This window comes from Sulfitobacter sp. R18_1 (assembly GCF_017743915.1).
Lineage (GTDB): Bacteria > Pseudomonadota > Alphaproteobacteria > Rhodobacterales > Rhodobacteraceae > Sulfitobacter > Sulfitobacter faviae.
This window is the reverse complement of sequence record NZ_JAGHRG010000004.1, coordinates 272572-330111: the sequence shown is the minus strand read 5'-3', so window position 1 is coordinate 330111 and position 57540 is coordinate 272572. Positions and strand designations below refer to the sequence as shown.

At 62.3% G+C, this 57540-nt stretch carries 51 protein-coding genes (2 of these 51 cut by a window edge); 37 read left to right on the top strand and 14 right to left on the bottom strand.

Translation table 11 applies throughout. The features are described from left to right. From J7392_RS11025 to J7392_RS10985, 9 genes are all read left to right on the top strand, one after another. On the top strand, positions 1-860 hold the 3' portion of the coding sequence (locus J7392_RS11025) for a zinc-dependent alcohol dehydrogenase (protein WP_209217583.1). 331 nt of this gene lie to the left of the window's left edge; 860 of the gene's 1191 nt are visible here — the last part of the coding sequence; the start codon falls outside the window, past its left edge; it ends in the stop codon at positions 858-860. Positions 861-877: 17 nt separating this feature from the next. Further along, positions 878-1024 carry a hypothetical protein gene (locus tag J7392_RS11020; protein ID WP_156505615.1) on the top strand — a complete coding sequence of 49 codons (147 nt, stop codon included), beginning with the start codon at positions 878-880 and terminating at the stop codon, positions 1022-1024. 135 nt (positions 1025-1159) lie between these two features. After that, positions 1160-1873 carry a hypothetical protein gene (locus tag J7392_RS11015; RefSeq protein ID WP_209217582.1) on the top strand — a complete coding sequence of 238 codons (714 nt, stop codon included), beginning with the start codon at positions 1160-1162 and terminating at the stop codon, positions 1871-1873. An 18-nt stretch (positions 1874-1891) separates the two neighbouring features. After that, positions 1892-2860: a Gfo/Idh/MocA family oxidoreductase gene (locus J7392_RS11010; RefSeq protein ID WP_209217581.1), complete on the top strand. Its 969-nt coding sequence runs from the start codon at positions 1892-1894 to the stop codon at positions 2858-2860. Positions 2861-2948: 88 nt separating this feature from the next. Then, positions 2949-4553: a flavin monoamine oxidase family protein gene (locus J7392_RS11005; RefSeq protein ID WP_247744537.1), complete on the top strand. Its 1605-nt coding sequence runs from the start codon at positions 2949-2951 to the stop codon at positions 4551-4553. Between the two features lie 3 nt (positions 4554-4556). Next, entirely contained in the window at positions 4557-4991 is a 435-nt protein-coding gene (locus J7392_RS11000; protein ID WP_209217580.1) for a cytochrome c, read from the top strand. A gap of 3 nt (positions 4992-4994) precedes the next feature. After that, entirely contained in the window at positions 4995-5690 is a 696-nt protein-coding gene (locus J7392_RS10995; RefSeq protein WP_209217579.1) for a c-type cytochrome, read from the top strand. Positions 5691-5726: 36 nt separating this feature from the next. Next, the gene (locus J7392_RS10990) at positions 5727-7196 is read left to right on the top strand and encodes a TrkH family potassium uptake protein (RefSeq protein ID WP_209217578.1); all 1470 of its coding nucleotides are present in this window, start codon (positions 5727-5729) and stop codon (positions 7194-7196) included. Positions 7197-7206: 10 nt separating this feature from the next. Continuing rightward, positions 7207-7848: a TrkA family potassium uptake protein gene (locus J7392_RS10985; protein ID WP_209217577.1), complete on the top strand. Its 642-nt coding sequence runs from the start codon at positions 7207-7209 to the stop codon at positions 7846-7848. 5 nt (positions 7849-7853) lie between these two features. Here J7392_RS10985 and J7392_RS10980 read toward each other — a convergent pair whose 3' ends face one another. The 8 genes from J7392_RS10980 to J7392_RS10945 are packed head-to-tail and all read right to left on the bottom strand — an operon-like array spanning position 7854 to position 16210. Then, on the bottom strand, positions 7854-8570 hold the full coding sequence (locus J7392_RS10980) for a cytochrome c oxidase assembly protein (protein WP_209217576.1): 717 nt from the start codon (positions 8568-8570) through the stop codon (positions 7854-7856). A gap of 18 nt (positions 8571-8588) precedes the next feature. Next, the gene (locus tag J7392_RS10975) at positions 8589-8918 is read right to left on the bottom strand and encodes a hypothetical protein (RefSeq protein WP_067267230.1); all 330 of its coding nucleotides are present in this window, start codon (positions 8916-8918) and stop codon (positions 8589-8591) included. Next, entirely contained in the window at positions 8915-11452 is a 2538-nt protein-coding gene (gene ctaD / locus J7392_RS10970) for a cytochrome c oxidase subunit I (protein ID WP_209217575.1), read from the bottom strand. Before ctaD ends, J7392_RS10975 begins: the two co-directional genes overlap by 4 nt. After that, positions 11449-12390: a cytochrome c oxidase subunit II gene (gene coxB / locus J7392_RS10965; RefSeq protein ID WP_209217574.1), complete on the bottom strand. Its 942-nt coding sequence runs from the start codon at positions 12388-12390 to the stop codon at positions 11449-11451. The genes ctaD and coxB overlap by 4 nt, the downstream gene beginning before the upstream one ends. Continuing rightward, a complete protein-coding gene (locus J7392_RS10960) occupies positions 12387-12887 on the bottom strand; it encodes a c-type cytochrome (protein WP_209217573.1) in 501 nt (166 codons plus the stop codon). Before J7392_RS10960 ends, coxB begins: the two co-directional genes overlap by 4 nt. An 8-nt stretch (positions 12888-12895) precedes the next feature. Beyond that, entirely contained in the window at positions 12896-13714 is an 819-nt protein-coding gene (locus tag J7392_RS10955) for a c-type cytochrome (protein WP_209217572.1), read from the bottom strand. A gap of 22 nt (positions 13715-13736) precedes the next feature. After that, positions 13737-15521 (bottom strand): GMC family oxidoreductase, encoded by a 1785-nt coding sequence (locus J7392_RS10950; RefSeq protein ID WP_209217571.1) that lies wholly within the window; start codon positions 15519-15521, stop codon positions 13737-13739. Further along, positions 15521-16210: a gluconate 2-dehydrogenase subunit 3 family protein gene (locus J7392_RS10945; protein WP_067262702.1), complete on the bottom strand. Its 690-nt coding sequence runs from the start codon at positions 16208-16210 to the stop codon at positions 15521-15523. The genes J7392_RS10950 and J7392_RS10945 overlap by 1 nt, the downstream gene beginning before the upstream one ends. Before the next feature lie 129 nt (positions 16211-16339). On the opposite strand from J7392_RS10945, the gene J7392_RS10940 reads away from it, so the two are divergent. The 9 genes from J7392_RS10940 (at position 16340) to J7392_RS10900 (ending at position 28131) form a co-directional block, all read left to right on the top strand. Further along, entirely contained in the window at positions 16340-17356 is a 1017-nt protein-coding gene (locus J7392_RS10940; protein ID WP_209217570.1) for a sodium:calcium antiporter, read from the top strand. A 92-nt stretch (positions 17357-17448) separates the two neighbouring features. After that, positions 17449-18216, top strand: coding sequence for a PRC-barrel domain-containing protein (locus J7392_RS10935; RefSeq protein WP_209217569.1), 768 nt, complete (start codon positions 17449-17451; stop codon positions 18214-18216). Between the two features lie 60 nt (positions 18217-18276). After that, entirely contained in the window at positions 18277-19878 is a 1602-nt protein-coding gene (locus J7392_RS10930) for a sodium:solute symporter (RefSeq protein ID WP_209217568.1), read from the top strand. A gap of 3 nt (positions 19879-19881) precedes the next feature. Next, positions 19882-21009 carry a mechanosensitive ion channel family protein gene (locus tag J7392_RS10925; protein WP_209217567.1) on the top strand — a complete coding sequence of 376 codons (1128 nt, stop codon included), beginning with the start codon at positions 19882-19884 and terminating at the stop codon, positions 21007-21009. Positions 21010-21057: 48 nt separating this feature from the next. After that, the gene (locus J7392_RS10920) at positions 21058-22668 is read left to right on the top strand and encodes a BCCT family transporter (protein WP_209217566.1); all 1611 of its coding nucleotides are present in this window, start codon (positions 21058-21060) and stop codon (positions 22666-22668) included. Between the two features lie 395 nt (positions 22669-23063). Then, a complete protein-coding gene (locus J7392_RS10915) occupies positions 23064-24635 on the top strand; it encodes an ABC transporter substrate-binding protein (protein ID WP_209217565.1) in 1572 nt (523 codons plus the stop codon). An 82-nt stretch (positions 24636-24717) separates the two neighbouring features. Next, positions 24718-25674 (top strand): ABC transporter permease, encoded by a 957-nt coding sequence (locus J7392_RS10910; RefSeq protein WP_067268104.1) that lies wholly within the window; start codon positions 24718-24720, stop codon positions 25672-25674. Between the two features lie 2 nt (positions 25675-25676). Further along, positions 25677-26495: an ABC transporter permease gene (locus J7392_RS10905; protein ID WP_082852164.1), complete on the top strand. Its 819-nt coding sequence runs from the start codon at positions 25677-25679 to the stop codon at positions 26493-26495. A gap of 19 nt (positions 26496-26514) precedes the next feature. Then, on the top strand, positions 26515-28131 hold the full coding sequence (locus J7392_RS10900) for an ABC transporter ATP-binding protein (protein WP_209217564.1): 1617 nt from the start codon (positions 26515-26517) through the stop codon (positions 28129-28131). Between the two features lie 10 nt (positions 28132-28141). On the opposite strand, the gene J7392_RS10895 is transcribed toward J7392_RS10900, so the two are convergent. The 5 genes from J7392_RS10895 to J7392_RS10875 are packed head-to-tail and all read right to left on the bottom strand — an operon-like array spanning position 28142 to position 34489. Then, on the bottom strand, positions 28142-29482 hold the full coding sequence (locus tag J7392_RS10895; RefSeq protein ID WP_209217563.1) for an aspartate aminotransferase family protein: 1341 nt from the start codon (positions 29480-29482) through the stop codon (positions 28142-28144). Positions 29483-29485: 3 nt separating this feature from the next. Further along, the gene (locus tag J7392_RS10890; RefSeq protein WP_209217562.1) at positions 29486-30598 is read right to left on the bottom strand and encodes a phosphotransferase; all 1113 of its coding nucleotides are present in this window, start codon (positions 30596-30598) and stop codon (positions 29486-29488) included. After that, positions 30595-31884 (bottom strand): ArgE/DapE family deacylase, encoded by a 1290-nt coding sequence (locus J7392_RS10885; RefSeq protein WP_209217561.1) that lies wholly within the window; start codon positions 31882-31884, stop codon positions 30595-30597. The genes J7392_RS10890 and J7392_RS10885 overlap by 4 nt, the downstream gene beginning before the upstream one ends. Before the next feature lie 17 nt (positions 31885-31901). Further along, positions 31902-33464: an acetolactate synthase large subunit gene (locus tag J7392_RS10880; RefSeq protein WP_209217560.1), complete on the bottom strand. Its 1563-nt coding sequence runs from the start codon at positions 33462-33464 to the stop codon at positions 31902-31904. Beyond that, a complete protein-coding gene (locus tag J7392_RS10875; protein ID WP_209217559.1) occupies positions 33461-34489 on the bottom strand; it encodes a histone deacetylase family protein in 1029 nt (342 codons plus the stop codon). Before J7392_RS10875 ends, J7392_RS10880 begins: the two co-directional genes overlap by 4 nt. Positions 34490-34612: 123 nt before the next feature. On the opposite strand from J7392_RS10875, the gene J7392_RS10870 reads away from it, so the two are divergent. The 16 genes from J7392_RS10870 to J7392_RS10795 all read left to right on the top strand — a co-directional run bounded on the left by J7392_RS10870 (position 34613) and on the right by J7392_RS10795 (position 54085). Next, positions 34613-35272: a GntR family transcriptional regulator gene (locus J7392_RS10870; protein ID WP_247744536.1), complete on the top strand. Its 660-nt coding sequence runs from the start codon at positions 34613-34615 to the stop codon at positions 35270-35272. A gap of 99 nt (positions 35273-35371) precedes the next feature. Further along, entirely contained in the window at positions 35372-36946 is a 1575-nt protein-coding gene (locus J7392_RS10865) for an ABC transporter substrate-binding protein (RefSeq protein WP_209217557.1), read from the top strand. A gap of 75 nt (positions 36947-37021) precedes the next feature. Further along, entirely contained in the window at positions 37022-37993 is a 972-nt protein-coding gene (locus J7392_RS10860; protein WP_209217556.1) for an ABC transporter permease, read from the top strand. After that, positions 37990-38829, top strand: coding sequence for an ABC transporter permease (locus tag J7392_RS10855; protein ID WP_209217555.1), 840 nt, complete (start codon positions 37990-37992; stop codon positions 38827-38829). Before J7392_RS10860 ends, J7392_RS10855 begins: the two co-directional genes overlap by 4 nt. Beyond that, complete coding sequence (locus J7392_RS10850) at positions 38826-40448, top strand: ABC transporter ATP-binding protein (RefSeq protein ID WP_209217554.1); 1623 nt, start codon at positions 38826-38828, stop codon at positions 40446-40448. The genes J7392_RS10855 and J7392_RS10850 overlap by 4 nt, the downstream gene beginning before the upstream one ends. A gap of 39 nt (positions 40449-40487) precedes the next feature. After that, a complete protein-coding gene (locus J7392_RS10845; RefSeq protein WP_209217553.1) occupies positions 40488-41234 on the top strand; it encodes an SDR family oxidoreductase in 747 nt (248 codons plus the stop codon). A gap of 151 nt (positions 41235-41385) precedes the next feature. Continuing rightward, complete coding sequence (locus tag J7392_RS10840) at positions 41386-41856, top strand: (2Fe-2S)-binding protein (RefSeq protein ID WP_209217552.1); 471 nt, start codon at positions 41386-41388, stop codon at positions 41854-41856. A gap of 4 nt (positions 41857-41860) precedes the next feature. Next, positions 41861-44161, top strand: a complete 2301-nt coding sequence (locus tag J7392_RS10835) for a molybdopterin cofactor-binding domain-containing protein (protein WP_247744535.1) — start codon at positions 41861-41863, stop codon at positions 44159-44161. Between the two features lie 244 nt (positions 44162-44405). After that, positions 44406-44741: an Hpt domain-containing protein gene (locus J7392_RS10830; protein ID WP_209217550.1), complete on the top strand. Its 336-nt coding sequence runs from the start codon at positions 44406-44408 to the stop codon at positions 44739-44741. Between the two features lie 12 nt (positions 44742-44753). Further along, complete coding sequence (locus J7392_RS10825) at positions 44754-46697, top strand: cellulose biosynthesis cyclic di-GMP-binding regulatory protein BcsB (protein ID WP_209217549.1); 1944 nt, start codon at positions 44754-44756, stop codon at positions 46695-46697. Positions 46698-46703: 6 nt separating this feature from the next. After that, complete coding sequence (locus tag J7392_RS10820; RefSeq protein ID WP_209217548.1) at positions 46704-48596, top strand: glycosyltransferase family 2 protein; 1893 nt, start codon at positions 46704-46706, stop codon at positions 48594-48596. Continuing rightward, positions 48593-50008, top strand: coding sequence for a hypothetical protein (locus J7392_RS10815; RefSeq protein WP_209217547.1), 1416 nt, complete (start codon positions 48593-48595; stop codon positions 50006-50008). The genes J7392_RS10820 and J7392_RS10815 overlap by 4 nt, the downstream gene beginning before the upstream one ends. Before the next feature lie 4 nt (positions 50009-50012). Then, entirely contained in the window at positions 50013-50978 is a 966-nt protein-coding gene (locus tag J7392_RS10810; protein ID WP_209217546.1) for a response regulator, read from the top strand. After that, positions 50965-52968, top strand: a complete 2004-nt coding sequence (locus J7392_RS10805) for an ATP-binding protein (RefSeq protein WP_209217545.1) — start codon at positions 50965-50967, stop codon at positions 52966-52968. Before J7392_RS10810 ends, J7392_RS10805 begins: the two co-directional genes overlap by 14 nt. Then, the gene (locus J7392_RS10800; protein ID WP_209217544.1) at positions 52965-53324 is read left to right on the top strand and encodes a response regulator; all 360 of its coding nucleotides are present in this window, start codon (positions 52965-52967) and stop codon (positions 53322-53324) included. Before J7392_RS10805 ends, J7392_RS10800 begins: the two co-directional genes overlap by 4 nt. Positions 53325-53371: 47 nt before the next feature. Next, positions 53372-54085 (top strand): hypothetical protein, encoded by a 714-nt coding sequence (locus tag J7392_RS10795; protein WP_209217543.1) that lies wholly within the window; start codon positions 53372-53374, stop codon positions 54083-54085. Between the two features lie 16 nt (positions 54086-54101). On the opposite strand, the gene J7392_RS10790 is transcribed toward J7392_RS10795, so the two are convergent. Next, positions 54102-55007 carry a LysR family transcriptional regulator gene (locus J7392_RS10790; RefSeq protein ID WP_209217542.1) on the bottom strand — a complete coding sequence of 302 codons (906 nt, stop codon included), beginning with the start codon at positions 55005-55007 and terminating at the stop codon, positions 54102-54104. Positions 55008-55164: 157 nt separating this feature from the next. Between J7392_RS10790 and J7392_RS10785 the strand changes: the two genes are divergently transcribed. The 3 genes from J7392_RS10785 to J7392_RS10775 all read left to right on the top strand — a co-directional run. Beyond that, positions 55165-56151 carry a zinc-dependent alcohol dehydrogenase family protein gene (locus tag J7392_RS10785; protein WP_209217541.1) on the top strand — a complete coding sequence of 329 codons (987 nt, stop codon included), beginning with the start codon at positions 55165-55167 and terminating at the stop codon, positions 56149-56151. 288 nt (positions 56152-56439) lie between these two features. Further along, a complete protein-coding gene (locus tag J7392_RS10780) occupies positions 56440-57420 on the top strand; it encodes a TAXI family TRAP transporter solute-binding subunit (protein WP_067268061.1) in 981 nt (326 codons plus the stop codon). A gap of 111 nt (positions 57421-57531) precedes the next feature. Beyond that, positions 57532-57540 carry the 5' end (the start) of a TRAP transporter permease gene (locus tag J7392_RS10775; protein WP_209217540.1) on the top strand. The gene runs 2235 nt beyond the window's last position, so 9 of the gene's 2244 nt are visible here — the first part of the coding sequence; it begins with the start codon at positions 57532-57534; its stop codon lies beyond the right edge, outside the window.

Here is a 57540-nt window from a genome sequence, read left to right as displayed (position 1 = left end):
AACAGGATCTGACCGAAAAGCAATTCGGCCACGCGGTTGGCGGGTTGTTTGGCTATTCTCATCTGACCGGCGGCTATCCCGGCGGGCAGGCGGAATATGTGCGGGTGCCCTTCTCTGACGTGGGGCCGATCGTCATTCCCGAAGGGTTCGACGATGACGATGTGCTGTTCCTGTCTGATATTCTCCCGACCGGCTGGATGGCCGCCGAAAACGCCGACATCGAAGAGGGTGACACCGTCGCCGTCTGGGGCTGTGGCCCGGTGGGGCTTTTCGCCGTGCAAAGCGCGCTCAAGATGGGGGCCGCTCAGGTCATCGCGATCGACCACTATCCGAACCGGCTGAACCTCGCGCGGCAGATGGGGGCCAAGGTGATCGACTACACCCAGACCCATGTGCTGGAGGCGCTGATGGAGATGTCGGGCGGTCACGGCCCTGATGCGGTGATTGATGCGGTCGGCATGGAAAGCCACGGTTTCGCGCCGGACACGATGATGGACAACGTCAAACAGGCGGTCGGCGTCGGTGCCGATGGGGGCCATGTGCTGCGCGAAGCGATCATGGCTTGCCGCAAGGGCGGTCGCGTCTCGGTCCCCGGTGTCTATGGCGGCTTCCTCGATAAATTCCCCTTGGGCGCGATGATGGAGAAAGGTCTGCAAATCCGCACCGGCCAGACCCATGTGCAGCGCTACACCAAAGAGCTGTTGCACCGCATCGCCGAGGGCGAGATCGACACCCGCTTCATGATCAGCCATCGCCTGCCGCTGGAGCAGGCCGCCAAGGGCTATCACAACTTCCGCTTCGATCAGAACGATTGGACCAAAGTGGTCCTCAAACCCGGCATGCAGGCCGCCGCCGCATAGCAAAAAAGGAGAGTGACATGCCAAACGAGCCAGATCACGCCAAAGAGAAACGCCCGCCCCATCGTGAGCGCCACAATGCGCAGGACGACCACGAAGGCGCGGCGCACCGCCCTGAGGAGTTCGACCCAAAGAACCCGCAAAAGGTGGTGAAGCAAGAGAAGTGAACGGCAAAGCAGCGCGAGAAAATCGCGCTGCTTTTTCGTATCGCCCGGGCATTTGCTGGGCGCCATCTCACGCACGCAGAAGGGGCAGATTAGACCCCGCGAATATTAACCGATTTCATAGAAAGGCAGAAAAGGATGCCACAGTTTCACAAAACCATATCGATCATATGCCTTCTGGCCCCCGGCGTTGTCTTGGCGCAAACGGTGGATCAGACAACCACCACAGCCCCAGAGATGGAGCGGAACACATCCGCCTCTGATTGGAGCGTGGAGGTGGGCGTCACGCCGAAATTCTTTTACCGTCTCAACGATGGCCCCGGTGCCGCCGAACGCGCGGAGATCGAGGCTTTTGCAGAGGTCGCCTATGGCCCGGCCTATTTCCATGCCCTCGTTCTATCGCTGGACGACCCAAGGGATGACGCGCAATTCGAACTGACGCTGGGCCACCGTGGCGATCTGACGGAGAAGCTGGCCTATGACGCCTATTACACCCGCTTTCTACGCGATGAGACGGGCGATGTGCGCGGCGAGTTGCATGGCAAATTCGACTATAGCGTGAGCGAAGAGTGGCGGGCCACCGTCGATCTGGGGGGCGAGCCGGAGCGGGGCGATTGGGTCTATAAGCTCGAAGGCGGCTATACGTTCAACGACCGCGTTGATGCCTATGCCTTTGTCGAGCGGGACGATATTTTGGATTATACGGGCTATGAGGTCGGGGTGAACTACGATCTCGACGAGGGCAACGCGCCGCTCGATACGTCATTGCTCAGCTACGTGAACCACACCGAAGGCGGCGACACAGTCTTCGCGGTTCAGATCACGCTGTCGCGCTTTCTGCTGGGCGATTGATGCGGGGGGGAAACAGCTATGGCAACTGACAAAAATTTGGTTCTGCTCGGCGGGGCGCATGTGCATCTGTCCGACCATCTGGCGCATATCGAAGAGCGCGGCTGGCGCGTTTCGCAGGTTTTCGACCGGGATGAGGCGCGTCAAGAGGCGCTTTGTGCCCAACTCAAGGCCAGTCGGGTGGCCTTGTCTGATCTTGCCCGATTGGACGTGCGCGGCGCGATTGTGTGCAGCGAAACGGTGTTTCATGAGGAGGACATCACCGCCGCCCTGAACGCCGGTCTGCCGGTCTTTGTCGAAAAGCCCATGGCGGGCAGCGCCGAAGCGGCGCGCCGCTGCGCTGACTTGGCCTGCGAAAAGGGCTTGGTCTTGGCGACGGGGTATTTCCTACGCAGATCCGCGGCGCTTAACCACCTGCGCGAGAGTATCGCGCGGGGCGCGTTGGGCCGGGTGCTAGAGGCCCGCGGACGCTTTTCCCATGACGGCGGCTATGCCGATTGGCTCGACCTCGATTGCTGGATGACCGACCCGGCGCGTGCCTGCAATGGCGGGTTCGTGGATGAGGCGGTGCATGTCATCGACCTTTTGCAATGGCTCGTCGGCCCCATCGCCTCGGGCCATGCGGTCACGGGCAACGCGCTTGGCTGGCCGGTGGATGACCACGGCGCGGCCCTGATCGAATTCGCGACCCCGCCCGCCACCGGCGTGGTTGAGGCGGGCTGGACGGATAGCGAAATGCGCCTTGAGTTGGACATCGTGGGCGAGGCCGGTTGGGCGCGTCTGCGGGCGGGCGTGCTGGACCTCGGCCTCAGAGGTCAGCAGAAACCGGTCGAGAGCATAGAGCTTCCCCCACTTGATGCGGGCGAGGGGGTAGAGCCGTTCTTGGACACCTTGGAAGGCAAGGATGCGACCGGCCTCGTGCCGCCGCAGGACGCCGCGCAGGTGAATGTCCTGCTCGACACAATGAACCTCAATCGCGGCGGATCGTGATTTTTCCGACCTTCTTGGAACAATGACCTGCGGCGGGCGTTCTTTCGTTAATTGGTCAAAAAATTTACCTGAAATAGGAGCGGTCTTTATGTCCCACCCCTCCAACGTCCGGCCCCCATCACGGCGCGATCTTTTGAAAATGATCGGTCTGGCCGCTGGTTCCTCCACCATGTTGCACGCCATGTCCTCACTTGGGCATGCTCGGCAAAGCCCTTACAAAGGCCCCATCGAACTTTCCGGCGCGCCTCAGGGGCGCAAGGTTGTTGTGCTGGGGGCGGGTCTTGCGGGCATGTGCGCCGCGCTGGAGCTGCGCAACGCGGGCTACGAGGTCAGCATCCTAGAGTATCAAAAGCGCGCCGGGGGCCGCTGTTGGACCCTCAAAGGCGGCGATGAATTCGAAGAATTGGGTGGCTATAAGCAAAAGGTCGAATTCTCAAAAGGGCAATATATCAACATCGGCCCATGGCGCATTCCGCATCACCATTTGGCGCTCTTGGACTATTGCCACCGGTTGAACGTCCCGCTGGAAGTATTCGTTCAGGAAAACCAAAACGCCTATCTCCATTCGCAAACGGCATTCGACGGCAAACCAATTCGCTATGGCCATGCTTGGGCGGATTACGTGGGCCAGATCACGGAATTGCTGGCCAAATCGGTCGATAAAGGGCGGCTTGATAGCGCGCTGACCAAAGAGGACACTGAGATCCTTTTGGAGTCCCTGAAATCCTTCGGCATCCTGAACAACGATTACAGCTATGAAGCCAGTCTCGATACCGCTGAATACCGCGGCTATCCTGAGAATGGCGCGCCGGGCGGGGGGCTTTACAACGCCGCGCCCGAACCTTCTGAGCCGATTGCCTTGGAAGACCTGCTGAAATCCCGCTTTTGGGAAAAGATGCGCAATCATACGACCTACCGCCACCACGCGCCGATGTTCCAGCCCGTGGGCGGCATGGAGGAGATCGCCCATGCCTTTGCCCGTGAGGTGGAGGATACGATCACCTATAACGCCAAGGTTGACCGGATCCGGCAGACCGAAAGCGGGGTCGAGGTGGAGTATTCCAGCGCCGATGGCGAAGGCAGCGGCGGGGTTGAAACGGCGGATTACTGTATCTGCACCATCCCCTTTACCGTGCTCAGCCAGCTTGATGTCGATGTCTCTGCCGACATGCGCCGCGTCATGCGGGCGTTGCATTACCATGAGGCGGTGAAAGCCGGGCTAGAGATGAAGCGCCGCTTTTGGGAACGGGATGAGCAGATTTACGGCGGCATCACCCTGACCGACCTGCCCATTGCCGAGATCAGTTATCCCTCGGCTGAAATGCATTCCGATGGGCCGGGCGTGCTGCTGGGCTGCTATGCCTATGGGCCGCATGCCTATGCCTTCAATTCGATGTCGCCCGAAGAGCGGCTTGAAACCGTGCTGGAACAAGGCGCGCGGATCCACCCGCAGTACCGCGATGAGTTTAGCAGCGGTGTGGTGCTGAGCTGGCACCGGGTGCCGTGGATGCTGGGCTGTTATTCCGATTGGGATGACCGGGGCCGCGATTATGAGATCGCCGCGACCATGGACAACCGTTTCGTCTGCGCGGGGGAGCATATCAGCTATCTGCCGGGCTGGCAGGAAGGCTCTCTGCTCTCCGCGCTGGATGCGGTGCGACAGGTCCATGACCGCGCGGTGAAGGAGGGTTGAACCATGCGTTATCTGATCTTTCCCCTGCTCATGGCGCTCGCCACGCCGAGCCTTGCGCAGGAGGACAATTCTCAGGTCGATGCCGGTCGGCGTGATCTAGGCTCCACCACCGAGAAATTCACCGATAGCGAGGGGTCCGATCTTTACCGCCGCGCCTGTTCGGGCTGTCACGGGCCAGAGGGCGAGGGGGCATATGGCGCCGGGAAATACCCCGCTTTGGCCGCCAACCCACGGCTGGGGCACAAGCGCTATCCGGTCAACCTGATCCTCGAAGGCAATGGCGCCATGCCGGCCTTTGCCGATTGGCTGGATGATGAACAGGTCGCCGCCATCGTGTCCTACATCCAAACCAACTTGGGCAATGACTACGAAGGCGATGTCACCGCCGAAGAGGTCAAGCGTATGCGGGCCGAGTTCGCCGATCTGGAGGAGGGGTAAACCATGCGACTTTCAATTCTTGTTCCCTTTGCCACCTTCGTCGCCTGTGCTGCTGCGGCGCAGTCCCCGCCACCGCTCTTTGACGACGCCGATGATGGCGGCGTGGAACGTGCCCCGGATACCGCTTTGGGCCGCACCGTCGCCTCGGGCGGCGCGCAGCAGGGCGGTGTCGGCATGAAATGCATGGCCTGCCACGGGCTGGATGACGCAGGCGCAGGCTTGGGCGAGATGCCCGGTCTGGCCGGGTTGCCCGCCGATTATATCGAAGCGCAGCTTCAGGCCTTCATGGCGGGTGAACGGTTTTCCCCGATCATGGTGCCCATCGCCACGCAGTTGACTGAAGAAGAGCGTTTGGCCGTGGCGGATTACTACGCCTCCGTCGCGCCGAAACTGTCCAAGTTCGATCACGGTGCCCCGACGGATGTGGTGCAACAGGGCGGCGCGCTTGCGGCCTCGGGCAGTGACAGCGTGCCAGCCTGCAACCAATGCCACGGTGGCAGCGACACAAGCGGCGCGGCGATCCCGCGTTTGGCGGGGCAATCGGCGCAGTATATCGCCGATCAACTGGTGGCTTGGCAGAACGGCGACCGGGCGAATGGGCCGCTTAACGTCATGGAAGACATCGCCAAATCGCTTAGCGATGCGGAAATTCGTGCGGTTGCCCTATACTACCAACAGACGCCGCCTGATGCGGAATAAAGCTACACCACCGCGGATACAGATGGCCCCAAGCTGATGGCAATTCGCCCGGCCTCTTTCTTCCGGTCGGGATCCTCGACCGTGATGACCGTCGCGCGGCCGCGTGTGATTGCGCTGACCCTCGGTAAACACGCGCCGATCTTTGGCGCGCTGTGCCTGCCACCCGGTGCTTGGGCCTTGGCCGAGGGGGACTTGCTGCTGGCCCTGGTCCTGCTCGCGCCGGTGGCCCTGTCCGGCGTTTTGCATGTCGGGGTGCGGTCCCGCCCGCTGCCCGATGATCTGCGCGGGATGGAGGCGATGATGACCGTGGCTTTGGTCTTTCTCATCGCCGCGCTGTTGACCACACCCGCTTTCGTTGCCCTTGGCATGCCCCCCATAGATGCGTTTTTCGAAGCGGTGAGTGGCATCACCACCACCGGCCTTACCGTCGCGCAAGAGGCGGAAAGCTGGCCCTTCGCGGGCCATGTCTTGCGCGGTTGGATGCAGTGGTGCGGGGGTCTGGTGATCGCCACGGCGGTACTGGCCCTACTGCTGCCGCGGGGGCGACCTGCGCGGCGGCTGGGGCGGGTCGATATCCAGCAGGGGGATCGCATTTCATCGACCCGAGAGCAGGCGCGGCAGCTTCTGACTGTCTATAGCGCGCTGACCTTGGTCATGGTGCTGCTGACCATGCTGGTGATCCCCGATTGGCGTGAGGCCTTGGTGCTAACCCTCGCCGCGATTTCGACCGCTGGGTTTTCGCCCCGCCCCGACAGTCTGGCCAGCTATTCGCCGCTCGGGCAGGGCATGGTTATCTTGTCCTGCGTGTTGGGCGCGATATCGCTGCTGGTCTTTGTCTTTGTCGGCCAGGGGCGGCACCGTGAGGCTTGGAAGCTCGGCTCGGTCCAGCGCGTGCTGGTGGCGATTGCACTGGCCTTGGTCATTTACCTCGCCGCGGTGCTGACCACCTCCCAAGATCGCGAACTTACCCTCTACGCCCATGGGCTGAACCTCATTTCGGGGCTGACGACGGCGGGGTTTTCTACGGGCCCGGTCTATGATGCGGGCCCGGCCTTGCTTATCCTGTTGCTGGCGATGCTTTGGGGCGGCGATGCCGGATCGACGGCGGGAGGGCTCAAGCTCAGCCGTCTGCATGTCTGTATCGGCGCCGTGGTCCATGCGGTGCAGCATGTGCGGCTCACTGAACATGCCATCGCCCCCCTGCGCCACAGTGGTCGGCCCGTCTCGACCGAAGCGGTCGTGTCGCTTTTGGCGCTGGTGCTCATCTATTTTAGCTTCGCGGGGCTCTTGTGGTTTCACTTCGTGGCCCATGGCTACCCCCCGTTGCCCGCTCTGTTCGACACGATTTCAGCGCTTTCGACCGTGGGCCTCTCAACCGGGGCGGTCGGGGCGGACATGCCCGGCGATCTGAAACTCTCGGTCGCCTTTGCCATGTGGCTGGGCCGGTTGGAATTCATCGCGGTGCTGGCGCTTTTGCTGCCACGCAGTTGGACCCGCCCAAGTTAGGAGATTACCCATGCGTATCGTCATCATCGGCGCGTCGAGCTTTGGCCTCGCCATTGCGGAGGAATTGATCGAGACCGACCGCGAGGTCGTGTTGATCGACAAGTCGCGCGAGTTGTTGGAGCAGGCGGCAGAGCGGATCGACTGCGGCATGATAGAGGGTGACGGCAGCAACCCCGATGTGCTGCGCGAAGCCTTTCGCGACGAAGACGATGTGTGCATCGCCGTAACCAATGCCTCCGAGATAAACATTCTGGCGGCGCTCATTGGCCGCTCTATCGGCTATGGCCGGGTAATCCCGCAGATCACCTCGAATGCGCTGCTGCGGGTCTGTTGCGAATTGGGTTTGGACGATGTGATCAACCCCCATGCCAAGGTCGCCGAGAACATCGTGGATATGCTGACCGGCGATGACGACGCGATGAAAGAGCCGCTGCTACAGGACGATCTGCTGCTGACCCGCGTCACCGTGCCCGAGCGTTTGGCCGGGGAGCGGTTGGACCTGCCGGGGCAAGGCCGCCTTGTCGCGCTGATCCGTGACGGGGAAGAGCAGTTGCCGGGCCGGGATGTCACCCTGCAAGAGGGCGACGTTCTGATCGTGGTGCTGCCGCGCGACAGGCAGGAAAACCTGACCAAAGCTTTCGCGGCAGGCTGACCCGCTCAGCCCGCGCTTTGGGCCAGCGAGTCATGCCGCAACAGTTGCCGCACCTGTAGCGCCACCAACACCATGAACAGCCCGCCGCCCGCGACCCACATCAACGCGCCCGCCAGTTGCTGGTCGGCCAAGGCGGAAAGCCCATAGGGCAGGGCGGTCAGCTCGTGCCAGCCATGCCACACCGTGGGGGCGAGGGTGAGGGTCACCGCGAAGGCGGTCAACTGTGCCGCGGTAAAGACCGCAGGCACCGCCGCCTGCGCCCCGGCCCCGCGAAACCCCATGAAGAGCGCAATCGCGCAGCCCGTCAGCGACAGATGCATCACCCAATAGACAAGGTCGGACTGCAGGGTCGCCGCATAGGGCGTCGGGCTGTGCCACCCCCAAAACAGAAGGGCAAAGACCAAGGCGAGGGGCCAGAGCGGCAGCCGTACCTTCGGCAGCGCCGCCGCGATCATCGGTGCGGCAATCAGCGTGAGCAGAATATGCTGCCCCACCCGGGCCGAGAATAGCGCCATCGATGCCGCGCAGAGCGGGGAGATGAACAAGAACGCCACCAGCGCAGCACCGCTCAGCGCTTGGCCCCGCCGCTCGGCCCGCGTCCAGAGCAGGGCCGCAAATGCCACCAGCCCGACCAGCAGAAAGGGGTCGAGGGTCCAGCGGGTCAAAAGCTCTCCGGGGAGGGGCGGTGTGCCGCAGAATGGGGTATAGGCGTCCTGTTGCATGAGGGGTCTCCTCTCTCTCTATCCGTGGCAGCCGGGCAGGATCAGTACCGGGGTTAGATTGGCCAGCGTGGCGATGAGCGAGATCAGCCCGGTCCACCATCCCGCGCGCAGAAGGGCGGTCTCATCCCGGTTCAGGTCCGACCGCCGACCGCTATGTGCGCCCCGCCACATCCAAAAGATTTGCACCATCGCCATGGCGAGCGTCAGCACGACGGCGGTAATCAGCAGATGGTCCTGCCCCAGCAGCGCGCGCGGCGCGCAGGCGGCTGAGATCAGCGCGTAAATCAGCGTGAAATGCAGCGCCCAGAGCAGGGCCGGTTTGGCGATGCCTTTGGTCAGACCTCTCATATCGCGCCTCCTGCCAGCAGATAGGCCGCCGCCGTGACCCCGCCCATGACGGCCACCACCTTGGCGAATGTGGCGATGAGCAGGTTGGGCAGCATCTGCCCCGGCTGAACCGCGCCCACGGCTTTGCGCAGCGCATTGATCAGCGACCAGTAGAGCACCACGGCAAGGTATCCCGCCACGAAGGCGAAGAGCGCCCAGCCCACGGCGGCATAGGCCGACCCATAGGGATCGACCTCTTGGATCGACAGGAACAACAGCGCGCCCAAGGCGGTGGCCCCCACGGCCAGTCCCAGATCGACGGCGATGACCGATTTGACCTTGGCCCCATAGGCCGCCCGGCGGCTGGCCCAACTGAACAGCAGCAGGCCCAGAGCGGCGAGGGCCGCCAGACCCGCCATGAGCGGATCAGCGGCGGGTGTCGTCTCGGCCCAATGGGGCTGGGTGTTCCACAGGTAAAGCCCGGCAAAAAGCAGTGAGGCAAAGAGCGCGGCGGAGATCAGCATCGTGCCCACCACCGCCAAATGCAGGTGGCTGCGCGGGTCGACGATATTGACCGGCAGGCGCAGTTTGCCCAAGCCGCTGTCGCGCAGCACGCCGCTGTCCGACGGCTCCCAAATCCACGCGGTGATCCCCGCCAGCGCGATGGCGAAACCGACCGCCACCAGCCAATAGGCCGAAGCCAGCGTCGCGCCAAAGCCAAGCGCCAGACCGAAGGCCGTAATCAGCGGCACCCATGTCGGATGGGGCAGGCGCACGATCTGCATCGGCGCGCCGGTCACTGGGTCATTGCCCATAGTCTCGCGCCGGTGGTCGGTGGTGGGGCGCAGCGCGCCTTCGACCTTATGGGCCGGGCGGTCCAGCAACTCGGGCTGATCCCAAAGCGGCTCACGCGAGCGGACGGTGGGAATGGCTTGAAAGTTGAACCCCGGCGGGATCGGCGGATAGAGCCATTCGAGCGTGCCCGCGCCCCAGGGGTTGCGCCGCGCGCGCAGCCCGTGACGCTGGTGCCAAAAGAAGTCGAAGACAAAAAGCACCACGCCCGCGGCGAGGATGTAAGAGCCGATCGACGACAGCATGTTGAGCCGGTCCCAGCCCAGCCCCTCGGGGTAGCTGGCGATCCGCCGCGGCATGCCGCGCATGCCGGTAAGATGCATCATGAAGAAGGTCACGTTGAAGCCGATGAACATCAGCCAAAAGACCCAGCGGCCCAGCGTGTCCGACATCATCCGCCCGGTGAAATGCGGCATCCAGTAATAAAGCGCGCCGAACATCGGGAAGACGAAGCCGCCGATGAGTACATAGTGCAGATGCGCCACCACGAAGTAGCTGTCATGGGCCTGAAGGTTGAAAGGCACCGCGGCCACCATCACACCGGTGAGGCCCCCCAGCACGAAGATGAACAGGAAGCCGAGGATGAAGAGCATCGGCACCTCCATCCGCGGCTTTCCCTGTGCCAGCGTGGCGAGGAAACAGAAGATTTGCACCCCCGTCGGGATCGCCACCATCGTCGAGGCGGCGGAGAACAGCGTCAGCGACATCACCGGCAGGCCCGTGGCGAACATGTGGTGCGCCCAGAGGCCGAAGCTGAGGAAACCCATCGTCACCACCGCCGCCACGGCAAACCCGTAGCCGAAGAGCGGTTTGCCCACGAAGGTCGGTAGCATCGTCGCCACCATGCCCGCGGCGGGCAGGAAGATGATGTAGACCTCCGGGTGACCGAAAAGCCAGAACAGGTGCTGCCAGAGCAGGGGATCGCCGCCAAGCGCGATGTCGAAGAAGGGCAGGCCCAAAAGGCGCTCGGCCTCCAGAAGGATCGAGCCGATGATCAGCGGCGGGAAGCCCACGGCGATCATGAAGGCGGTGATCAGCAGATACCACATCAGGATCGGCATCTTGGTGAGGCTCATCCCCGGCGCGCGGGTGCAGAGGATCGCGGCGATGATCTCTACCGCCGCGGTCACGCTGGCGATCTCGGCGAAGGTGATGCCGATGAGCCAGAAATCCGCCGAGAGGTCCTGCGTATAGGCGCTGGTCGAGAGCGGTACATACATGAACCAGCCCCCCGCGGGGGCGGCGTCAAAGACGAAGGAAGACAGCACGATGATGCCGCCAAACAGGTAGCAGTAATAGCCAAAGGCGCCGAGCCGCGGAAACACAAGGTCGCGCGCGCCCACCATGAGCGGGATGAGATGCACCGCGAACCCCTCAAGCATGGGGATCGCGAAGAGGAACATCATGATCGTGCCATGCATCGTGAAGACCTGATTATAGGTCTCGGAAACAAGGAAGGTATTGTCCGGTACGATAAGCTGGGTGCGCACCAGCAGGGCGAGGAAACCGGCGATCAGGAAAAAGACGAAGCCGGTGACGAGGAAGCGTTTGCCCACCACCCGGTGGCTGACCGAAGACAGATAGCGGATGCCCGGCGGGTAATCCCAAATTTGCTCGAACCCCTTGTCAGGCGCGCCCTTGGCGCTGCCGGAATAGGTCTGATCCTCGGGCAGATCCACGACATATGCTTTACGGTCCGTCATTTAAGGCTCGCCAGATAGGCCGAGAGCGCGCGCAGGTCGGGCCCCGGCAGATGGTTGTAAGAAGGCATCTTGGCCCCCGGTTTCATCGCGGTCGGGTCTGCGATCCAACCCGCGAGCGTGCCTTGGTTCATGCGGTACATCCCCGCGCCAAGACTGCCGCGCGCGCCCACGCGGCTGAGGTCAGGCCCTAGCGTTCCGGTCTCGGCTACGCCGCGGATGGTATGGCAGGCGGGGCATCCCGCCTCGACAAAGACATCGCGCCCGCGGGTCAGTTCCGTGGTGGCCGCGTCTCGTGCCTCGCCACTGCTGCGCTGCATCCAAGCGTCGAAGTCTTCGGGCTCCATCACGACCACCTCAAAGGCCATTTTGGGGTGCGACAGCCCGCAAAACTCAGCGCATTGCCCGCGGAAACGCCCTGTTTCGCTCGCCATGACCGGCAGGCTGTTCACCCGGTCCGGGATCATATCCATCTTGCCGGTGAGTTTCGGCACCCAGAAGGAATGGATCACGTCGCTGGATTTCAAGCGAAAGGTTACCGGGCGGCCTTTGGGGATGACGATCTCATTGGCGCCGCGCATGGCCCAGCCTTCGGGGTCATAGACCACGTCCCACCAGAATTGTTTGCCGGTCACTTCGATGACCAGCGCCTTGGGGTCTTCCAAGGTGATGCGTTGCAGGATGACGGTGGAAAAGCCCATCAGGATCATCACCGAGACGAGCGGCAGGGCGATGCCGCCCGCCCAGATCCACCATTTGCGCGGCGCGAGCTTACCGGCGAGGACGCCCCAGACGAAGAGCAGCAGCAGCACGAAGACCACGCCGAAAGCGACCGTCATGCCGATGGTCAGCCCGTTGATCGCCGTGGCGCCGACCCCCTCAGGCGCGAGGGCGGATTGCACGCCGTATTCGCCAAGCGTGGACTGTGCGGTCTCGCTCATTCGCGCACCTCCGATCCCAGAAGATAGGCGGCAATGTCGCGCGCTTCGTCACGTTTCAGGCCAAGGTTCGGCATGGCGGTCTCAGGGCTATGGGCGGGTGGGTTCATTAACCAACGGGTCAGATCGCCGGGGCGGTTCGGCAAAACACCCGCGACATAGGATTGTCGGGCGAAGTCATGCAGATCAGGGCCAACGGTGCCTTGGGCATCGCGCAGCCCCGGCACGCGGTGGCAAGCGCCGCAGCCATGAAGCCGGATCAGGGCAACCCCGCGCTGCGGGTCGGCATCCAGAAACCGGCGCGAGGCGGCTTCGTAATCCGGGGTCTTTTCCACCAGTCCTTGGCGAATGTTGATCCGGGCCCAGTCCGACACCTGCCGCGAGGCTTCTCGGATCGGGCCTGACACAGCGGCGGCAAGGCTGCTTTGCGGCGGCAGGGCCGACCAGACCATCGCGAGGCCGGTCAGCAGCAGAACCGATATGACGGTGAAGACGCGCATGCCTCAGCTCACTGCGTCGGCGCCGTGGAAGGCTCCAACAGCGGTGAGGTTTCAGGCGGCAGCGGCTGCGTCGGGCGGACACGGTTGTAATAGGCGCTGACGGCGTCGATGTCTTTCTGGGTCATCTTTTTGGCAATGGCGGACATGACGTTGTCCACGTCATTGTCGCGCTTGCCCTCTTTCCACATCTGCAATTGATGCGCCATGTAGCTGGCATATTGCCCGGCAAGGTAGGGCACCGAAGGCGGGTTGCCGAGGCCGCTTGGTCCGTGACAATTCACACAAGCGGGGACGCCACGTTCGGCTGAGCCGACCGCGCCAAGCTGGCCGCCCCATTGCAATGTCATGCCGTCCACATCGCCCAAGGGCGGGGTGTAGGGGGCCGAGATCGTGGCGTAATAGGCCGCGACCGCCTCCATTTCTTCTTCGGTCAGCTTCTTGGCGATGCCCGACATGACGCGGTTCTGCCGGTCGCCCGAGGCATAGTCCTTGAGCTGCTTATAGGTGTACCACCCGGCCTGACCGGCCAGCCGTGGGAAGGCGCCTGAGCCGTCGCCCGCGCCATCGCCGCCGTGGCAGGTGATGCAGGCCATGCCGCTGTCGCCCGCCTCGGACCCGCCCATGGCGACCAGCCGACCAAGTTCCAGCACATCGTCGTCGACCTCGGTGTTCACCGTCGCGTTGAAGCGCAGAACGTCGTCTTGCAAACGCTGCTCCATTGCCGAGATGCCTGGCGCGGCCTCGTAATTCTGGGCGCGGATGAAACCGGCGGAAATGCCGAGAACGGCGATCGCGCTACAGGTCGTCAGAACGGTACGGAATGTCATGGGGCGGTCCTTTCGATCTGTCTTAGGCATCCATCAAGGGGCCGGGGTTCGGCAGGTAGTCGCGTTTCATGTGTTCAAGCGTCCAATAGGCGAGGCCCATCAGCGGCCCGGTGGGGTTGTAGCCAAGGTTCTGCGGGAACAGGCAGGCACCGAAAACAAAGACGTTGTGATGGTCCCACATCTGGCCATAACGGTTGACCACGCTGGTCTCGGGGTCGGTGCCGATCACCGCGCCGCCGACGTTATGGGTGGTCTGATAGGGCACGATGTCATAGTGGCTGTCGATCGCCGCGTTGTTGCTGCCGCTGACGGAAGTCACATTGTCCATCTCGCGGGCGACCTCCATCGCGCGCTGCATCACATAGTCTGACATCTTGCGGTCATTCTCGGGGAAATCGAAGGTCATGCGCAGCAGCGGGCGGCCATAGGCATCGGTCCAGGTGGGATCGAGGTCGAGGTAATTCTCGGGCGTCGAGACCGAGGAGCCATGCACCACCAGATCGGCGTGATGATTGTAGTTCTCGCGCACCGCGCGTTTCCACTCCGCGCCCCATTTCGGTGTGCCTTCGGGCACCGGCTGATAGCCGATAGGCCGGCCGTGGTACTGCTTGCAGGCGATATAGCCGCCGCCGACGAACCCCAGATCGCTATGGTCGAAATTGTCGCCGTTGTAATCGTCGATCACCACGCCGAGCGCGCCCGCGCCCATATAGGGGTCGGTTTTCACGCTGTCGTCGAAGAAGGCATCGACCCCAGCCACGGTTTGATAGCTGTAGTTGCGCCCAACGACGCCGGTGCGGGTCTCGGGGTCATAGGGTTTGCCAAGGCCGGAGACGAGCATCAGATGCACGTTCCACAGCGCATAGGCATTCATGCAGATCGTGTCGGCGGGCTGGAAAACCTCTTCGCCGTTCTCATCAAGATAGATCGCGCCGGTCGCGGTCTTGCCGTCTTCGCTTTTCTCGATGCGCAGCACCTGCGCATTCAGACGGATCTCGAAATTCTCGTGGTCCTTGATCCGGTCATAGACGCAGATGATCGGGTCGGCCTTGGCATAGTAGCCGCAGCCGAAACGCTCGCAAAAGCCGCAATAGGTGCAGGGGTGCAGCTGCGCGCCATAGGGGTTCACATAGGCTTTGGTCACATTGGCCGAGGGCATGGGGAAGGGGTTCAACCCCATCCGCTCGGCCGCCTTGCCAAAGAGCGTGTTGGAGATGGGCTGGCGCATCGGCGGGTTGGGGTAATCCGCGCTGCGCGGCCCCTCAAAGACGTTCCCCCCGGCAAGTGCGTCGCCGTTTAGATTGCCAGCCTGCCCGGCGGCTCCGCAAATCCGTTCGAAGAAGTCGAGATGCGGTTCAAGCTCATCATAGGTGACGCCCCAGTCCTGAATGCTAAGGTCGGGGCCGATGAAATCCTTGCCGTAGCGCTCTTCGTAATGGCTGCGCATTTCAAGGTCAGAGGGCAGGGGCCGCCAAAGCTGGCCGTTCCAATGGATGCCTGCACCGCCCAAGCCAGATCCGGGCAGGAAAGACCCCAGCCGCCGCATTGGCAGCGCTTGTTGGTCGCGGTTGTGGCGGAAGGTCAGCGTCTCTTTCTTGACGTCGACCATATGTTCGTAGCGGTGGGCGTATTTAAGTTCGTCGTGTTCCTCGGGCGCGCCGAAGGATGTGGCGGTATGGCGTTGTTTGCCCCGCTCCAGCACGACGCAGCGCTGCCCGGCATGGGCCAATTCGTAGGCGGCGGTCAGGCCGGTCCAGCCGCCGCCAATGATCAAGACATCGGTTTTGGGAAGCGTTCTGGGTGCCATCAGTCAGACCCTCCGCCAATCGCGCGGGGCGGGTAGGGCGAGCCGCCACGATCATGGGCAATGCCGCGCGGCGGCGGCGTGACCGAGCGTTCGTGCTCATCCACCCGCTCAGTGTAATAGGCATGCGCCCCCGGGAACCCGACCATGCGCCAGCCAGCGTAATCGTGATTGCCCAGATAGATCGGATCGGCGAAATACCCCTGCCGCGTCAGCTTCCACAATTCGGCGATCAGAGTGCCGATAAAATCGTCCCGGTTCGATAGTTCTTCGACATGATCGGCGCGGGCAGTGGCATCCATCGTGGCAAAATCCCCCAATTGGCGCGCCTGTTCTATTCCTTGGCGGAGGAGTTGGGCCGGTGTGAATTCAAGCTGATATCCCTGTTCCGCCACGGCCCCATCGGGAAAAGGCGGCTCAAGGTAGAGCCCTTTCCCCGCGCCATAGGCCGTGGCCATCTGGTAATCGATAAAGTCGACAACACCGGCTTGCGAGGCCGAGGGAAACTCATCTTGGGGAATGAAAACATCGACCACGGCGGCCATCCACCGCGCTTCGTCATTCGTGAAAAACGCCCAAGGCCGATCATCGCGGGCGGCAAAGGCGTGTTGCACCGGCAATCCGACTGTCGCGGCACCTGTACCAAGTGCGATCTGGGCTAAAATAGCTCGCCGTGAAAAGAGCTTTGCCATAAATTGCGGCTCCGCTTGAAAAATAGGTCTGCATCACAACAACGGTAAACTTCCCGTGGGGTTCCGGAACTTCGTGAACTTTTTCACTAATTCGCGCGAACGGATCGCCCCCTCGCGCGTTGACCGGGCATGTTTGCAAGCCTTTCCACCCCGATCCTCTTCGCTCTTGGCGGTCTCGCCGGGCTTATCATTCTCGTGACTGGCTACCGTATGACGGGGCTCAGCGACCAGATCGCGGACCGGACCGGCTGGGGGGAGGCGCTGGTTGGCGCGGCCCTGCTCGGCGCGGCCACTTCCATGTCTGGCACGGTCGTCTCATTGACCTCGGCGCTGGACGGGCGGGCCTCATTGGCCTTTTCGAACGGTATCGGGGGCATCGCGGCGCAGACGGCCTTTCTGGCCTTGGCGGATATGATTTACCGGCGGGCCAACCTCGAACATGCGGCGGCTGATCTGGCCAATGTCTTTCAAGCGGGGCTGCTGCTGCTTCTGCTGACGGTGCCGCTGATGGCCTTCACCGCGCCGGAGGTGGCGTTCTGGGGCATCCATCCTGCCAGTGTCGCGCTGTTCGCGCTCTACGCCTATGGCATGCGCGCCACCGCCCGGCTGCGGGAAGAGCCGATGTGGCATCCGGTATCCACCTCGGACACCCGCGCGGATGAGCCGGAGGACAACGAAGAGGCCGAGAAACCCGTGGGCGCATTGGTTGTGCCCTTTCTGATCTTGCTGGTGCTGATGGGTCTTTCCGGCTTCGCCGTGGCGCGGATCGCGGCGGAGATCTCGGACCGGTTCGACCTGTCGGATACCGTGGTGGGGGCCACGATGACGGCGGTGCTCACCTCTCTGCCCGAGCTTGTGACCACCCTCGTCGCGGTGCGGCGCGGGGCGCTGCAATTGGCCGTGGGCGGGATCATCGGTGGCAATACTTTCGACACGCTGTTCCTGACCCTGTCGGACATCGGGTATCGGGACGGCTCGCTCTATCACGCGATCACGGCGGATGACCTGTTTTGGCTCACTGTGGCGATGATGATGACGGCGGTTCTGATCCTCGGCCTGATCTTTCGCCAGCGCAAGGGGATCGGTTGGGAGAGCATCGGCTTGTTGGTGATCTACGCAGGCGCGCTGGCGGTGCAGGTTCTCTAAATTCACGTAACAAGGGAACTATCTCATCAAGTTACCGTTATCCCCATGATGCTACCGGCCTTGCCCGCCCGAATTTTCAGCAGGAGATAGTCATGAGAAATGCGCCGCTTTTAGCAATTACGCTGATTGGCAGCCTCGCCGCCACGGCACTGCGATCCGAGCCTGAGACACCGCAATTCATTCCCCAAGACACGATGATCGCCCTGTCGAGCCTGAATGGCCACAAGCTGTTTCTGCCCGCCAAGGATGCGCCGCTGGCCGATATCGACCTCGAAGAATTAAAAGAGCCTTTGGAAGAATGGACCATGGCGGGGCAGGTGTCCGAAGTGGTGATCAGCCGTGATGGCACCCTGCGTGGGATCATCGTCGATGCGGGAGGATTTCTGGGCAAGGGGGCGACACGGGTGTTGTCGCTTGATGATCTGCGGTTCCTGCCGGATGCGGATGAAGAGAACGAATTCTTTCTGCTCTATACCGGCCAGAAAGAAGAGCTGAAAGCCGCCCCTGAATACAACGAAGACGACGTGCGCCTGCGCGCTGCCGATATGCGTGAGGGCGGTGAGAAGATCGAGATCGTTAAATTGAGCGATCTGGATTCCGAAGAATTCCTCGGGCTGGCGACCTTTGGTCAAAACGACAATTGGATCGGTGAGATTTCGCAGGTCACCTTTAGCGAAGATGGCCAGATCAAGATGGTGATCCTCGACATCGGCGGCTTCCTCGGCTTGGGCGAAACGCAGGTCGCCGTGCCGCTGGATATGATCGAATTGCGCCGTTTGGGCGGAGACGATCTGCGGGCCTATGTCTCGGCGACCGAGAAAGAATTGCAAAAAATGGAGCCTTGGGAAGAGGACGGCTGAGCCCCCGGGGGCGCGTTTCAATTTCGGAACCAAGCGCAAGGCATATTTTAGGAGAGCATGATGGAGAGCGCGAAATTTGATCTACACCTGATCGACTATGCGATTGTGGTGGCTTATTTTATCGGTGTCGTCGCCCATGGCATTTACATCTCGCGCAAACAATCCGGCGGGTCCGAAGATTACTTTCTCGCCGGGCGTTCCCTGCCTTGGTATCTGATCGGCTTCTCGCTTTTCGCCTCCAACATGTCCGGCTCCAGCTTTGTGGGGTTGATGGGCGGGGCCTATGCGAATGGCGTCGTGATCTTCAATTACGAATGGACTGCGGCGCTGGTCTTGATCCTATTCGCGATCTTCATTCTGCCGTCTTACCTGCGGGCCAAGATCTCGACCGTGCCGGGATTTCTGGAAGAGCGCTATGACGTTCGCTCGCGCCGGGCCTTTTCGCTTTTCACCATCCTCGCCATCATGTTCATCGACACGGCAGGCGCGCTTTATGCGGGTGGGTTGGTGATCTCGAATGTCACCGGCTACCTCAATCTTTGGGCTGCCGTCGCCGTGCTGGCCTTGGTCGCGGGCATCTATACCATTCTGGGCGGTCTATCGGCGGTGGTCGTGACCGATACGGTGCAGGCGATTTTGCTGATCATCGGGGCCGCCGCCCTGTTCTGGATCGGCCTTGATGAGATCGGCGGCTGGGAGGAACTGTTCACCGGCACGCCCGAAGATATGACCCATATGATCCTGCCCGCGGACGATGATTTCCTGCCGTGGACGGGGCTTTTGGGCGTTATCCTGCTGGGTTTTTACTATTGGACGATCAACCAGTTCGTCGTGCAGCGGACGCTGGGCGCGAAGGACCTGAAAGAAGGGCAGATCGGGGCCATCTTCGCCGGTTTCCTGAAACTGCCGAACATCTTTTTGATGGTGCTGCCGGGGGTGATCGCGCTCAAGCTTTACCCCGATCTTGAAACGCCTGACCTTGCTTTCCCCACACTGGCGTTTGAGCTGATGCCGATTGGCGTGCGCGGGCTGATCATGGCGGCGCTGATTGCGGCGATCATGTCCTCGCTCGACTCCGCCTTGAACTCTGCCTCAACCTTGGTGGTAAAGGACTTTGCCGAGCCGATGTTCAAGGTGAGCGAAGAGCGTCAGGTCTGGATGGGCAAACTGGTCACCGCGGGCGTCATGGTCTTTGGTGCGATCTATGCCCCGATGATTGCGGGATTTGAAAGCCTGTTCAGCTATTTCCAATCCTCGCTGTCCTATATCGTGCCGACCATCGTGGTGGTCTATATCCTTGGCCTGATGTTCAAACGGTTGAACGGCAACGGCGCGTTCTGGACGATCATGTTTGGCCTCATCATCGGCATTCCGCTTTTCGTACTGAAAGAGGTGACGAATTACTGGGCCTATATGGGGCTGCCGGAAATCCACTATACGGTGATGTCGTCGATCATGATGACCATCGGGATCATCCTGCATTTCGGTATTTCCTACGCCACCTCGCCGAAGGAAAAAGAGAATATCGAAGACCTTGTCTGGCAGGGGGAAGAGGCCAAGGAGATTTTTACCCAATGGGAGAAACCGCTGTGGCAGGATCGGACCCTCTGGGCCGGGCTGCTTGTCGTGGCCACGCTGGCGATGGTGGTTTGGTGGGCCTAAGCGATGGAGACGCTGGACCGCATAGCGACAGGTGTTTCAACGCAGCTTGAGGCCGCGCCCGATTTCGTCAGCCCCTTGCTTGCCGTGCTTCTGGCCTGTGCGGCGGGGCTGGCGGTGCATTGGATCGGATACCGTATCCTCGACCGCGTAATCTCGGAAAAGAACATCACCGGGCGGTCCTTGCTGCGCCGGGCGCGTAGGCCGCTGCGCCTTGCCGCCGTGGTCGCAGCGCTTGCTTGGGTTCTGCCCAATGTGCGTCTCTACGGCTGGCAGGATGGGGCGGCGCATCTGTTTCTGGTCTTGCTGATCATCCTCGTCGGCTGGACGCTGATCCTGCTGACCAATCATTTCGCCGAACGCGCCGTGCGGCGGCATCGGCTGGATGTCGAAGACAATCTTTCGGCCCGCAAGTTCGTGACCCAAGCGCGGGTGCTGCGCCGGACCGTGACCATCATCTTGGGGATTTTCACCGCCGCTGGCGTTTTGCTGACCTTTGAGAGCGTGCAGAAATACGGGGCGGGGCTTTTCGCCTCGGCCGGGGCGGCGGGGCTGGTCGTCGGGCTGGCGGCCCGCCCGGTGCTGACCAATCTGATTGCGGGGCTTCAGATCGCCATCACCCAGCCGATTAGGCTCGAAGATGTGGTGATCGTCGAAGACGAATGGGGCTGGGTCGAAGAGATTTTCGCGACCTATGTCGTCGTGCGTCTGTGGGATTGGCGGCGCATGGTGGTGCCGCTGTCTTATTTCATCGAAAAGCCCTTTCAGAATTGGACCCGCGAAAGCGCGTCGATCATCGGGACGGTGTTTTGGTATCTCGATTACACGGTGCCGATCGGCGAAATGCGCGCGAAGCTTGAGGAGCTGGCCAAAGCCTCCCCCCTATGGGACGGGCAGGTGGTCAACCTTCAGGTTTCCGAGACCGAGAAAGACAGTATCGCCGTGCGTGGCCTTGTCAGCGCCCGGACCTCACCACAGGCATGGGATCTGCGCTGTGAAATCCGCGAGAAGATGATCGACTGGCTGCAAAAAGAGCATCCCCAAGCCCTGCCGCGTCTGCGCGGGAATATGGAGATCCGCAGCCGTGATGAGCCGGACATGTCATCGAAAGGCGAGGCTCCGGTCACGCCCTAAAGGGGGCACAGGGCCGACCAAGGAAACGAACAATAAAGGAAAAAATAGGTGGAAAATCTCGCACGGCGTCTTGGTCTGAAAACGGACCCGGTCATCTTTTTCATTTCAGCCGGGCTCGCCGCGCTTTTCGTTCTGCTCTTGATCGCGGTGCCCGAACCCATCGGAGACATCTTTGCCGTGGGTCGGGCTTGGGTCGTGACCAATCTTGGCTGGTTCTTCATTCTTGGCGTGAATGTCTGGCTGGGTTTTCTGATCTGGGCCGCCGCGTCGCGCCACGGCCATATCCGATTGGGGCCGAAAGGCTCTGAGCCGGAGTATTCGAACCTGTCGTGGTTCACCATGCTTTTCGCCGGGGGCATCGGCACCGTTCTCATGTTCTGGGGCGTGGCAGAGCCGATCAGCCATTTTCAAAAACCGCCCCTGCCGGGGGTGGAGCCCTATTCGGAACAGGCGGCGAAAGACGCGATTTCAATCGCGATCTATCACCTTGGGCTGCACACTTGGGCGATTTTCACGCTGCCCGGTCTGGCCTTCGCCTATTTCATCAACCGCTATGATCTGCCGGTGCGCGTCAGCTCGGTTTTCTATCCCCTGCTGCGTGAGGGTATTCACGGGCCGGTGGGCAAAGCCATTGATATCGTGGCTATCTTGGGCACGATCTTCGGTGTGGCGGTGTCCCTCGGTCTCGGCTCTTCACAGATCGCGGCGGGGCTGTCCGAGCTTTTTGGCTGGGATGCTTCGACCTTTCTGAAGATCATGATCCTCGCCGTGCTGACCATGGTCGCTGTCGGCTCGATCGTGGCGGGGCTCGACAGCGGGGTGAAGCTTTTGTCGAATATCAACATCGGCATGGCAGTTCTGCTGATGATCTTCGTGCTGGTGACCGGATCGACCCTGTTTCTTTTGCGCGGCATTGTCGAAACCGCGGGGCTTTATCTGCAAAACCTGCCGCGGCTGGCCTTTTGGAACGATATGCTGGCCAATCGGAACCCGTCGAACGGGGATTGGGGCTGGCAGGGGGATTGGACCGTCTTTTACTGGGCGTGGACCGTGACCTGGTCGCCCTTCATCGGGCTGTTCGTGGCGCGGATTTCGCGCGGCAGGACCATTCGCGAATTCGTCTTCGGCGTTCTGCTTGCGCCGACGGCCTTCACGCTGATCTGGTTCTCGATCTTCGGCTGGCAGGCCATCGGCTTTGACGGCATCGGCACGGCGGCGCGGGAAGCGATGGGCGAGCAGGCGGGCGAGATCAGCCGGGCGGTGGCAGAGAGCATCCCCCTCGCGCTTTTCGTCTTTCTTGAGCATTTCCCTTTCACGCTCTTCGTCCAAGGCGTGGCGATCATCATCGTGGCGATCTTCTTTGCCACCTCGTCGGACTCCGCTTCACTGGTTGTCGATATGCTCTGCACCGGCCATGCCAAACCCGGCCCCGTGCGCCAGCGGGTTTTCTGGGGCCTAGCCGAAGGGTTGGTGGCGGCGATGCTGATCTTGCTGACGGGCGACACTGGGCTCACCGCTTTGCAGCAGGTGATCACCGTGGTGGGGCTGCCGATCTTCGTGCTGGTCTGCATGATGATACCGTCCTTGGTGCGTGGCTTTAAGCTTGAGGATATCGACAATGTTTCGGTCAACGGGCGGCCAAAACTAAGGGATTTCTGAGGCGGTTTGTAGCCCCGACTGACCGCCGGTTTGCAGCGGTCGCAGGAGGGGGCGGTGGGGGAGGTCTTTCACCCGCCACCCCTTAACATCTTGATCTTCCCGTAAAACATCACTAGCCGTAACGTAACTTCGCGACAGGCGACCGGGGTATCTATACCCCGGTGTCGGAACCGGCTATGCCTATGGCTAAGATCGTTGCGGCGGGCGAAATGCCGCGACGGATCGCAGCGCAGAGGGGCGCGCGCCATCCTTTGGCCGCGTGTTTCGACCGCGCCTGCGGCAGGGCAAAGCGCCCATGCCAGTGCGAGGGCGGCGGCCAATGACGCGGCACCGCAGCAAGACGCAGAGCGCTTTGTCAGAGCGTTCGAGCAAGAAAACAAACAAAGGGGGATACAATGACCAATTTCACAAACCGTCAAAACGGCCCGAGCCGTCGCAGCTTTCTAGCCGGGACCGCCGCTGCCGTGGGGGCAGGGCTGATCCTGCCACACGGGGCGCGGGCACAGGCGCAACCCAAGAAGGGCGGCACTCTGCGGGTGGGCTTTACCCAAGGCTCCACTTCCGACAGCCTTGATCCTGCGACCTTCAACAATGACTTCATGTTCGCCAGCGGCTATGCGGTCTTCAACACATTGACCGAGATCGCCCCCGATGGCACCGCCAAGCCCGACCTTGCCGAGAGCTTTGAGGCCAGCAGCGATGCGGCCACCTGGACCTTCCGCCTGCGCGACAATGCGCAATTCTCGGACGGCAAGGCGGCCACGGCGAATGACGTGATCGCTTCGATCCGCCATCACATGGGGTCCGAGTCCAAATCCGGTATCAAACCGCTGCTTGAGCAGATCACCGATATCCGCGCCGATGGCGATAAGGTCGTGATCTTTGAACTGGCCGCGGGCAACGCGGATTTCCCGTTCATCTTCAATGATTACCACCTCGGCATTCGCCAAGACACCGGCGATGGCACGATCGACCCCAACAGCCGCATCGGCACCGGCGGCTATGTGATCGATGTCTTCGAGCCGGGCGTGCGGGTCGAACTCTCGCGCCGCGATGACTACTGGAAAGAAGGCCGCGCGCATTTCGACAAGGTCGTGATCCTGAAAGTCGGCGATCCGGCGGCCCGGATGAACGCGCTGATGACCGGCGAGGTTGACCTGATTGACCGGCCCGACCTCAAGACGATCAACCTGCTGGGCCGCGCGCCCAACGTGAAGATCCACACCCAAGACGGCACGCTGCATTACATCATGCCGATGCAGACCAACACGGCGCCCTTCGATGACATGAACGTGCGGATGGCGTTGAAATACGGCATCAACCGCGAAGACATGATCGAAAAGGTTCTGCGCGGCTATGGTACCGTGGGCAACGATCAACCGATCTCGCGCTCCATGCCCTATTACAACGACGACCTTGAGCAGATCACCTATGATCCAGAGCGGGCGAAGTACCACCTGAAACAGGCGGGGCTTGAAAGCCTTGATGTGACGCTGTCGACCTCGGATGCGGCGTTCAACGGGGCGGTGGATGCCTCGGTTCTCTTTGCCGAAAGCGCGCGGCCTGCTGGCTTGAACATCGAAGTGAAGCGCGAGCCGGATGACGGCTATTGGTCGAACGTCTGGCTGCAAAAGCCCTTCTGCTGTTCCTATTGGGGTGGCCGTCCGACGCCTGACCTCATGTTCTCGACCGGCTATGCCGCCGATGCGGAGTGGAACGAGACCAAATGGGAAAATGAGCGCTTCAATGAGCTGCTGTTGCAGGCCCGGCCCGAGCTGGACCAGACCCGCCGCGCTGAGATGTACGGCGAGATGCAGAAGATCGTGAAAGAGCAGGGCGGCGCGCTGATCCCGGCCTTCGGTCAATATGTCTCGGCCATGAGCGAGAGCGTTCAGATGCCCGAGGAAGTGTCCGAGATGTGGGATCTCGACAGCCAGCGCTTCATCGAACGCTGGTGGATGTCCTAAGCCACAGCTTCACGCGGGCGGCCCCCAAGGGCCGTCCGTTTCCCGCACCAATGGCCCGCCCCGGGCCGGAGAAAACCTTAAAATGTCCCGGCTTCAGAAGCTTGTTATCGGCCGAGTGTCCCTCGGCATTCTGACCCTCTTTGTCGTTTCCGCCCTCATGTTCGTTGGCATCGAACTCTTGCCCGGTGATCTGGCGCAGCAGATCCTTGGCCAATCGGCGACTGAATCGACCCTCGCGGCCTTTCGCGCCGAGCTTGGCCTCGATCAGCCTGCGCATCTTCGGTATTTCGATTGGCTCGGCGGTGTGCTGCGCGGCGATTTCGGCACCTCTCTGGCCTCGGGGCGCGAGGTGTCTGAGCTGTTGGGCCCGCGGCTTGCCAATACCATGTTTCTGGCCGTCTATGCCGCCGTCATCGCCGCCCCGCTGGCGGTGATCCTTGGGCTTCTGGCGGCCCTGTGGCGCAACACGCTGTTTGACCGCGGCGTCAACCTGACCGCGCTTTCCGCCATCTCCATGCCCGAGTTTTTCGTGGGCTATGTCCTGATCCTGTTTTTGTCGATCAAAGCAGGCGTCTTTCCGACGCTGGCACGGATCGACAGCGCTACCGGGCTTTGGGACGCGCTCTATCGCAGCTTTCTGCCCGCGCTGACGCTTATTCTGGTGGTCGTGGCGCATATGATGCGGATGACGCGGGCGGCCATCATCAACGTGTTGGCCTCGCCCTATATCGAGATGGCCCGCCTCAAGGGCGTGCCGCGCTGGCGCATCATTCTGCAACACGCGCTGCCCAACGCGCTTGCGCCGATCGTCAATGTGGTGGCGCTGAACCTTGCCTATCTGGTGGTCGGCGTGGTGGTGGTTGAGGTCGTCTTTTCCTACCCCGGTCTGGGCCAGTTATTGGTCGATGCGGTTTCCAGCCGGGATTTCCCGGTGGTGCAGGCCGTGGGGCTGTTCTTTGCCGCTGTCTATATCACGCTGAACGTTCTGGCCGACATCATCTCGATCATGTCGAACCCGCGTCTGCGGCACGGGAGATAACGATGAAATCTTTGCTGAAATCCGCGCCTCCTTCGGCGATCTTTGGCATGGTGGTGCTGGTCCTCGTGGCGATCACCGGACTTTTCGCCCCGTGGATCGCGCCCTATGGCGAGACGGAAGTGGTGGGCGACGCCTATCTGCCGTGGAGTGGTGCGCATCCGCTCGGCACCGACAATCTGGGCCGCGATATGCTGTCACGCATGATCTTTGGCGCGCGCAATACGGTTGGGCTGGCGCTGCTGACCACGGCCATTTCCTTTTCGGTCGGGGCCACGCTGGGGATGCTGGCCGCGCTCAAAGGCGGCTGGCTGGATGAAGTCCTGTCGCGGCTGGTTGATGTGTTGATGGCCGTGCCGCCGCTGATCTTGGCGCTGATGCTCTTGGCCATTGTCGGCCCCTCGATCCCCAATATGGTCGGGGTGATCGCGGTGATCTATGTGGCGCCGGTCTACCGCCTGTCGCGCGCGGCGGCGATGAATGTCGTCGGTCTTGATTTCGTCGAGGCCGCCAAGCTGCGCGGAGAGCGCACGCCGTGGCTGCTGCGGCGCGAAATTTTGCCCAACATCTGGTCCACCCTGATCGCTGAATTCGGCGTGCGCTTTTGCTTTGTGTTTCTCTTTATCGCGGCGCTGTCCTTTCTTGGCATCGGGATTCAGCCCCCCACGGCGGATTGGGGATCGATGGTGAAAGAGAACGCTACCTTGATCAGCTTTGGCGATATCACCCCGCTGATCCCGGCGGCGGCCATCGCCTTGTTGACCGTTGCGATCAACCTGATCGTCGATTGGATGCTGCACCGCGCCAGCGGTCTGAAAAGTTAACCGAGCAGGGGCCAAGCATATGGGAAACCTTCTGAACATTCGCGGTCTCCGGCTTGAGGCAGGCAGCCGCGCCCGGCCCAATGTGATCATCAAAGGGCTCGATCTGGAACTGGACCGGGGTGAGGTGCTGGGTCTTGTCGGCGAAAGCGGGGCGGGCAAAAGCTCCGCTGGCTTGGCGGCGATGGGCTATGTCCGCGACGGGGTGCGCTTTGCCGGGGGCAGCGTCGAATTCGACGGGACCGAGTTGATCGGCATGGGGCGCGGGCAATTGCGCCGGTTGCATGGCAAGCGCATCGCCTATGTCGCCCAGTCCGCGGCGGCAAGCTTTAACCCCGCCAAGACGCTGATCGACCAATATACCGAAGCGCCGCGCCTGCACGGTGTCTCGGGCCGCGCGGCGGCAGAGCAGGACGCTGTCGCGCTCTACCGTCAGATGCAATTGCCCAACCCCGAAGAGATCGGCTTTCGCTACCCGCACCAAGTGTCGGGCGGCCAGTTGCAGCGGGCGATGACGGCGATGGCCATGGCCTGCCGCCCCGACCTGATCATCTTTGACGAGCCGACGACAGCCTTGGACGTCACCACCCAGATCGAAGTGCTGGGCGCGATCCGCGACATTGTGGAGCAATATGACACGGCGGCGATCTATATCACCCATGATCTGGCGGTGGTGAGCCAGATGGCCGACCGCATCTGCGTGATGAAGGATGGCGCGGCGGTGGAGACCGCCCCGACCAAGACCATGCTCGACGCCCCGCAAGAGGACTATACCCGCTCGCTCTGGGCCGTGCGCTCCTTCCGCCGCCCCGATGCAGAGGCGGGGGAGGCTCCGGCGCTGATTCGCTGCGAGGGGGTTTCGGCGGCCTATGGGCCGATGACGGTTCTGGACAGCCTCAACTTCACCTTTCCGCGCGGCCAGACCACAGCCGTCGTCGGGGAAAGCGGGTCGGGTAAATCAACCCTCGCCCGGGTCATCGCAGGGCTGTTGCCCCCCGTCGCCGGGCAGTTTTTCTGGAACGACGCGCCGCTTGAGCCGCAACTGGCCAAACGCGGGGCCGAGACGCTGCGCAATATCCAGATGATCTATCAATCGGCGGATACCTCGCTGAACCCGCGCCACAATATCCGCGAGATTTTGTCCCGCCCGGTGCGCAAATTCACGGGCCGCAAGGGGCAAGAGCTTCAGGCGCGTGTGGCGGAACTGATGGATCTGGTCGACCTCGACCGCGCTTTCCTTGACCGCAAACCCAGCGAACTCTCGGGCGGGCAGAAGCAGCGTGTCGGCATCGCGCGGGCGCTGGCAGCCGAGCCCGAGTTTATCATCTGTGACGAGGTTACCAGCGCGCTGGACCAACTGGTGGCCGAAGGGATCCTGCGGCTTTTGGTGCGGTTGCAGACTGAGTTGGACCTGACCTTCATGTTCATCACCCATGACTTGGCCACAGTAGAGGCGATTGCCCATAAGGTGATCGTGCTCAAGAATGGCCAGATCGTAGAGCAGGGCGGGCGTGATGAGATCTTTGGCGACCCAAAGCAGGCCTATACCAAGCGGCTGCTGACTTCGGTCCCGCAGATGGACCCGGAATGGCTGACCGAGGCCCGCGCACGGGAGCGGTCCCTCCGCGAGGCGCAGTAGGGCCGCAGGGTTAAACCCCCTCGGCCCGCGCGGCGGCGAAGGCGGCTTCGGTCGCCTCTAGGAACAGCGTCGCCTCGGCCTGCTGCAAGACAAGCGGGGGGCGGATTTTCAGCACATTGGCCCCCGGCCCGGTGGCGCTGATCAAGACGCCATTCTGGCGCAGATGATTGACCACAAATTTGGCGCGGGCGGCATCGGGGGCGTTGGTCTCGCGCGCGGTGACGCATTCGACCGCCAGAAACAACCCCGCGCCGCGCACATGACCGATCTCAGAGTAGCGGGTGGCGATGTCTTGCAAGCCGCGCTTGAGAAAGCCGCCCACCCTGGCGGCATTGTCCTGCAATCCCTCATCCGCGATCACGTCAAGCACCGCCATGCCCGCGGCGGCGGCCACGGGGTTGCCGCCAAAGGTGTTGAAATAGCGTGCCTTTTCGCCAAACTCTTGCACCAGCTCTGGCCGCATCGCGGTGCCGGAAAGGGGGAAACCGTTGCCCATCGGCTTGCCCATCGTGACCATGTCAGGCACCAGCCCGTGGCGCTCGAACCCCCAAAAGGCATCGCCAGTGCGGGCAAAGCCGGGTTGCACTTCGTCGGCGATGAAAAGCCCCCCCTCGGCGCGGATCAGATCGACCGCCGGTTGCAGGAACCCCGCCGGATCGGGATGCAGCCCGTCGCTGGAAAAGATCGTATCGACGATGAAGGCCGCAGGCTCGATCCCATCGGCGCGCATCTCGGCAATCGCTTGGGCCAGATCGGCGGCGAGTTTGGCGCCCTGTTGGGCCTCGGGGATGCGCAGCGTGTCGGGCGCGTCGATCAGCCGGCTGCGCGGGCTGCGCGGGCTGCGCGGGGTGAATTCGCCCAGAGAGGGGGAGAGTTCGGCCACCGCTTCGGTCAGCCCGTGATAGGCAAGACGGGTCACGATCACGCCCTCGCGCCGGGTATAGCTGCGGGCGATGCGCAGGGCGATGTCATTCGCCTCGGACCCGGTGCAGGTGAACATGACATGACCAAGCGCCTCGGGCATGGTGGCGAGCAAGCGTTCGGCGTAAGTAACAACGTTTTCATGCAAATAGCGGGTGTGGGTGTTCAGCACGCCCAACTGCTGGGTGATCGCCTCGACCACGCGGGGGTGGCAATGGCCGACCGATGCGACGTTATTGTAAGCATCGAGATATCTGCGCCCGTCCTTATCCCAAAGCCAGACACCCTCGCTGCGCGTGATATGCAGCGGCTGGTCGTAAAACAGCCGGTAGGCGGGGCCGAGCGCCTTGGCGCGGCGGTCGATCAGGGCGCGGTCGGCGGGGCTGAGGGCCTCGGCTTGGGCGCTGTCATAGGCGTTGATCATGGTCATCGGTCACTCCGTTCCCGCAGCATGGTGCAGGGCTTTGATCGCGGCGGCGTCGCCCACATGGTCGAGCGCGGCCAGCCCGCGTTGCGAGGCGGCGGCGTTGCGCAGAATATAGGGGGCATTCTCGGGATAGCGCCGCGCGCGGGAGGCGCCGATTGCCAAGGTGGTGGCATGGCGCAGGCGGATCAGACTGGGCAGAAGCGCGACCTCTTCGGCCTCCAGCGGCAGCCGTGCGGCGAAGCCCGCGACCATCTCGCAAATGGCGCCCAGCGGGTCTGTGCCTTGGCCGAGTTGATAGGAGCAGGCCACCGCCAGATCACAGGCCAGCGGCGTATGCACCATATCGCCGAAGTCGATCAGCCCGACGGGGTGCTGGGCCTGTGGCGCGTCGACCAGAATGTTATGGGGGTTGAAGTCATTATGCACGATCTGCGCCCGCAGATGCGGCAATCGAGGGGCGGTTTCCGCGTCGAACTGGTCAAGCCTATGCTGCAATTGCTGGCGCAGCGCGGCGTCCTGCACATCTGCCAAGAGGGGGCGCAGATGGCTCGCCTGTTTGATGTCCCACTGCAAGAAATGCCCGCCCGCGGGGTGAAAGAAGCCGCGCAGCCCAAGGGTGACCCGCGCGTGAAAATCGCCCAAGGCGCGGTAGAGGCCCGGTTGCGGGGTCGCATTGCTGAGCACGGTGCCGCCGAGGAAGGACATCAGGCGGACGACATGGGGCTGCCCATCGGCGGCGGTGGCGACCTCGGCGGCTTTGCCGTTCAGGCTGGCGCAGATGCGTTGCACGGGCAGTTCGGGGTCGGTGGCGGCCAGATGCATCAGTGCTGCGGTCTGCATGTCGGTCACCGCACGGTCTTCGGCGGCATTGGTGATCTTTAGCAGGGCCTTTTCGCCCGTGGTCAGGGTGATCAGGAAGTTCGCGTCTTTTTCAGCGGCAAGCGGTTCGATCTGACCGGAGATACCATAGCAGCGCAGCGCAACCTCCGCTGCGCGGGCCGCGTCAAAGGCGGGCGGGTCTTGTGCCAGCAGGTCGGTCTGCGCCCCGGGCTCTTCGACCAGCACGCCGCTGAGGAAGGGGGGCAGGCCGCCATGGGGCGTGATCCCGGCCTCGGTCATGGGGCGGTGCCTTCGGTCCCGCACCATTCGGCGATGAAAAGCGCCATGGCTTGGGTGATCTTCTTGACCGAACTGAGGCTGACGGATTCATTGATCCCGTGAATGTTGCGCGATTTCGGCCCGTAGCAGAGCGCGGGGATCTTGTTGTAAAGCGCATAGACCCGCGTATCGAGGTAGCCCGCCGTCATGAAGGATTGCAGCGGCGCGCCGATGGCCTCTTCATGGGCGCGTTCCAAGACGGCTTCGGCCTCGCTGCCAGGCTCCAGCACATAGCCTTCGGCGTGGAAACCGTTGAAGACCACCCTGGGCGGGTTGTTCGACAGGAAGTTGTCGCTTTGGGCGAAGGCCTTGACCCGCTCGGTGATCTCGCGCGCGGCGTCCTCGGCGCTGCGGCCCGGATAGATGGAAACGCGGCAATCGATGTTGCACCATGACGGCACCGATGAGGCCCAATCGCCGCCTTCGATCTTGCCGATGTTGAGGTTGATCGGATGGGACTCATCTTCGAAATGCGGATGCTGGCCCTTCTCGGCGTTCCAATCCTCCTCCAGCTCGCGCAGGGCTGTGATGACGCGGGTGGCAGCATCAATGGCATTGGCCCCTTCCCCCATTTCGCGCACATGGACGGGCACGCCACGCAGCTGCACCTGAAACCAGATAACGCCGGTGTTGGCGCGGACCAGCATTTCCTCTTCGGGTTCGGGGATGAAGACCGCATCGGCGGTGTAGCCTTGCAGGAAAGTCTGCAAAGCGCCGTTGCCGGTGGATTCCTCCTCGACCACGGATTGCACATAGACGGTCGCCGCCGGTTGCAGCCCGATGCGGCGCAGCGCGTCGAGCGCAAAAATATTCGCTGCCGCGCCCGCCTTCATATCGCCCGCGCCCCGGCCATACATCCAATCGCCGTCGATCTTGGCCGAATAGGGCGGATCGTCCCACATGTCGTGCAAGCCTTCGGGCACCACGTCGAGATGCGATTGCAGGATCAGCGAGCGGCCCCGCTCATCGCGCGGGCGGTGGATGCCCACGACGATGGGCGCGTCGGAGTGATCGTCGGAGTATTTCGACCCACCGGGATGCGCCTCAATCGCGGCGCGGTCCATCTTGAAACGGTCCATCGCGTAGCCACGGCTTTGCAGGCTGCGAAACAGCAGGTCTTGGATCGCATGTTCATGGCCGCGCAGGGAGGGCATTTGCACGAGCTTTTGGGTAAAGTTCACCTGTTCGGCAAATCCGTCTTCGACAGCCTGAAGGATGCGAGACTTGAGGTCTGGATCAAGGGGCATGGCGTGTCCTTTCGGGGTTACAGCATCGCTTCGATGAGGAAGGGACCGGGCTCTTTCGCGGCCTCTTCGATGGTGCGCATCAACTCGGCAATGTCTTCGACCCGTTTGCCCGGTACGCCCATGCCCTTGGCCATGGCGACGAAATCCAATTGCGGGCGGTCGAGGTTCAGCATGCTCAGCGCGTCGGGGCCGGGTTGGGCGCCGACGTTGTGCAATTCGCCCTTGAGGATCTCATAGGACTGATTGGCCAGAATGATGGTGGTGACGTTGGAATTCTCGCGCGCTTGGGTCCAGAGCGCCTGAATGGTGTACATGGCCGAGCCATCGGCCTGCAGCGTGATCACCGGGCGGTCGGGGCAGGCGATGGCGGCCCCCGCGGAAAGGGGGATGCCAATGCCGATCGACCCGCCGGTTAGCGCGAGCCAAGTGTTCGGCGCGGCACTGTCGCCCGCCGGGAAAGTGGCCCCGCCGGAGGAGACGGCCTCATCCACCACGATCGCGTCTTCCGGCAGCGCATTGGCCAAGGCTGCGCCGAGGTTTTGTAAGCTGATGCCGCCCGCCTGTGGAGCCGCGGGCCGCGCGTGGTCGCGCGGGGTGGCGGGTTTTGCGCCGATGCGGTCCGCCAGAGCGGCCAATGCGGTGGCGCCATCCGCATCGACGGGAGCGAGCGTCACGTTATGGCAATCGACCGGCAACAGCAGGCTCGGCTTGCCGGGGTAGGCGAAAAAGGCGACCGGCGGCGGCGTTTCGATCAGGATGGCGCGGCGGTAGGGGGCAAGGCATTCGAGCGCCGCGTTGATTGGATAGGGGATTTTGTTGACGGCAAACCGCCCCTGACCGCGCTCCAACCGGCGGTTCGAGGTCGGGGCAAGGATATCGGCCCCGGTCTTTTCCGCGATACCATGCAGCAGGGCCATCGCCTCTTGGTTTTCCAGCACACCGCTGCCGACCAAGAGCACGGTCTTCTCACCGCTTTCCAAGGCTTTGACCGCGGCATCAAGCGCGGCTTCGTCCAGCGGGGCAGGGGCTGCGGGGGCCACGACCTCGGCCATCTGGCCGCCCGCGTCCCAGCCGATGTCGGCGGGCGCGATCAGCGTGGCGACCTTGCCCGGCTTGCCTTGGGCGACCGCGAGGGCGGTCATCGCATCGGCGGCAAAGCTGCCCGCATCACGGCCCGAACGCACCCAATCGCTGAAGGGCGCGCAGGCGCCTTCGACATCCGCCGACAGAGGCGCGTCGTATTTCTGGTGCCGCAGCGCGTGATCGCCCACAAGGTTGACCATCGGCACCCGCGCCTTGCGGGCGTTGTGCAGGTTGGCGGCGGCATTGGCGAAACCGGGGGCAAGGTGCAGCAGGGTCACCGCTGGTTTGCCGGCCATGCGCGCATAGCCATCGGCGGCGCCGGTCACCACCCCCTCGAACAGGCCCAGAACGCAGCGCATCAGTTTGGTGCGGTCCAGCGCGTCGACGAATTGCATCTCGGAGGTGCCGGGGTTGGCGAAACAGACCTCCACCCCGCCCGCATGCAGGCTGCGCACAACGCTTTCCGCGCCGTTCATTTCTTTGGGGGTCTTGCTCATGCTGTGGCCTCGCGGAATGTCGTGAGAAATGATTTTGCGTTATCGGCAAGGGAGGGGCCAAGGTAGCCGCCCTCTTGGATCAACGCGGTGGGAAGGTTCAGCGCCGCCAAGCGCCGCGCCATTTCGGCAAAGCCGTCGGGATAGACATTCACGGCGGCCAGCGGATCGTCGGCGGCCATGTCAAAGCCCAGCGAGACGACCAGCGCCTCGGCCCCGAAATCGCGGATCGCGGCGATGCCCTTGTCGAGCAGGGCCAGCACCTCATCTTGGCTCGCGCCCTGCTCCAGCAGCAGGTTTAGCGATTTGCCCGCCCCGTCGCCTTCGCCAGTCTCATCGGCATGGCCAAGGTAGAAGGTGGGGTACGTGGCCGGATCGGGATGCAGCGAGCAAAAGAAGATGTCGCCGCGTTCATAGAGGATGTCGAGCGAGCCATTACCGGTGTGCACGTCGATGTCGATCAGCGCGACCTTCTTGTAGGTCTGGGTCAGGTGCTCTGCCGCGATACAGGCGTTGTTGAAAAAGCAAAACCCGTTCGAGCAATCGCGCATCGCGTGATGGCCCGGAGGACGGCAGAGCGCATAGGCCGCGCGGGCGCCTGTCGCCACCGTTTGGGCCGTCTCAATGGCGGTTTGGGCGGACCAATAGGCCGCATCCCATGACCCTTCGGTCAGCGGGGTCGAGGTGTCGGTCATCCACCAGCCCAATTGACCGTGAATGTCCTTGGGCTCTTTCCCGCGCCGCACGCCGGGGTGCATGGTGGGGATGGCCAGCGCCTCTGGGCCTGCGCTTTCGACGAAACGGGCGTGGGCGTCAGGCAGGAAGTCGACATAGTCAGGGTTGTGCACGGCCTTGATCGGGGTAAGTCCGTGGTCTTGGGGCTTGGTGATCTCAAACCCTTCGCCGATTAACATATCGCGTAGAATTTCAGCACGTTGTGGCTGTTCTTGATGCGGCATCGCCGCGCCACGCCGAAAGTAATGTGTCGGCGCATGGCCAAGCTGGCGTTCGTCGAAAAAGACTTTCATCACATTCCCTGTGGTCTGATGTCGTTGCGGCGGAGCATTGCAGTTTTAATTTGCAGGCTCAATAGAAATGATGCATCATGCATCAAAACTGGCAGCAAGTCGGCCAGTAAGGATGAGGGCGCGATGGCCGAAATCAATCAAGTTTCATTGGGCGATGCGATCTATGATCGGGTCTGTCAGGACTTGGTGGAAGGCAGGCTTCGCCCGAATGAAAAGGTCACCATTCGCGGCTTGGCAGAGCGGTTGGGCACCAGTTCGACCCCGGTGCGCGACGCGGTACAGCGGCTCTTGCGGGATGAGGCTTTGGTCCAGCGCAGCGTGCGCGATGTGCGCGTGCCGGTGCTGACAGAGGCGCAGTATCTTGAAATCGCGAGCATCCGGCGCGAGCTGGAGGGCTTTGCCGCCGGTCGCGCCGCTGAGATGGTTGGCCCCAAGGAGATCCGCCGCCTGAAAAAGATCGTGGAGCGGAACGAGGCCGCAGCGGTGGCCGGGCGCTGGCCGCAGGCGGTGAAGTATAATCAAGAGTTCCATTTCGCGCTGGTCGAGGCGGCGGAGATGCCGATCCTGTTGGCCATCCTCAGCGGGCTATGGCTCCGCATGGGGCCGCTGATCGCGGGTTACTATGCGCGAGAGCAAATGGGGCTGGTTCGACATCATCAGGCAATTATTGCAGCCTGTGAGAATCGCGATCCCGCGGCCGCGGCTGCGGAAATGCGCGCAGACATTGATGACGCAAAGGAGGGGATCATAAGATACATCCAGTCATTCACCACAGGTGAATGACCCATCAAGACGCCGCCTATCGCGCGGCGACTACCCAAGCGACTGCAAAAAGCCGACGTCAGATCGGACGCTGCCCTTGGGCGAGTTTCAGCAAAACCAATGGGGATTTACATGCTAAAAACCACTAAATTAACCGCAGCCGTTCTGGCGCTGGCGATGGCCGGGCCTTTGGCCGCGCAGGATGGTGAGCCGAAGTCCGGCGGCACGCTTAACGTCGTGATCCAGCCCGAGCCGCCCAGCCTGATGATCGGCCTTGTGCAAAACGGCCCGACACAGATGGTCGGCGGCGATATTTACGAAAGCCTGCTGCGCTATGATTTCGACCTCCAGCCCGAAGGGCAGCTGGCTGAATCATGGGAGATTTCCGAAGACGGCAAGACCTATACCTTTAAGCTGCGCGAGGGCGTGGTGTTCCATGACGGTGAGCCCTTCACCTCGGAGGATGTCGAATTCTCCATGGATAAGTTCCTGCGCGAAAGCCACTCGCGGATGCGCACCTATATGGAACATGTCGAAAGCATCGAGACGCCCGATGATCACACGGTGGTCTTCAACCTCAAACAGCCCTTCGGCCCCTTCATCGGTATTTTCGAGCCGGGCACCGCGCCGATGATCCCAAAGCACATCTATGAAGGCACGGATTTCGCCAATAACGAGGCGAACAATACGCCCATCGGCACCGGCCCCTTCAAGTTCGACAAATGGGAAAAAGGCAGCTTCATCCATCTGGTGAAGAACGAAGACTACTATATGGAGGGGAAGCCCTACGTTGACGAAGTCTATTACCATGTGATCCCCGACGCGGCCTCCCGCGCGGTGGCCTATGAGACCGGCAAGGTCGACGTGCTGCCCGGCGGCTCGGTCGAGAATTTCGACGTGGCGCGCATTCAGGCGATGGAGAATACCTGCATCACCGACAAGGGCTGGGAATATTTCGGTCCGCTGTCTTGGATGTGGGTGAACAACGACAACAAGCCGCTCGACGATGTGAAGGTGCGCAAGGCGATCATGCATGGCGTCGACCGCCAGTTCGCCAAGGACGCGCTGTGGAATGGTTTGGGTAAAATCTCCACCGGGCCGCTGTCGTCTTCCACACGGTTCTATGATGGCGAGACCCCGGACATCACCTACGATCCGGAGAAGGCCAAAACCCTTCTGGAAGAGAGCAGCTATGACGGCGAAACCATCCGCATTCTTGGCCTGCCTTACGGTGAAACGTGGCAGCGCTGGGCCGAAGCGGTCAAACAAAACCTGAGCGAGATCGGCATGACGACCGAGATTGTGCCCTCGGACGTGGCGGGTTGGAACCAGAAGGTGGCGGACCGCGACTATGATCTCGCCTTTACCTACCTCTACCAGTACGGCGATCCCGCACTTGGTGTTTCGCGGACCTATATGGGCGACAATGCCGCCCCCGGTTCGCCTTGGAACAACGTGGCGAATTATCAAAACGCCGAGACGGACAAACTGTTCGCCGAAGCGGCGCTGATGGCCAGCCCTGAAGAGCGCAAGGCCGCCTATAAGGAGATCCAAGACAAGATCGTCGAGGACGTGCCGAACATCTGGCTCTTGGAACTGGGCTTCCCCACGATCTACCGCTGTGACGTAAAGAACCCGGTTAACACCGCCTTTGGCGTGAACGACGGTTTCCGCGACGTGTGGATCGACAAATAAAAAGAGCGACAACGCTCAAGGTCCGAGCCGTTTTGGCGGCTCGGGCGCATTTCAGAATAACACGGGGCGGATAGCGTGATACGTTTCATATTGGGCAGGTTGATCAAGGCAGTGTTTATCCTGCTGGCGATCCTTGTCTTCAATTTCCTGCTGATCCATGCGGCACCGGGTGACCCTGCGGCGGTCATGGCGGGCGAAGCCGGCGCGGCGGATGAGAAATTCCTTGCAGACCTGCGGGCGCGTTTCGGGCTGGACCAACCGCTCTACATGCAGCTTTGGCTTTATATCAAGGGCGCGGTGCAGCTTGATCTGGGCTATTCCTTTCGTCAACAGATGCCCGTGGCCGAGATGATCGGCGACCGCCTGCCTGCCACGCTTTTGCTGACCAGCGTGGCCTTTGTGCTGTCGCTGGTCTTGGGCGTGACCGCCGGTGTCGCGGCCTCGGCCCGGCAGGGGCGGTGGGGTGATACGCTTATTTCGACCTTCGCGCTGCTGTTTTATGCCACGCCGCTGTTTTGGGTGGCGCTGATGGCGACGCTGGTGTTCTCTGTCTGGCTCGAATGGTTGCCGGGCTTTGGCTATTCCACCATCGGCGCGGGCTATACGGGCCTCGCCCATGTGTTGGATGTGGCGAAACATCTGATCTTGCCGGCCTCGACGCTGGGGCTGTTCTTCACGGCGATCTACATGCGCATGACGCGGGCCTCGATGCTCGAAGTCTCGCGTCTCGATTTTGTGAAAACCGCCCGCGCCAAGGGGCTGAACCGCGGTGTGATCCAGCGGCGGCACATCCTGCGCAATGCGCTTTTGCCGGTGATCACGCTGGCCGGGCTTCAGGCCGGGCAAATCTTTGGCGGGGCCATCCTGACCGAGACCGTCTTTGCATGGCCCGGCATCGGGCGGCTGATGTTCGAGGCGATCAACCAGCGGGATTACAACGTGATCCTCGGGGTCTTCTACATCTCGGCGGCCATGGTGCTGCTGTTCAACCTGATCACGGATGTCATCTATGTCATTGTTGATCCGCGGATAAGGCTGACGACATGATGAGCTTTTGGAAACGTTTCAGCTATAACCGTGGCGCGGTCATTGGTCTGGTCATCCTGACCTTCGTCATAGCCGCCGCCATCCTTGCGCCCATCCTCTTTCCGCAGAGCCCGTGGAAAATGGTGCAGCGTCCCTTCCTGCCGCCTTTCACCCAAGACGGGCTGCTTCTGGGCACCGATGCGCTTGGCCGCGATGTCATGGCGGGGCTGGCCCATGGCGCTTATGTGAGCCTGCTGGTCGGGTTGGTCTCGACCATCGTGGCGCTGGCCATCGGCGTGCCGGTGGGGGCCGCGGCGGGGTATTTCGCCGGCCGGATCGACGACGCGCTCATGCGGTTCACCGAGTTCTTTCAGGCCATCCCGAGCTTTGCGTTAGCGATCGTGCTCTTGGCGATCTTCCAGCCCAGCCTGACCTTTGTGATCATCGCGATTTCCATCGTGTCATGGCCCCCGGTCGCGCGTCTGGTGCGCGGCGAGGTGCTGTCGCTCAGAACCCGTGAGTTCGTCGAGGCGGCGAGCCTGTCGGGCCTCGGCAATCTTCAGATCATTACCCGCCACATCCTGCCCAATGCGTTGCCGCCGATCATCGTGCTGGCCTCGCTCATGGTGGCGCAGGCGATCCTGCTGGAAAGCTCGCTGTCCTTTCTGGGGCTGGGCGATCCGAACATCATGTCTTGGGGCTATATGATCGGGGCTGCACGCACCGTGATCCGCACCGCATGGTGGCTGTCCTTCCTGCCGGGCATGGCGATCCTGTTGACCGTGCTGGCGCTGAACCTGATCGGCGAAGGTCTGAACGACGCGCTGAACCCGCGATTGACGAGGAAATCCGAATGACCCTGCTTAGCATCCGTGACCTGTCTATCGCTCTGCCCATGGGGGCGGATCGGCTCTATGCCGCGAAGGACATCAACTTTGACCTCGCCCCGGGAGAGATCCTTTGCATCGTGGGCGAAAGCGGGTCGGGCAAATCCATGTCGGCCAATGCGGTGATGGGGCTGTTGCCGCAGGGGGTTCTGCCCGACAAGGGCAGCATCACCTTTGACGGGCAATCGATCCTTGGGTTGCCTGAGAAAGAGATGTTGAAACTGCGCGGCAGCCGCATTTCGATGATCTTTCAAGAGCCCCTGAGCGCATTAAACCCGCTGATGCGCATCGGCGCGCAAATCGCCGAGGTGTTCGAGGCCCACGGCGCGCTCACCGGGGCCGAACGCCGCGCGCGGGCGCTCAAGCTGTTGGAGGAGGTGGGTATTCCCGACCCCGAAGCGGCGATCCGGGCCTATCCCTTCCAGCTTTCGGGCGGGCAGCGGCAGCGGGTGATGATCGCGATGGCCTTGGCGCTGGAGCCTGACATCCTGATCGCGGATGAGCCGACCACCGCGCTTGATGTGACCACGCAGGCGCAGATCCTTAAGCTGATCGAAGACCTGCGGCGCAAGCGTGGCATGGCGGTGATCTTCATCACCCATGACTTTGGCGTGGTGGCCGATATCGCCGACCGGGTGATCGTCATGAAAAAGGGGGAGATCGTCGAGGCGGGCCCGGCGCAAGAGGTGCTGCTGAAGCCCCAGCACCCCTATACCCGCGCCCTCATCGACGCGATCCCCCGGCTGACCAAGACCGAAGCCGCGGCAGAAGTCGAACGCAGCCCGCTTTTGAAAGTCGAAGGCCTGCAAAAGACCTTCTCCACCGGCTCTGGCACGCTTTTTGGCAAGCGCCGGGTGGTGAAGGCCGTCCAAGACGTGAGTTTCGAGCTTTTTGCAGGCGAAACCATCGGCATCGTGGGGGAGTCCGGCTCGGGCAAATCCACCGTAGGGCGCTGTTTGGTGCGGCTGCTCGATCCTGACGGGGGGCGCGTGTTGATGGACGGTGTCGACATCGCGGAGATGTCGGGGCCAGAACTGCGGGCGCAGCGGCGCAAGTTGCAGATGATCTTTCAAGATCCGTTCTCATCGCTCAACCCCCGCGCGCGAGTGTCGCGCATCCTTACCGAGGGGCTGGTTGCCTATGGCACCCCGGATAAGGAGGCCAAGGCCAAGGCGCGCGAGTTGCTGGAACTGGTCGGGCTGGACGAAAGCGCGATGAAACGTTTCCCGCATGAGTTCTCGGGCGGGCAACGGCAGCGGATCGGCATCGCCCGCGCATTGGCGCTGGACCCGTCGATCATCATCGCGGATGAGGCCGTCTCGGCCCTCGACGTCTCCATTCAGGCCCAGGTTCTCGACTTGCTGGCCGAGTTGAAAACCCGGCTGCATCTGTCGATGCTCTTCATCACCCACGACCTGCGCGTCGCGGCGCGGATCTGCGACCGGATCATCGTGATGCAAAAGGGCCAGATCGTTGAGGCGGGGCCGGTCAGCAAAGTGCTGCACGACCCCGATACCGCCTATACGCGCAGCCTGCTCGACGCTATTCCGGGGCAGGACTATGAACGCGCGCTGGCGGCGGCCGATTAGGGCGCTACCTCAGCCGCTGCGCCCAAGATGGATCAGACGATGAAACCTGTGGAACACGATCAAAAGACGCTGCTACTGACCGGCGCCAGCCGGGGCATCGGCCATGCCACGGCCAAGGCTTTCGCCGATAAGGGCTGGCGGGTGATCGGCTGTTCGCGGCAGGCGTTCTCGCCCGAATGCCCTTGGCCGGGCGGGGCGCAGGACCATGTGCAGGTCGATCTGAGCGATCCGAACCAGACGATAGAGGCGGTCGCGCAGGTCAAAAGGCTGTTGGGCGGTAACCCTTTGCATGCTCTGGTGAACAACGCGGGCGTCTCGCCCAAGGGCGAGGATGGCGCGCGGCTCAGCACGCTCGACACCGATCTGCGGACATGGGGCGAGGTGTTTCATGTGAATTTCTTCGCCTCCGTGGTTCTGGCGCGCGGGCTTCAGGATGAGCTTTCTGCCGGGCGTGGGTCGGTGGTGAATGTCACCTCCATCGCCGGGTCGCGGGTGCATCCCTTTGCCGGGGCGGCCTATGCCACCTCCAAAGCAGCTCTGGCGGCGCTGACGCGCGAGATGGCCCATGATTTCGGCCCCCTCGGCGTGCGGGTCAACGCAATCGCCCCGGGCGAGGTTGAGACGGCGATCCTCAGCGAGGGCACCGACAAGATCGTACGCGACATCCCCATGCGTCGCCTCGGCCAGCCCGATGAGGTCGCGCGGGCGATCTATTTCCTGTGCAGCGCGAAAAGCTCCTATGTCTCGGGGACCGAGATCGAGGTGAACGGCGGCCAGCACGTCTGACCGCGCGGCGCGCGACCCTTCTGACAATTGCGTGATCAGGGCAGTCTTGCGCTGTCATCCCCAGCCATTGGACCTATGTACAGCCCCTCAAATCAGGGCAGCTATACGCGCGCTCCCCTCAGGCAAAGCATACCCCAAGGGACACCACCTCATGATAAAATTCGAATTGAACGGGCGGGCGATTTCTGTCGATGCCGACCCGGACATGCCCCTATTGTGGGCGATCCGCGATGAGATCGGCCTCACCGGCACAAAATTCGGCTGCGGCATCGGCGCATGCGGCGCTTGCACCGTGCATATCGACGGCACCGCGACACGGTCTTGCATCACCTATCTGGGAGACGTGGAGGGCCTGTCGGTCACCACGATTGAAGGGCTGGACGAAGAGGGCAAGCACCCGGTTCAAGAAGCATGGCGCAACCTGCGCGTACCGCAATGCGGTTACTGCCAGTCGGGCCAAATCATGCAGGCGGCGTCTTTGTTGAAAGACACGCCCAACCCCAGCGACGAAGACATCGACGCGGTGATGACCGGCAACCTCTGCCGCTGCATGACCTATCCGCGCATCCGCCAAGCCGTGCGCGACGCCGCAACCGCAATGGGAGAGACCGACAATGGCTAATCTGATGTCCCGCCTGAAAGGCTCCGACGCGCAACCGCAGATGACCCGCCGCGGGTTTCTGGTGTCGATGACTGCCGCGGGCGTTGCCTTTGGCTTCCCGCAGGCGTCGAATGCCGCGATGAACCCTGCCGTGCCCGATGGCACGCCGATCGCGCCCAATGGTCAGCCCTTTGAGCCGTCGATGTGGTACTGGATCGACGCCGAAGGTCAGGTCAACGTCAACATCATCCGCGCCGAGATGGGCCAGCACGTCGGCACTGCCATCGCCCGCATTCTGGCTGATGAGTTGGAAGTCGCTTGGGAAGATGTGCATATCACCCATGTCGACACGGCTGAGAAATGGGGCCTGATGGTCACCGGCGGCAGCTGGTCGATCTGGCAAAGCTGGCCGGTCTACCGTCAGGCGGGTGCCGCCGGGCGCACCGCGCTGATCGAAGCGGCGGCGGCCAAATGGGGCGTCGATCCCGCCAGTCTGACCGCGCGCCACGGGGCCGTGACCGATGGCACGCAGAGCATCAGCTACGGCGATCTGGTGGCCGAAGGGCTCGACCGCAGCTTTACCGAAGACGAATTGGCGGCCCTGCCGCTGAAACCTCACGCCGATCTGCGGCTCGTGGGGCAGGACGTGCATCCGCTTGATCTGGATACGAAGACCACGGGGCAGGCGATCTATGGTTTGGATGCCAAGGTCGACGGCATGGTCTACGGCGTGCCGATGCTGCCGCCAACGCGCTATGGCGCCAAGGTGAATTCCGTCGATGACAGCGCCGCGAAAGAGGTCAAAGGCTATCTTGAGACGGTGGTGCTGGACGATCCCTCGGGCACCGTGCCGGGCTGGGTCGTGGTGCTGGGCAAGACGCTCCATGCCGCGCGGATGGCCACCTATGAGATCAGCGTTGATTGGACATCGGGCGAGACGGCGGATGTCTCCGAAGACGATATCCAAGCCCGCTCTCGCGAATTGATCGACAGCGATGCCGGGTCGATCCTGCATACCGAGCAGCCCGAGACTCGCGCCGCCTTCGATGCCGCCGCCGAGACGCTGGAGGCCGAATACACCACGCAATCCGTGCTGCACTTCCAGATGGAGCCGGTGAACGCGACCGTCTTCCAAAACGCCGATGGCGTTTGGGAGACCCATGCAGGCAACCAGTGGCAATCGCTGATCTTGCCGACACTAGCGGCCGCGCTGGAGGTGCCCGCCGACAAGATCGTGATGCGCAGCTATATGCTGGGCGGTGGCTTTGGCCGGCGTCTGAACGGCGATTACATCGTGCCCGCCGCGCTGGCCTCCAAGGCCGTGGGCAAGCCGGTGAAGCTGGTCTTCTCCCGCGAGGAAGACGCCCAGTTCGACAGCATTCGCTCGCCTTCGGTGCAAAAGCTGCGCATGGCCCTCGATGAGGGCAAGGCCATCACCGCGATGGAGCATCACGCCGCTGCCGGTTGGCCGACGCAGGTGATGGCACCGGGCTTCATGCCCAAGGGCGTCAACGAAGAACCCTATGACCCCTTCGCCATCGACGGCGCGGATCACTGGTATTCGGTCGGGGCGCATCGCGTGCGGGCGATCTCGAACGATCTGGCCAATGCGACCTTCCGCCCCGGTTGGCTGCGCTCGGTCGGGCCGGGCTGGACCAACTTCGCCGTGGAAAGCTTCATGGATGAGGCGGCGCATAAAGTCGGCGCCGATCCGTTGCAGTTCCGTCTGGATCACTTGAAGGCCGAGGGTCTCAACGCAGGTTCCGCCCCCAATGCGGTGGGCGGGGCGTCGCGGCAAGCGGCTGTTTTGCAGCGCGTGGCTGAGATGTCAGGCTATGGCCAGACAGAGTTGCCCGAGGGCACGGCAATTGGGATCGCCACCACCTTTGGCCAATCGCGCACCATGCCGACTTGGACCGCCGCCGCCGTGAAACTGGCGGTGGATGCCGAAACCGGTGACGTCGCGGTCGAGAAGATGTGGCTGGCCTTCGATTGCGGCACTGTGGTCGACCCCGACGGCGCGCGCGCGCAATGCGAAGGCGCGGCGCTCTGGGGTCTGTCCATGGCTCTGCATGAGGGCACGCGGATCGAAGACGGCAATGTCGTCGACCTGAACCTTGGGTCTTACACGCCGCTGCGGATGGTCGATGTGCCTCAGATCGAGGTCGCTTTCGTGGAGAGCACGGAAGTGCCCGTGGGTCTTGGAGAGCCGGGCACCACGGTCATCGCCCCGGCGATTGCCAATGCGATCTTCAACGCCACCGGGGCGCGGGTGCGTCATCTGCCGATCACCGGCGATGCGATTCTTGCGGCGCTGGAAAGCTGATAGGAGAAGACGGGCGCGGCATGTCGCGCCCGTCTTCCATTTGGTCTGAGGGCGCCGGCTAGTGAGGCGGGCTGCGCATTCGCTGGGCAGCGCGGCGGTTGCCTAAATTCAACGGCTCAAATTTTGGACATTCACGCTTAAAAACTTAGAGAATCGCCCATTGCGCCATAATTCTGACAGGTTTCGAACAATAATCTAAACGAGCTATCTGGGCTTCTTTGCGGGCGGGTACGAAGGACGATCTGTGGCATCTACCGAGACATATGAACAACGCGTCGCCGCGACGCGAAAGCGCTTTATCCAAGGGATGCCGGAGCGGTTGCAGGCCGTGGCCGATGCGCTGCGCGAGACGGATGGCGCTGACTCGCGCGAGACCAAGGCGCGCAAGGTCCACCGCATGCTGCACGATCTGGCTGGCAATGCCGCGATGCTGGAATATGCCGAAATCGAAGATCGCCTGCGCAAGGGGCTGCGCGTGGCCGAAGATGCCGATGAATCCTCTGCGCCCTTGTCGACCGATGACATTCGTATAATTGAAGCGGCTCTGGCCGATGCCCGCAGTGTCGCTGAAGAAATTTAAGAAAGCCTATCCATGAAGTATCCCGCAATCGGTTTGTTGGCGGCCCTGCTGCCGTTTCAGGTTCACGCCCAAACGGCCCCGGGTGAGGATGCGGCGAACGCCCCCACAGAGCAGGTCCAAGAGGGGCTGATCGCGCGGACTTTCGATCTGGCGGAGCTTGGCTTTCAAAACGGTCTGTCCTTCCGGCTGCTTTCGGGCAATGCGACGATTTATATCCCGCTGCCCAACCCGGACGCGCTGAGTTCGGGCAGCTTGCAGCTTGAGCTTGAACATGCCTCCACCACCGAGGTGGATCGCTATTTGCAGGTCTCGGTCGCGGGCCGTCCGGTGACCTCGCAGGCGCTGCCCAATGGGGCAGGGCGGCTGAGCGTTCCGGTCCCGCTCAGCCCCGAGGATGTGTCGGGCGGGTTCATCGCCGTGGGCCTGTCCTATTCCGGGGCTTTCAGCGATCGGGTCTGCGTGGACGAACGCGCCTCGGGGGATTTTCTTGAGATCACGGCGGCCTCCTCTGTGACCTTGCAATTGGACCCGTCTGAGATCGACACATCGGCGGCATTCGCCGGGCTGCGCCCTGCGGACACGCGTCTGGCCATCGGGGGCAACGACTCCCTCGCCGCCTTGGCCGCTGCGACCCGCGCCGCGGCGCTGTTCGACGCTGAGGCCGGGCGGCTGACCTTTGGCGGCGACGGGGCCAGCACATCCGGCGCATGGTCCGAAGGGGTCATTGAACTGGACGTGACCACCTCGGGCGCGGCGAGCGAGATGGCCGTGGACAATGAAGCCGGGCTGCCCGTCTTGAACCTGCGCGGCAGCGATCCGCAGGTGGGGCTGTGGCAACTGGTCTCGGAATGGTCGGCCCTGTCGAACGAAGGCGCGACCGTGGTCGATGTGGCCGGGGAACCGGCCCGCTTTGATGACCGTTTGCCGCTGTCGGCGCTGGAGGGTGACCTCACCCCGCGCCCCGTGGTCTCGACCGAAGACTTCTTCGTTCCGTTCCAATCCTCCGATCTTCCGGCGGGCAAGGGCGTGTCTGGCGTGAACCTCCATGTCGCCGCAGCGCTCGATCCCGAAGGGCGGGGGGCGACGGCCTCGGTCTTTCTGAATGACACGCTGTTGGGCAACCGCCCGCTTGACAGTGGCCGTCCAGAGCAGTTGACCTTTTCGGTTCCGAGCGGCCTGCTGGGCCGGGATAACCTGCTGCGGGTGTCGATCCAGCGCCAGCCCTCGGGCGGCGAGTGCCGGTTCAAACCGCAGGGCTATCCGGCGCAAATCCTGCCCGGCAGCGCCTTGCTGCTTTCGGATTCCATAGCGCAGGATCGGGACTTCTTTACCCTGAGACAAGAATTTGGCGACGGCGTTCAAGTCGTGCTCGACCCCGCGCTTTCGCTTGATTTCGCGCAGACCCTGCCGTGGCTTGCAGGTGTCGCGGGCAGCGTGATCCCCGACCGCGCCCCCATCCTGCCGCGCGCCTCGGTCGACGCGCTTGAGGGGGATGAACCCTTCTTCGTGATCTCTGACCAGAACCCCGGCGATGCAGAGCCACTGATCACCTTCGATCAGGGCCGGATCGAGGTGCGCGACCGTCAAGACAACCTGATCTATTCGGGCGAAGACCTGTCGCGGCTTGGCGTGGTGCAGATCGTCACCCGGGGCGACACCCGTGGCCTGTGGCTGCGTCCTGGCAATGGCCCTGCACCAGAGCTGACGCCCGAACGCCCCATGATGCTGGACCGCGGCGATCTCGCGCTGATCGGGCAGCAGGGGGTGATCCTTGCCACCGCCACCGACCGCAGCCCGCTCGTTGATGTCGTCTACCCCGACCGCACCAGCCTTGCACAGATGCTGGCCAAGTACCGACCCTGGATCGTGGGGGCCATCTGGGTGCTGGTGACGCTGCTTGTGCTGATCGTGTTCCAGCGCGTCTACCGTGCGCGTCGCGGCAAAGACGAGACGTAAGCCACCGTGCCGTTGGATGCCGAAAGCGAAGCCATTGGTTCGCTGCTGCTTGACCGTGGCGCGTTATCGGCGGAACAGCTCGACGCGGCAGAGGATCTGGCTGAGGAATGGAACGTCTCTCTGGTCAAGGTTCTTCTGTCGCGGCGCTGGCTGACCACGCAGACCCTCTACCGCGAGATCGCCTTTTACCACGGGCTGGCGCTGGTCGATCTGATCGAGGACCGCGCCGATGACGATCTGATCCGCCAGTATGATCCGGTGGTGATGAACCAGTTTATGACGGTGCCGATTGGCCGGACAGAGGATGGCACGCTGACGGTCGCCACCTCGCGCCCCGGCCCGCGCACGCTGCTGCATATCCGTGAGGTCTATGGCTCCGGCGTGACCATCGTCGTGGCCTCGCATTTTGATGTGTCATGGCAGTTGCAGCGCGCCTTCCGCGAGAAACATTCCCACGAAGCGGTCTTTGCGCTGGCCGAGCTTGACCCCGATATGTCGGCGCAGAACGTCGTGACCCCGCCGCAGATTTTGGTGATCTACCTCATGATCTCGGCGCTACTGCTGGGGTTGGCTTTTGCCCCCGTGGTCACACTGATCGTGCTGAACGTCCTACTGACGGTGTTCTACACCGGCAACTTCCTGTTCAAAGCGCTGCTGGTCTGGCTCGGCGGTGCTGCACAAGAGACTTCATCGCGGGCCATCGCGGCCGAGGCATCGCTGCTGCGCGACGAAGACCTGCCGATCTATACCGTGCTGGTGCCGATGTTCCGCGAGCCCGAGGTGCTGCCGATCCTTGCCCAAGCGCTGCGCAACCTTGACTATCCTTTGGCCAAGCTTGACATCAAGATCGTGTTGGAAGAGGGCGATCACGAGACCATCGACGCGGCGCGCAAGCTCGACCTTGAAGGCGTGTTCGAGATCATCCGCGTCCCGGCCTCCCACCCGCAGACCAAACCCAAAGCCTGCAACTTTGCGCTGCGCTATGCGCAGGGTGATTTCCTCGTGATTTTCGACGCCGAGGATAAGCCCGAACCGGATCAGTTGAAAAAGGTCATCGCCGCCTTCAACCAATCCGCGCCCAATACCGCCTGCATTCAGTGCCGCCTGAACTATTACAACGCGCGGGAGAACTGGCTGACGCGGATGTTCACGCTGGACTATTCGCTGTGGTTCGACCTGATGCTGCCGGGGTTGGAGCGTTTGGGCGTGCCGATCCCGCTGGGCGGCACTTCGAACCACTTCCGCATGGATGTGCTGCGCGAGTTGAACGCATGGGATCCCTTCAACGTGACCGAGGACGCCGATCTGGGCATTCGTCTGACGCAGAAGGGCTACCGCGTGGGCGCCATCGATTCCACGACCTTTGAAGAGGCCAATGTCTCGATCCCGAACTGGGTGCGCCAGCGCTCGCGCTGGATCAAGGGCTATATGCAGACCTTCCTCGTCCACAGCCGCAGACCCATTCACCTGTGGCAATCGGTGGGGGCGGCGGGCGTCTTTGGCTTTGTCTTTTTCATCGGGGGTACAGTGCTCTCGGGCCTGTTGAACCCGGTCTTTTGGTCGATCTTTGCCATCTGGCTGATCTTCGGGACCGAGGTGATCACCCCCTATTTCCCGCTGCCGGTGCTCTATCTGTCGTTGGTGAACCTCTTGGCGGGCAATGGTTTGCTGATCTATCTCACGATGGTCGCGCCCTTCCGGCGCAGGTGGACCGATCTGGCGCCTTGGGGGATCACCGTGGTGGGCTATTGGGTGCTGATGACCGTGGCCTCTTACAAGGCGCTGTCGCAGTTGATCTTTAACCCATTCTACTGGGAAAAGACCCAGCACGGCCTGTCCAAACACACCGCCAATGAGGTCGCCGAAGCCAGTGCCGAAGCGACGGAGGCCACGCAATGATCCGCGCCGCCTCATGGTCTTTCGGCTTTGTCGCGCTGGCGTTGCTGCTTTTGCTCACCCTCGGCTGGACTGAGGCGCATGGCTTCCTGTCGATGGACGTGACCGACCTTTGGGCGAAATCAATCGTACAGATCGAGGGGCCGGCGCAGTTCAAGGCAAGCGATGCCTTCTACCCGCCCGTGCCCTATGCGCTGTCGCTCTTGGGGCAGGCGGTCTTGCCCGACACGCAGGTGCCGGTGCCTTTCGTGCTTTCCGCGCTGGTGGGGGCGGGGCTGCTGGTCTTGTGGTTCCTCAACCTGCGCGATACGGGCGGGTTTTCGGGCATAACCTCGACGCTGGTGGTACTGCTTTTGGCGCTGAACCCGTTTTTCCTGCGCGCCTTGGCCGATGGGCCAGAGACGATGTTTTGCATCTTGGGCACATGGCTTTTCGCGCGCGGGATCGTCAATCTGCGCCTCACGGGCAATGCGCCCGATATGATGAAAGTGGCCGTAGGGTTGTTGGTGGTGGCCCTGTCGGACAGCTATGGCCTGATGCTCTGCCTCGGGGCGATGCCCTTCATGATCGTCGCGGCACGGCCCAGCATGATCGCGGTATCCTCGACGGGCTATCTGGTGGCGATGTTCTATCCCGTGGCCGCCGCCGTGGGGGCGCTGATGTTCGTCAGCATGATCTTCGACAGCCGCCTGATCCCGCTTTTGGCGGAAAGTGCCACGCCGCTGACCTTGGGGGAGCATTTGCTCATTCTGGCCGGGCTTGGCCCGGCGACCCTTATCGCGATCCTGCGCAATATCATGGTGCCGCGTCTGTTCATGCCGCTCTTGGCAGCGGTCGGGGCGGTGCTGGGCGGCTATACGCTCAACGTCTTTTTCCATGTCGAGGGCGACCCGGCGATGGCGCTGGCGCCGATGCTCGGCGTCTTGATCGCCGCAATCCGCTTTTGGCCGAACTTGCCCCTGCGCGAGCCCATCGCCATCGCCCTGATGGCGCTGTCGGTGCTGACCTCTGCCCTCGTGATGCGCCATGTCGCCCATGACGAAACCCGCGCTTGGACAAATGCGATGCTCGGGGCCGAGAACGCAGCGTCGCGCCCCACGCAGGAGGTCGTTTCATTCTTGCGCGACAAGTCCGATATTATGCTAGATGTTGAGAAAAATCCCGAGATCGTCGTTGGGCTGGGGAATATCGACCAGCTGGTGATCGCCGGAGAGCCTGCTTACGACTGGGCGCTTGAGGGGGGCGTGCCGCGCACAAGGTACATCGTGGTCCCGCAACAGGCGGAAGGGCAGGCCACAGCAGACAGAATTCTGCGCAGGTTCCCGCAGCTGAAGCAATCGCAGATGCCGGGGTATGAGGAGGTTTTTCAAAACAGCCGATGGCTTGTTTTTGAAAGAGTTAACGAGTGGAATTAAAATCATGAGCCCACGAATTATCGCAGTCGACGACTCGGATATCGCGCAGGATTTCATCAGCGCGACGCTTTCGGAGCTTGGCTTTGACGATGTCGTCAGTTTCATCAATCCGCGCAGTGCACTCGACGCGATCGAAAGCGATGAGGCCACGGCGGACCTGATCCTGATGGACATAATGATGCCCGATATTGATGGTATCGAGCTTTGCGCCCGTATTCGTGCCTTGGACAGATGGAGCGATGTGCCGATCATTATGCTGACCAGCCGAACAGATATGGGGTCTCTCTCCGAAGCCTTCATGGCGGGGGCCAATGACTATGTCACCAAGCCCTTCAACCGGATTGAGCTTCAGGCCCGGATGCGCAGTTGCCTGCGGCTGAAATCCGAGTTGGACCGCCGCCGTTCGGGCGAAAACCGCAGCGCGCGCCGCCGTGCCGCGCCGAGCGTGTCAGAGGCCACGGTGCCCAGCCTTTTGGGCAGCAAATCCGGGTTTCAGGGGCATCTGATGTCGCTGTCGCCCGCGATGCAAAAAGACCTTGGCCTGATCGTCTTCCGCATCGATGGCGATCGTGATCAATCCGATGCGGCGCGCGCTCAGCGGCAAGAGCTTCAGCGCCTCGTGGCCGGGCTTTTCGGTAAGGTCGAAATCCCCGCGCAAGACGGGTTCGCCCATTGGGAGGATGATCTTTTCGTCTATGGCGCGCTCCACGCGGATCGCGCCCAGCTTGAAGCGCGGGCGCAGCAGTTTATCTCAGCCGTGGCGGAGGCTTCGGCCACCGTAAAAGAAGGCTGGACCTCGCGGCCCTTGAGCGTCAGCGCCTGTGTCGTGCCGCCCTCGGACGCGGCTGTCGCCACCTCGCTTGCGCGGGGCATTCAAGGCGTCGAAAGTGCTGGAATAACAAGCGCGCCGGGCAGCATCTGCCTTGCCGCCAATGACATAGGACACCGAGCCGAGAATGGTCAGCACTGAGCCCACCAACAAAGCTGATGCGGAACCGTCTTCGCGCGCGCAGACCCTATTCTGGGCGCTGATTTCGGCCGCCGTTCTGATCTATTTCGTGGGGCTCGCGGTCCTGACCTGGTCGGACTACAAACGCGCCACGACCCGGGCAGAGGTGGAGCTTGAGCATTTCGCGGAGCTTTACGAGCAGGCGGTCGATGCCTCACTCTCGGTTGCGAATGTGCGGATGTGGGGGCTCATCGATGAGCTGTCGACCGCGCGTCTGAGCAACCCCGCGCAGTTCGAGGCGCAATACGGTGATCTGATGAATGCCGCCGTGCAGGAGACCGAGCAGGTCGATGCGCTTGTGCTGATCGGCGCGGATGGGGTCGTGCTTTGGGCCACGGTGAAACCGCTCATGGGGCAGTACCTTGGGGACCGGGCCTATTTTCAGGCGGCGATTGGTCTTGATGTGGATGAATACACGGTCGGGGTACCCATCGTGTCGCGGGCCACGGGGCGGCGTCTGACCCCGATTGCATGGCCCTTGATCGGGATAGATGGCCGGTCGCGCGGGGTCTTGGCCTCTTCGCTGGGGGAGGATTACTACTCTCAACTGCTTGCGATAGATGGGCTGCAACAGGACATGTATGTCGAGGTGGTGACCTCTAACGGTGAGCGGGCCTTTGTCTCGGGGCGGCCTCCACGCGACCCCGATACGCCCGTGTTTCGCGCCCGCAAAGAGATCCCGGCGCTCGACCTCTATATCGACGTGACGCGCAGCAAGCGGGCGGTGCTGCAAAATTACTGGCAGCGCACCTTGGTTTTCGTGGGGCTTGCCACGATCCTGTTCCTGACGGTGATCAACGCGGCGATCCGCGCGCGGCGGCAGTCGACCCAATTGGCGCAGGCCCTGCGCACTTCCGAACAGCACCGCGAACGGATCCGCGTGGCACAGAGCGAATTTGACGCGATCTTTGAGAATGTCGGCGACGGGCTGATCGTATATAACGACAACAACAAGCTGCACCGCTCCAACCGCAAGGCGCGCGCGTTGATGGGTGTGTCCTCAGACATCGAAGCCGTCCAAAAGCTGCGCGGCATGGTCCCGCCCTTCTCGCAGATGGACGAAGATGTCGCCGTTCACCGCATTCAGATCACCACCGCCGAGAACGAGAGCGTTGCGGTGCAATGCCGGGTGATGAAGCTGCATCTGCATGGGGATTACATCGCCTATAACGTGCTTCAGGACATCTCTGCCGAAGAACGTCTCGTGGCGGCGCGCACGGCTTTTGTCACCTCGGTCAATCACGAACTGCGCACGCCGCTCACGTCCCTCGCCGGGTCGCTCGAAATCCTCCATGACCGCTTTGGCGACAGCATGCCAAAGAACGCGGGCAAGCTGTTGTCGATGGCCACCCGCAATGCCGACCGGCTGTTGGTACTGGTCAACGATATCTTGACCCTTCAGGCGATCGACCAGCGCCAACTCAGCATCCAGACCGAGCGGGTCGCGGTGTCGGAGGTGCTGTCGGAAGCCATCGCGGCCAACACCGGCTATGGGGTGAACCGCGACGTGCAACTCGACATTCACACAGGCCCCGACGCGGCGCAGGAAGCCTATGTGCGGGTCGATACGGTCCGGATGCAGCAAATCTTCTCCAACCTCATTTCCAACGCGGTGAAATATACCCCGCGCGGCGGCACGGTAAAAATCGGTGCCGAGGTGGACGACCAATGGGTCACGTTCTATGTCTGCGATGCGGGGCCGGGCATCCCAAGAGCCGCCCATGATCGTATGTTCAAAAGGTTCGCTGACCCTGTGCACTCTCGCGAAAACCAAGCGAATGGGACGGGGCTGGGGCTGGCCATCACGCGGGAGTTGGTGTTGCGACAAGATGGCGATGTGAGCTTTGAGACACGCTCGGAAGAAGACGGCGATGAGAACCCCGGCACCACGTTCTATGTGCGTTTCGCCCGGGATACAGGCGCCGCGCCCAAGCAGGGGGCATCGGCATGAGAGTGTTGTTCGTTGATGACGAGGATGACATCCGCGAGTTGATCGAGTTTGCGATCATGACCGAGGATGACATCGAACCGACCTTCGCAGGGACCGGGCTCGACGCGATTGCCACGATGGAAACGCAGACTTTTGACGTGATCATGCTGGATGTGATGATGCCGCCCCCCGATGGTATGGAGGTGCTGCGCTGTGCGCGGGCCAATGCGGATCTGGACGACACGAAGATCGTCATGTGCACCGCCAAAACCTCGCCCGAGTCGGAGAGGAAGTTTCGCGACCTCGGGGCAGATCACATTCTGCACAAACCGTTCAAACCGCTGAAGCTCGCGGATTTCATTCGGTCGATCGTTTAATACCTCATCGCGCAGCCCCTAGCGGCTTTGACTAAGCGGAACCTATCATGCCCAAAACAGCACAGATGCCCTCAGAAACCACGCGGCGCATATGGTCCCGCCTTGTCGTCCTCTCGGCCATCGGTACCATCGCCCTCCCGGCAAGTGAGGTGGCATCGGCGGCGTGGCCGCGGGGCGAAGACAAAAGCTTTGTCACCCTGTCCTATGAGACCACCGCAGATGGCCCCGACTTTGGCGATTTCGGCGCGTTTTACTACGAATACGGGGTGACCGAGAAACTGACCTTCGGCCTCGACATCGGCAAGACCCAGAGTGGGGGGCAGGTCAGCGCCATCGCCTTTCTGCGCTATCCGCTTGAGCTCTCTGGCGGGGACAATGTTTTCGCCGCCGAAGTCGGTCTTGGCTGGGCCGAACGGGATGGCAGCGCGGTGGCGGCTGTGCGGCCCGGCCTGTCTTGGGGGCGTCCGGTATCAGGGGCTTGGGGCAGCGGCTGGCTGGGGGTGGAAAGCACCTTTGCCATTTACGAGGACGGCGAAACGCTGGGCAAGATCGACAGCAGCTTCGGCATCAACCACGAGAATGGCAATCTGTCGATTTTCAAGCTGGAGTTCGCGGCCCCGTCAGACGGGGATGAGACACTGGCCTTTGCGCCGTCGCATGTGATCAAGGTCTCGGAAAACAGCTTTCTGGAACTGGGCCTTTCGCATGAATTTACCGACGCTGTGACCAAGGTCAAAGTCGGGGTCTGGCACAGCTTCTGACGCGCTTCGGGTCTGCTCAATCCCGCCAATCGGGGCGGTTGCCGAGGTGGGCAATCAGAAAGTCGATGAAATACCGCGTCTTGGGTGTCAGCACGTTGGAGCGCGGGTAGACCAGCCAAAGCACCGATCGGTCGTTCATCCGCCAAGCCGGCAACAGCCGCAGCAATCGGCCCGAGGCAAGCTCGTCCGACACGCTCCAAAGCGAGTTGATCGAGATGCCAGCCCCCGCGAGGGTCGCTTCGCGTTGCGAATCGCCATCGTCCATGATCACGCGGCAGGTCATCTCATGCGGGTTGAGCGTGGCGGCTTCGCCCTCCGGCCCGATCAGCGCGCGGGGCTCAAGATCACCCCAAGCGATCAGGTGATGATCCCGCAGCGCTGCGGGGGTCTTGGGCAAACCGTGGGCCTCCACATAAGACGGTGCGGCGCAAAGAACGCGGGTGTCATCGGCCAGTTTGCGCCCCCGCAGGCTGCTGTCGGTCAAGGGTGCGCTGCGCAGGGCGAGGTCGAAACTGCCTTCGATCGCGTCGAACCGGGTGTCGGAGAGGCGCAGATCGAGGGTGAGCTCGGGGTAGGTCTCGTGGAATTCCGGCAACAGCGGCATGATGTGACGCTGGGCAAAGCTGCTGGGGGCGGCGAAGCGCAGGATGCCCTTGGGCCCCGCCTTGGTCCCGCCCAGAATGGCCCGCGCGGCATCGGCTTGGGCCAATATCTCGCGCGCATAGGGCAGAAAGTCCGACCCATCGAGCGATAGCGAGACCTTCCGCGTCGTGCGCCGCAAAAGCTCAACCCCAAGTTCCTGTTCAAGCTTGGCCAAACGCGCGCTGGCCACGGCAGGGGCCATCCCCAAATCGCGCCCCGCGGCTGAGATGTTCAGCCGTTCGGCAGCCATGACGAAAAGGCGAAGGTTGTCGATATCCATGGGCCGCGGTCCTTGCTGCGGATCATCCGCCGGGTCAGCATATAGGGTTTGGCATTATATTCAATAACGAGAAACTGAACTCAAGTTTCATCCGATTATCTGGCGCGCCATGTTGGCCTATCTCTGTCTCAACGCAATGTAAACGGGAGATAGACCGATGAAATCCATGACCCTCACCAGCTATGGCGCAGAGGCGCCTTTTGTCGAAGCCGATTTGCCACGCCCCTTGGCCACCCCCGGCCATGTGGTGCTGCGCGTCAAGGCGGCCAGCGTGAACACCATCGACACGATGATCAAGAACGCGGGCAAAGACCTGCCTCTGTCGCCTGACCTGCCTGCCGTTCTGGGCATGGATTTCGCCGGGGTGATCGAAGAGATTGGCGAAGGTGTCACCGGTTTCGCCGTGGGCGACGAGGTCTATGGCTGCGCCGGTGGCTTGGCCGATCTGCAAGGGGCGCTGGCCGAATTCATGCGCGCCGACGCGCGGCTCATCGCCCATAAACCCAAATCCCTGTCGATGCGCGAGGCCGCGGCACTTCCGTTGGTCGGCATCACCGCTTGGGAAGGGCTGCACCGCGCAGGCGTCGCAGCCGGGCAGAAGGTGCTGGTCCAAGGCGGCGCGGGCGGGGTCGGCCATCTCGCGGTGCAACTGGCAAAGCATATGGGGGCCGAGGTCTCCTCGACCGGCACCGGGGGTGACCAAATGGCGGTGATCGAAGGCTATGGCGCGCAGGCCATCGACTTCAAAGCCGAGAAGATCGAAGACTATGTCGCCGCCCATACCGCAGGCCGCGGCTTCGATGCGGTCTTCGACACCGTGGGCGGGGACAATCTGCCGAACTCTTTTGTCGCCGCTGCGCTGAACGGCCATGTGGTCACGACCGTGGCCCTGTCGGCGATCGACCTGACCCCGGCGCATTTCAGCGGGCTGTCCTTGCATGTGGTCTTCATGCTTTTGCCGATGCTGCATGACGTGAACCGCGCGGTGCATGGGGAAATCCTTAGCAATCTCGCCACGCTGGTCGACGAGGGGGCGGTGAAACCGCTGCTCGACGAAAAGACCTTTGATCTGAGCGCGGTTGGCGATGCCTATGCGCGGCTGCAAAGCGGGCAGGCGATTGGCAAGGTTGTGGTCGACGTCTAAATCAGGTCAAATATTGATTAATATCACGCCCCGCTGCGCTTCCCGCGCGGCGGGGCTTTTGACGGCCTGCGCCTTCCCTCAATCACTGCCGCTGGCGTGCAACTGCCAAAGAATGCGCCATTGACCCAACGGTAGGCGGCCTCTTTCTCTCTCATCCCCGGTTTCACGGCAAATTCGGACTTGCCTCTGCCTGTCAGTGTACAGTTAATTGGCCGGACAAGCTGAATACAGCGGCGGCGCGCGGCACCCTGTGCTGACGCCCGTTAAGAGCAACCAAGGGAGAGAGACATGAAATTCACCGCAATCCTCGCCGCAAGCACCATTCTGGCAGGCGCTGCCGCCGCTCAGGACATGGATAAATCCGACTGGCCGAGCAGCTTTACCGTGGGCACGGCCAGCCAAGGCGGCACCTACTTCGCCTATGGCTCGGGCTGGGCGAACCTTGTGGCCAAGGAACTGGGCCTGACCGGCGGCGGCGAAGTCACCGGCGGCCCGATGCAGAACATGGCGCTGGTCCACACCGGCGAGGCGGCCTTCGGCATGACCACAATGGGCCCGGCGGCGGAATCGCTGGCTGGCACCAACCCCATCGCACCCGGTCTGGAAATGACCCAAGCCTGCGCGATGTTCCCGATGTATCAGACACCTTTCTCCGTGACCGCGCTGTCGTCCTCGGGCATCTCCTCGGTCGCCGACATTCCGGCGGGTGCCAAGATCGGCTTTGGCCCGGCGGGCTCTACCTCGGACACCTATTTCCCGCGCATGATGGACACGCTCGGCGTCGAGTATGAGCGCCGCAACGGCGGTTGGACCGATCTGGGCGGCCAGTTGCAGGACGGACTGCTGGACGTAATCGCCTTTGCCGCCGGTGTGCCGGTGCCCGCGGTCAGCCAGCTTGAGGTGCAGACGGATGTGAACATCATCGAGTTCACCGAGGAAGAGCAGGCCAAACTGCTCGAAGAGTTCCCGGTTTCCGAGTTCACCATCGACGCCAGCACCTACACCACGCTGGAAGAGGGCGCGCGTTCGGTCTCCATGTGGAACTTCGCGATTGCCAACTGCGATCTGCCGGAATCCTTCGTCAAAGCGGCTGTGGATGTCGTCATGTCCGACAATGAGCGGATGAAGGGCATTCACAAGGCGGCGGCTTCGACCCTGCCTGAGAACTGGGAGAAGAACACCGTTCTGAAATGGCATCCCGGTGCGGCAGCTTGGTTCAAAGAGAACGCGGATGCCGATATTTCCGACGATATGATCTACGGCAACTAAGCGAACGCCTAGACAAACTTGCATGCCGTCCCTAATCGGGGCGGCATCTTGCCATCATCCCGCCTGATTGTCGGGACAGATCCCGCGCAGATATCGGGAAAGGAAGCCTCCATGACAGAC

Excerpts from the sequence above, each read along its gene's own strand:
- J7392_RS11020 (WP_156505615.1), top strand. The coding sequence starts at position 878 with ATGCCAAACGAGCCAGATCACGCCAAAGAGAAACGCCCGCCCCATCGT.
- J7392_RS11015 (WP_209217582.1), top strand. The coding sequence starts at position 1,160 with ATGCCACAGTTTCACAAAACCATATCGATCATATGCCTTCTGGCCCCC.
- J7392_RS11010 (WP_209217581.1), top strand. The coding sequence starts at position 1,892 with ATGGCAACTGACAAAAATTTGGTTCTGCTCGGCGGGGCGCATGTGCAT.
- J7392_RS11005 (WP_247744537.1), top strand. The coding sequence starts at position 2,949 with ATGTCCCACCCCTCCAACGTCCGGCCCCCATCACGGCGCGATCTTTTG.
- J7392_RS11000 (WP_209217580.1), top strand. The coding sequence starts at position 4,557 with ATGCGTTATCTGATCTTTCCCCTGCTCATGGCGCTCGCCACGCCGAGC.
- J7392_RS10995 (WP_209217579.1), top strand. The coding sequence starts at position 4,995 with ATGCGACTTTCAATTCTTGTTCCCTTTGCCACCTTCGTCGCCTGTGCT.
- J7392_RS10990 (WP_209217578.1), top strand. The coding sequence starts at position 5,727 with ATGGCAATTCGCCCGGCCTCTTTCTTCCGGTCGGGATCCTCGACCGTG.
- J7392_RS10985 (WP_209217577.1), top strand. The coding sequence starts at position 7,207 with ATGCGTATCGTCATCATCGGCGCGTCGAGCTTTGGCCTCGCCATTGCG.
- J7392_RS10980 (WP_209217576.1), bottom strand. The coding sequence starts at position 8,570 with ATGCAACAGGACGCCTATACCCCATTCTGCGGCACACCGCCCCTCCCC.
- J7392_RS10975 (WP_067267230.1), bottom strand. The coding sequence starts at position 8,918 with ATGAGAGGTCTGACCAAAGGCATCGCCAAACCGGCCCTGCTCTGGGCG.
- ctaD (WP_209217575.1), bottom strand. The coding sequence starts at position 11,452 with ATGACGGACCGTAAAGCATATGTCGTGGATCTGCCCGAGGATCAGACC.
- coxB (WP_209217574.1), bottom strand. The coding sequence starts at position 12,390 with ATGAGCGAGACCGCACAGTCCACGCTTGGCGAATACGGCGTGCAATCC.
- J7392_RS10960 (WP_209217573.1), bottom strand. The coding sequence starts at position 12,887 with ATGCGCGTCTTCACCGTCATATCGGTTCTGCTGCTGACCGGCCTCGCG.
- J7392_RS10955 (WP_209217572.1), bottom strand. The coding sequence starts at position 13,714 with ATGACATTCCGTACCGTTCTGACGACCTGTAGCGCGATCGCCGTTCTC.
- J7392_RS10950 (WP_209217571.1), bottom strand. The coding sequence starts at position 15,521 with ATGGCACCCAGAACGCTTCCCAAAACCGATGTCTTGATCATTGGCGGC.
- J7392_RS10945 (WP_067262702.1), bottom strand. The coding sequence starts at position 16,210 with ATGGCAAAGCTCTTTTCACGGCGAGCTATTTTAGCCCAGATCGCACTT.
- J7392_RS10940 (WP_209217570.1), top strand. The coding sequence starts at position 16,340 with ATGTTTGCAAGCCTTTCCACCCCGATCCTCTTCGCTCTTGGCGGTCTC.
- J7392_RS10935 (WP_209217569.1), top strand. The coding sequence starts at position 17,449 with ATGAGAAATGCGCCGCTTTTAGCAATTACGCTGATTGGCAGCCTCGCC.
- J7392_RS10930 (WP_209217568.1), top strand. The coding sequence starts at position 18,277 with ATGGAGAGCGCGAAATTTGATCTACACCTGATCGACTATGCGATTGTG.
- J7392_RS10925 (WP_209217567.1), top strand. The coding sequence starts at position 19,882 with ATGGAGACGCTGGACCGCATAGCGACAGGTGTTTCAACGCAGCTTGAG.
- J7392_RS10915 (WP_209217565.1), top strand. The coding sequence starts at position 23,064 with ATGACCAATTTCACAAACCGTCAAAACGGCCCGAGCCGTCGCAGCTTT.
- J7392_RS10910 (WP_067268104.1), top strand. The coding sequence starts at position 24,718 with ATGTCCCGGCTTCAGAAGCTTGTTATCGGCCGAGTGTCCCTCGGCATT.
- J7392_RS10905 (WP_082852164.1), top strand. The coding sequence starts at position 25,677 with ATGAAATCTTTGCTGAAATCCGCGCCTCCTTCGGCGATCTTTGGCATG.
- J7392_RS10900 (WP_209217564.1), top strand. The coding sequence starts at position 26,515 with ATGGGAAACCTTCTGAACATTCGCGGTCTCCGGCTTGAGGCAGGCAGC.
- J7392_RS10895 (WP_209217563.1), bottom strand. The coding sequence starts at position 29,482 with ATGACCATGATCAACGCCTATGACAGCGCCCAAGCCGAGGCCCTCAGC.
- J7392_RS10890 (WP_209217562.1), bottom strand. The coding sequence starts at position 30,598 with ATGACCGAGGCCGGGATCACGCCCCATGGCGGCCTGCCCCCCTTCCTC.
- J7392_RS10885 (WP_209217561.1), bottom strand. The coding sequence starts at position 31,884 with ATGCCCCTTGATCCAGACCTCAAGTCTCGCATCCTTCAGGCTGTCGAA.
- J7392_RS10880 (WP_209217560.1), bottom strand. The coding sequence starts at position 33,464 with ATGAGCAAGACCCCCAAAGAAATGAACGGCGCGGAAAGCGTTGTGCGC.
- J7392_RS10875 (WP_209217559.1), bottom strand. The coding sequence starts at position 34,489 with ATGAAAGTCTTTTTCGACGAACGCCAGCTTGGCCATGCGCCGACACAT.
- J7392_RS10870 (WP_247744536.1), top strand. The coding sequence starts at position 34,613 with ATGGCCGAAATCAATCAAGTTTCATTGGGCGATGCGATCTATGATCGG.
- J7392_RS10865 (WP_209217557.1), top strand. The coding sequence starts at position 35,372 with ATGGGGATTTACATGCTAAAAACCACTAAATTAACCGCAGCCGTTCTG.
- J7392_RS10855 (WP_209217555.1), top strand. The coding sequence starts at position 37,990 with ATGATGAGCTTTTGGAAACGTTTCAGCTATAACCGTGGCGCGGTCATT.
- J7392_RS10850 (WP_209217554.1), top strand. The coding sequence starts at position 38,826 with ATGACCCTGCTTAGCATCCGTGACCTGTCTATCGCTCTGCCCATGGGG.
- J7392_RS10845 (WP_209217553.1), top strand. The coding sequence starts at position 40,488 with ATGAAACCTGTGGAACACGATCAAAAGACGCTGCTACTGACCGGCGCC.
- J7392_RS10840 (WP_209217552.1), top strand. The coding sequence starts at position 41,386 with ATGATAAAATTCGAATTGAACGGGCGGGCGATTTCTGTCGATGCCGAC.
- J7392_RS10835 (WP_247744535.1), top strand. The coding sequence starts at position 41,861 with ATGTCCCGCCTGAAAGGCTCCGACGCGCAACCGCAGATGACCCGCCGC.
- J7392_RS10825 (WP_209217549.1), top strand. The coding sequence starts at position 44,754 with ATGAAGTATCCCGCAATCGGTTTGTTGGCGGCCCTGCTGCCGTTTCAG.
- J7392_RS10815 (WP_209217547.1), top strand. The coding sequence starts at position 48,593 with ATGATCCGCGCCGCCTCATGGTCTTTCGGCTTTGTCGCGCTGGCGTTG.
- J7392_RS10810 (WP_209217546.1), top strand. The coding sequence starts at position 50,013 with ATGAGCCCACGAATTATCGCAGTCGACGACTCGGATATCGCGCAGGAT.
- J7392_RS10805 (WP_209217545.1), top strand. The coding sequence starts at position 50,965 with ATGGTCAGCACTGAGCCCACCAACAAAGCTGATGCGGAACCGTCTTCG.
- J7392_RS10800 (WP_209217544.1), top strand. The coding sequence starts at position 52,965 with ATGAGAGTGTTGTTCGTTGATGACGAGGATGACATCCGCGAGTTGATC.
- J7392_RS10795 (WP_209217543.1), top strand. The coding sequence starts at position 53,372 with ATGCCCAAAACAGCACAGATGCCCTCAGAAACCACGCGGCGCATATGG.
- J7392_RS10790 (WP_209217542.1), bottom strand. The coding sequence starts at position 55,007 with ATGGATATCGACAACCTTCGCCTTTTCGTCATGGCTGCCGAACGGCTG.
- J7392_RS10785 (WP_209217541.1), top strand. The coding sequence starts at position 55,165 with ATGAAATCCATGACCCTCACCAGCTATGGCGCAGAGGCGCCTTTTGTC.
- J7392_RS10780 (WP_067268061.1), top strand. The coding sequence starts at position 56,440 with ATGAAATTCACCGCAATCCTCGCCGCAAGCACCATTCTGGCAGGCGCT.